The sequence below is a fragment of the Pedococcus sp. NPDC057267 genome (genome assembly GCF_042668795.1).
Lineage (GTDB): Bacteria > Actinomycetota > Actinomycetes > Actinomycetales > Dermatophilaceae > Pedococcus.
Window position 1 is genome coordinate 1 of the sequence record NZ_JBHUYG010000020.1, and the last position, 45,372, is coordinate 45,372.

Here is a 45,372-nt window from a genome sequence, read left to right on the forward strand (position 1 = left end):
CGCCAGTAGGGTGCGCGTCATGACGAGGTTGTCGGACGCCGCCGCACCCCGCCCTGCCGAGCCCGGCCTCTTCGCCGGCCTCGTCGACGACGCGGCGGTCTTCCCGCCGGGCAACGCCCCCCTCGACGAGGCCGTGCGGATGCACCGCGTGCACCGCACCAGCTGGTATGCCGGGCTCGTCGGACCGCTCCTCGTCCCCGCCTCCGCGGCGGGGGACCTCGTGCCGCTTGTCGCCGCAGCCGGGTCCGCTGACGGCGCTGCGGCCGGTGCCGGGGCGGACCCGGTGAGGGTGGCGGTCATCGGGCGCCCGGGAGTGCCCGTCGACCGGGTGCTCGACGCCGTGGCCCTGCTGCGGTCGGCCCAGGGCGTCGACGTGGTCGGGGTCGAGCGCGGGTGGGAGCCGTCGTGGCGCGAGGCGCGCGACCCCGGCGTGCCGCTGACCCTCGAGGTGCCGCGCGGCGACGCGCAGGTCGAGGCGGTCGCCGACATCGCGGCGGACGCCTCCGACGACCGCCCGCTCCAGGCGAAGTTCCGCACCGGGGCCACCGACACGTGGGCCTGGCCCGACGAGCGCGAGCTCGCGACGTTCGTGCGCACCGCCGTCGACCACGACCTCGGCTTCAAGCTCACCGGCGGCCTGCACCACGTCGTCCGCGGCACCCACGACGGGCAGGAGCAGCACGGCCTGCTCAACGTCCTCGTCGCGGTGCGCTGGGCCCTCAACGGCGACGACGTCGACGATCTGGTGCCGCTGCTGGCCGAGCGCGACCCCGCCGTCCTCGTCCCGCACGTCACCCGCATGAGCGCCGCCGACGCCGCCATCGTGCGCGCCTTCTTCCCGGCATACGGCTGCTGCGGCGTCACCGACCCGATCACCGAGCTGGCCGCCCTCGGCCTCCTGGAGGAGCACGCATGACCACGTCCTGGATCGACCTGGCCGAGGACGACGCGTTCGGCCTCGACAACCTGCCGTACGGCGTCTTCTCCACGGAGGGCACCGACCCGCGCGTGGGCGTGCGCGTCGGGGAGTGGGTGCTCGACGTCAGTGCCGCGGCACGGACCGGCCGTGACTCGGTCGGCGCGGGCGACGGCCCGGACCTCACCGCCGCGTGGGAGCGCCCCAGCCTCAACGCGTTCCTCGAGCTCGGGCGCCCCGCGTGGACTGCCGCGCGGTCGTGGCTGCAGGAGGTCCTCACCGACCCGGTGCACGAGGAGCGCACCCGTCCCCACCTCCTCCCGCTGGCCGACGTGACGCTGCACCTGCCGATCGAGGTCGCGGACTACGTCGACTTCTACGCCGGGGAGCACCACGCGACGAACGTCGGGCGGATCTTCCGCCCGGACTCCGAGCCGCTGACCCCGAACTGGAAGCACCTGCCCATCGGCTACCACGGCCGCTCGGGGACGGTCGTCGTCTCGGGGACGGACGTCGTCCGGCCCAGCGGGCAGCGCAAGGCCCCCACCGACCCGGCTCCCACCTTCGGGCCCAGCCGCAAGCTCGACATCGAGGCCGAGCTCGGCTTCGTCGTCGGCGGCTCGTCCCGTGTCGGCCACCCGGTGCCGATCGAGCAGGCCTCGGAGCACCTGTTCGGCGTGGTGCTGCTCAACGACTGGAGCGCCCGCGACATCCAGGCGTGGGAGTACGTCCCGCTCGGCCCCTTCCTCGGCAAGTCGTTCGCCACCTCGATCTCACCGTGGGTCGTCACCATGGACGCGCTGGCCGCTGCCCGGGTGGAGCTGCCGGGCCAGGACCCGGAGCCGCTGCCGTACCTGCGGGGCACCGGCGACGCATCCCTGGGGCTCGACGTCCACTACGAGGTCGTGTGGAACGGCACCGTGGTGTCGCGGCCCGAGTACCGCGACATGTACTGGTCGCCGGCGCAGATGCTTGCGCACCTGACGGTCAACGGCGCCTCGCTGCGCAGCGGCGACCTCTTCGGGTCCGGGACCATCTCGGGCACCGACCCGCGCACGCGCGGCAGCTTCCTCGAGCTGACGTGGAACGGCACCGAGCCCGTGACCCTGGACGACGGCAGCACCCGGTCCTTCATCGAGGACGGCGACACGCTCGTCCTGCGGGCCTGGGCGCCCGGCCCCGACGGCACGCGGATCGGGCTCGGCGAGGTGAGCGGGACGGTCGTCCCGGCCGCCGGCTAGACCGCCGCCCCGCGGCTACCGTCCGGGACGTCCGTCCCGGGGCTGTCGGCCCATGACGACGTTGGTGGCGGCGACCTTGTCGTGCCACGCCTGGCGGTTGGCGTCCCACGCCGGCCACAGCAGGTCCAGCAGGGCGGCGATCGACGCGAACGTGCCGATGAGCGGGATGTTGCCCACCACCCCCAGCACGGCCTGCACCGAGGCACGCCGAGCCGCGTCGGCCAGCGACAGCGGACCCGGCCGCTCACGCAGCCGCACCGAGATGCCCGACACGGCCTTGCCGGGAGTGGCGCCGCTGCGCGTCAGGAAGAACACCTGGTACGCGAATGCCACCACGCCTGCGACGAGGGCGAAGCCGGCCAGGTAGCCGTAGTTGATCTCGGAGGTGATGCGGTTCATCGTCGCGCTGTCACCGGAGCGGAGCGCCTCGGAGAACCCGTCGAAGAACGGCTGCATCGCCCGGTAGAGCAGCCAGCCACCGAGGACGAAGCTCGCGATGCCCGTGATGATGGCGTCGATGATGTAGGCGCCCACGCGCTGCCAGTAGCTCGCCAGCGGCTGGCCGTCCGGGGTGGTCGGCCCCGCCGGGTAGCCGTACTGCATCGGCGGCGCGTTCCACTGGTGCTGCTGCGGCGCCCCGGGGAACTGCGGGTTGGGGCGGCCGGGCTGCGTGCCCGGCGCACCGCCCGGCATACCTCCCTGCGCACCGCCCGGCACACCTCCCTGCGCGCCCGGCACACCTCCCTGCGCACCCCCGTGGGTGCCCTGCCCCGCACCGCGCCCACCGGGCGCCACCCAGTGACGGGCGGCCTCGGCTCCTGCCTGGGCGGCCTGTTCGGCCGTGGTCGCGGGACGGGTGCTCTTGGGGGCCGTGTGCCGGGTCCAGACCACGCCGTCGAAGTACCGCAGGACGGCGGCGTCCTCCGGGTCGTCGTACCAGCCCGGGCTCGATGGCGTGCTCATGGCGACAGCCTCTCACGCACGGCTGCCCGTCCCGGCCCGCGGCCCCGCCGCGCGCCCGCGATCCCTCACGCCTAGGGTGAAACGCCATGAGCAGCAACGACTCCGTCCTGCGGACCAAACCCGTCGAGGACGTCCTCGCGCAGGCCGGTGACGCCGGCAGCGAGGGCGACGGCACGCGCCTTGCCCGGCGCCTCGGGGCCAAGGACCTCATGGGCTTCGGCATCGGCATCGTCATCGGCACGGGCATCTTCACCTTGACGGGCATCGAGGCCAAGAACCACGCCGGTCCCGGTGTCGTCATCTCCTTCGCCGTGGCCGGCGTCGTGAGCCTGCTGGCCGCGTTCTGCTACGCCGAGCTCGCGTCGGCGGTGCCGACCGCCGGCAGCGCCTACACCTACGCCTACGCGACGATCGGCGAGGTCTTCGCGTGGATCATCGGCTGGGACCTCATCCTCGAGTTCGCGCTCGGGGCGGCGGTCGTGGCCCGCGGCTGGTCCGGCTACATGCAGGAGCTGTTCAACCTGCCCACCAGCCTGTTCGGTGAGGGCGCGCCGGTGAACGTCGGTGCGGTCGCCATCGTGCTGGTGCTCGGCGTCGTGGCGATCATCGGCATCCGCGAGAGCGCCCGGGTGACCAACACGCTGGTGGTCATCAAGGTCGCCATCTGCGTCTTCGTCATCATCGCGGGCGCGTTCTTCGTCAAGGCCTCGAACCTCACGCCGTTCATCCCGCCGGCCCAGCCGGTCAAGGCCGGCACGTCGGGCCTGGCCCAGCCGCTGAGCCAGGCCGTGTTCGGCATCCAGCCGACCGCCTTCGGCTTCGCCGGGGTGCTGACCGCGGCCGCCGTGGTGTTCTTCTCCTACACCGGGTTCGAGGCCGTGGCGAACCTCGGCGAGGAGACCCGCAAGCCCGCGCGCGACCTCCCGCTGGGCCTGCTCGGCACCCTCGGGATCTGCACCGTGCTCTACGTCGGTGTCTCGCTCGTCCTGACCGGCATGGTCGACTACCGCAAGCTCAACGAGGGTGCTCCGATCGCGAGCGCCTTCGAGGCCGTCGGGGCGCACTGGGCGGCGAACCTCATCGCCGTGGCAGCCGTCGCCGGCCTGACCTCGGTCATCCTCGTGGACATCGTCGCCATGGGCCGGATCGGCTTCTCGATGGGCCGCGACCGCCTGCTGCCGCCGGCCGTGGCGAAGGTCCACCCGAAGTGGGGCACGCCGTACCGCATCACCATGGGCACCATCGTCCTGGTGGCGCTGCTCGCCGGGCTGGTGCCGCTCAAGGCCCTGGCCGACCTGGTGAGCATCGGGACGCTCTTCGCCTTCGTCGTCGTCTCGATCGCGGTGCCGATCCTGCGCCGCACGAAGCCGGACCTGCCGCGGCCCTTCCGCACCCCCTTCTCACCCGTCGTGCCGGTCCTGTCGGCCCTGGCCTGCCTCTACCTCATGACCAACCTGTCGCTGGAGACCTGGTTGCGCTTCGCCGTGTGGATGGTCCTGGGCCTGGTGCTGTATGCCGTGTACGGCCGGCGCAACGCCCGCCTGGCCCAGCGCGAGCCGGAGCCCGTGCGGTCCGCCTGACACCGGCAGGCCCCGAGCCACCGGAGACGACGATCGGGGGTGTGGGGGTGACGGATCCGTCACCCCCACACCCCCGAAGTCGTGGGGCGGAGCGGGTCAGAGGTTGCCGCGCGCGTCCTGCTCGCGCTCGATGGCCTCGAACAGCGCCTTGAAGTTGCCCTTGCCGAAGCCGAGCGACCCGTGCCGCTCGATGATCTCGAAGAAGACCGTCGGCCGGTCGCCGAGCGGCTTGGTGAAGATCTGCAGCAGGTAGCCGTCCTCGTCGCGGTCGACGAGGATCTTGCGCTTCTGCAGCTCCTCGATCGGCACGCGGACCTCGCCGATCCGGGCGCGCAGCTCGGGGTCCTCGTAGTACGAGTCCGGCGTGTCGAGGAACTCGATCCCGTTGGCGCGCAGCTCGTCCACCGTGCGCAGGATGTCGCCGGTCGCGAGCGCGAGGTGCTGGGCGCCGGGGCCGCGGTAGAACTCGAGGTACTCGTCGATCTGGCTCTTCTTCTTGGCGATCGCCGGCTCGTTGAGGGGGAACTTCACCCGGTGGTTGCCGTTGGCGACGACCTTGGACATCAGCGCCGAGTAGTCGGTGGCGATGTCGTCGCCGATGAACTCGGCCATGTTCACGAAGCCCATGACCTTGTTGTAGAAGGTCACCCACTCGTCCATCTTGCCGAGCTCGACGTTGCCGACGATGTGGTCGAGGGCCTGGAACAGCCGCTTCGGCGCGCCCTCGCGCTTGACCCAGGTCGACTCCTTGGCGACGTAGCCGGGCAGGTACGGGCCGTCGTACCGGGAGCGGTCCACGAGGGTGTGCACCGTCTCGCCGTAGGTCGCGATGGAGGCGATGCGCACCGTGCCGTGCTCGTCGGTGAGGTCCTCGGGCTCGCGCACGACGCGGGCACCGGCCGAGCGGGCCTGGGCGATGCACTTGTCGACGTCCGGCACCTCGAGGGCGATGTCGACGACACCGTCGCCGTGCTTGGCGTGGTGCTCGATGAGCGGGCTGTCGGGGCTGACGGCACCGTTGAGGACGAACCGGATCGAACCGGACTTCAGGACGAAGGACTTGTGGTCGCGCTGGCCGTTCTCCGGGCCCGAGTACGCGACGAGCTCCATGCCCCACGCGGACTGGTAGTACTGCGCCGCCTGGGTGGCGTTGCCCACGACGAAGACGATGGCGTCCCAGCCGGTGACCGGGAACGGGTCCTTCGTCTCGTCGTACTCGACGAGGCCGACGAGCTGCTTGAGCTGCTCGAGGTCGAGGTTGGCCTCACGCTCCTGGGGCGTGAGGTCGAGGTTCGTGTCGCTGGTGGTCGTCATGGCGGCAGGGTGCCGCGACGCTGCCCAGGTGTGCAACCGTATGCCGAGCGGCTGCGCAGGATGTGCGAAGTGGTCGCCGTAAGCGCTGATCCAGTGGACAATGTGTCCATGTCCCTCGACGACCTGGACCGGCGGCTGGTCACCCTGTTCACCGAGCAGCCCCAGATCGGGGTGCTCGGCGCCTCGCGCGAGCTCGGGGTGGCCCGCGGCACGGTCCAGGCTCGGCTCGACCGGCTCTCGCAGCGTGGCGTGATCCGGTCCTGGGCGCCGCAGCTCGACCCGGCGGCGATGGGGTACCCCGTCTCGGCGTTCTGCACCCTGGAGATCCGGCAGGGCCGCGGCCACTCCCCCGTCGTCGAGCACCTGGCCCGCATCCCCGAGGTGCTGGAGGCCCACACCATCACCGGCTCCGGTGACCTGTTCATCTCGGTCGTCGCCCGCGACAACGCCGACCTCCAGCGGGTCATCGACGCCGTGGTCGACGACCGCCACGTGGTGCGGGCCAACACCGCGATCTCCCTGGCCACGCGCATACCGCTGCGGACCCTGCCGCTGGTCCAGGCGGCGGGGACCCCCGTCAGCGAGGCAGCGACGTGACCGCCTCGGCGACGACGTCGGGGTCCGCCCAGAAGCGGTCCCCCGGCTCCCCCACCGGCGCGTAGACGACGAGCTCGTCGAAGCCGGCCTCCACCGCCGCACCCACCGTGTCGGCCAGCGCCTGGACCGAGGCCAGCGGGCGCAGGGTCCCCCACCCCACGAGCACCGACCGGCCGATCGCGGCGGGGTCGCGACCGATGCGCTCGCAGGCGGTCGTCACCCGCCGGGACTGCCGGGCGAGCGCCTCCCACCAGCCCGAGGCGTCCAGCTCCGCCAGCGCGGCCCCGCCGAAGGTCACCCAGCCGTCGCCCTGCCGTGCTGCGAGGTCGAACCCGCGGGGCCCGCCGGCCGAGATGACCACCGTCGGTGGGAGCCGCCCGGGGGCGTGCGCGGCGGGCTGCACGCCCTCGATCCGCACCACCCTGCCCTCCCAGGTCGACCCCCCGAGCCACAGGGCCCGCAGCGCGGACACCGACTCCTCGTAGCGGTCCCAGAGGTCGCGCACCGTCACCAGCTCACCCCGGTCGGCCAGCACGTCCCCGGGCAGGCCCGCGCCGAGGCCCAGGACGAAGCGGCCGTCGCTGATGTCCTGCAGCGTGGCCGAGGCGCGGGCCAGGACGGTGGGGCTGCGGATCGCGGCCGAGGCGACCAGGGTGCCCAGGCGCATCGTGCTCGTGACCCCGGCGGCAGCCGCGAGGGTCGTCCACCCGTCGGCCCACCAGCGGCCGGCCACGGTGGGGTGGGTGAGGTGGTCGGCGGCATACCCCGCGTCGAAGCCCAGCTCCTCCAGGCGCATCCACGTGTGCCGCGCCTCCCGCCACGACTCCTGCGGGAGCACCAGGGCACCGAGGCGCATCGGACCTCCTCCGGCTCGGGGCGGCCCGCGGCTGCGGGGACAGGGCCGCCGCGGGGTCGCTCACGTCGATCCGATCGTTTCACCCGCCCGCGGGGTCGCGTGCGAGATTCGGCCCAACTGGCCGCCACCCGCTCCGCACTCCCGGGCTCAGCGCAACCCGTGCGGTGGCCGGCGGGGTCGTGCCGCACGCCGCGCCGCCACCGCCTTGCGAGCGACCGGACCGAGCGCCCGCCCGCGCCGCGACAGGTAGGGCGCCACGAGCGCGGTCGTCACCGGATCGGGTCCCAGGTCGAGCTCCTCGCGCAGCAGGGCGGCGAACCGCTCGTAGTGGGACAGCGCCGCCGATCGGTCCCCGGAACGCAGGAAGATCCGGATGAGCGTCTGGTGCGAGGCCTCCCGCAGGGGCTCCAGCCGGATCGCGCGCAGGGTCGTGTCGAGCGCCTCGGCGGTCCGGCCGCTCTCGAGCTGCTGCTCCGCCTCGCCATCGAGGACCCGCAGCTCGAGGTGGCGCAACCGCTCGCGCTCGATGACGACCCAGTCGTCGAGCCAGTCCGGGAGCAGCTCGACGTTGAAGGCGCGGCCGGGCTGGCCCAGGAGCAGCACGCCGCTGCCGCTGTCGCCGGCTCCGGCACCGGCACCGGCACCGGCACCGGCACCGGCCAGGGCGAGCACGTCGACCTGGACCGAGGACGCCATCCGCAGGAACGTACGGCTGCCGGGCGACACGAGCTCCCCCACCTGCCGGGCCCGCCAGAGCGTCGAGCGGAGGTTCGCCGCGGCCTGACCGGACGCGACCCCCGGCCACAGGTCCGCCGCCGCCCGGACCCGGGCGACCGCTCCCCCCTGCAGCGCGATGTAGGCCAGCAGCTTCTGTACACCGTTCGGGACCTCGACCGGGCCGTCACCGTCTCGGAGCTCGAAGCCGCCGAGCAGGTGCAGGGTCCACCGGCCGGTGTCAGGCGCTCCCTCGACCACGTCCACCACCTGGGTGCGTGCAGGGCAGCCCACCATCGCTGGCCACCCCCATGTCCAGCTCATTTCGCGCGGCCACGCAGGCATGTTCGGCCCCGTCCGACCGGCCCTGCAGGACCACCCCGGTGACGTAGTCGACCCGTTGCCGTCCGTCCGGCAGTCGACCGAGTCAACCACCGGCAAATCCCTGCGAACTCGACCATGGTGCCCACTGCCGGCCCCCACGGCATACAACCGATGTCGTAGAAGCGCCCACGAGCCCGGTGACCTGTCGACGACGGTGAGCACACGGCGGCCCCACGCATCCGCGCACGAGCCGCACACGACGCGGTGACGCAGCCGCGACGACGTCGGTCCTACATGGTTGCTGTCAACACCACGTACCGAGGTCGTGGAGAGGGGGTGAACACCATGACCGCTCTGTCCTTCGAGGAGCTCTCGGTCGAGCAGGTCGAGCTGCTTCCGTCGCGCGAGACGCTCGCCCTCTGGTCCACCAACTGGGCCAACATCGGCGCGACCAACGTCGCGCTCTCGCAGAACACCTGGACGATGGGCTCGCTGGCCAACGCTGCGGCCGGCCAGACCATCCTGGTGAGCCAGTCCTGACCGGGTCACGGTGACCAAGCCATCGAGTGCAGGAGAGGAGGGGAATCCCATGCACGAGATCGTGACGACCCGTGAGCTCGAGGAGTCAGCGGTGGAGCTGCTACCGAGCCGGGAGACGTTGGCGATGTTCAACTTCACGAACATCACCGCAGTCAACCTGGCCATCGCAGTGAACGCCTTCACGTTCGGCTCGGCGGCGAACGCCACGGCGCTCCAGCAGATCGCCGTCCTGCAGCACTGAGCCACACCGGGTGGGGGCCGTCCCAGGTGCCGGCCCCCACCCGTCATCGACAGCATGCGTGTCACGGACGCTGGGGGAAGCTCGATGTCCACACCGCTCTGGCAGGTCTCGCGACCCGCGCCACGGCTGGCCGAGGGGGTCCGGCTCCTCGGCGAGTACGAGGGCTCCGGCTTCTCCGAGCCCCACTACCTGGCCGTCCGGGGGGACGAGCAGGTCCTGCACATGTCGCGGCTGCTGCACCTGGTGGCGAGCAGCCTCGACGGCGACCGCAGCATGGAGCAGGTCGCTGCCGCCGTGAGCACGGCATACGGCCGCACGCTCACCGCAGCTGGGCTGGCGTTCCTGCTCGAGCAGCGCCTGCGCCCGCTCCAGCTCCTCGCGGAGCCCGGCACGGGTGCCGCGACCTCCGCACGGCCGCCAACCACTCCCGCCCCACGCGCCGACCCGCTGCTGGCCCTGCGGCTGCGGCGGACGCTCGTGCCAGCCCGCTGGACCCGGCGCATCGCGCGGTGCCTCGCCCCGCTCTTCCACCCGCTCGTCGTGGCCGCCGCCCTGGTGGCACTCGTCGCTGGAGACGCCTGGCTGCTGCAGACGGACACGATCGGGTCGGCCTTCTCCGCCACGCTCGAAGACCCCATCATCATCCTCGGCCTGCTCGGGGTCCTGCTGCTGTCCACCCTGTTCCACGAGTTCGGGCACGCCGCTGCGTGCCACCGGGGCGGGGCCGAACCGGGCTCGATCGGCGTGGCCGTCTACCTGGTCTACCCGGCGTTCTTCACGGACGTGACGAGGTCGTACCGCCTCAGCCGGGTCGGGCGGCTGCGCACGGACCTCGGCGGCGTCTACTTCAACGTGCTTGCCATCCTCGTGCTCCTCGCCCTCTACGCGCGGACGGGCTCTGCGCTGCTCCTGCTGTCTGTGGTCCTCGTGCACACCGAGATGCTCCAGCAGCTGCTGCCGCTGGCCCGTCTCGACGGCTACTTCGTCGTCGCGGACCTTGTCGGGGTGCCTGACCTGTTCGGCCGGGTCGGTCCGGTCGTGCGGAGCCTGCTTCACCCGGGCCGGCCGTCGCCCCGGGTGAGCGAGCTGCGCCCGTTCGCCCGGCGGGTCATCACCGCCTGGGTGCTCGTGGCGGTGCCGGTCATGCTGGCGGCCTTCGGGCTCCTGCTGTGGAACGCGCCGGCCGTGGCTCGGTCGGTCGTGGCGGCCGAGGGACGGCAGCTGGCCCTGCTGCGCAACGCCGTCTACGGCGGCCAACCTCCCGCAGCCGCGCTCGCGGCGGTCTCGATGCTGCTGCTCCCCCTGCCCCTCGTGGGGTTGGGTCTGCTCGTCGGCGGGTTGCTCCGCCGCCTCATCCTGCGGGCGGTTGCCGGCAGGACCCCGTCCAGCGGCGCGCGCCGGGCGCGCCCCCGTCCACAGGAGATCCCGATGTCCGGATCGAAGCATGCTCCTGTGCTGCCCATGATGGAGCCGGGTCAGGCCATGGCGCAGCCGTCGAGCACACCGCCACCGCCGCAGGCCGGCGGAGCCGCCACCTCATCCCCGGGGGCGACGCCCCCCGCTCCGCCCGTCCCCCTCGCACGGGCCCACGGGGAGCACCTCGTGCCGGCCCCGGGGGCGACCGGCCTCACTCCCCACGAGGCGGCCCTGGCCCACAGCGCGGCCGAGTTCACGGAGGAGGCCATGCTGCGCCCCATGTCCCGGCCCCCGGGTCGTGGTTGGCGCCGGGGGGTGTATGCCGTGACCCGCGGCGGGGTCAACCTCGGCCCCGGTGCCGCGGAGCGTCGCGAGATGGACCTGCTGGGGCGGGTGCGCACCCCCGTCCGGGGGTGCCGGCGGATCGTGGTCCTGTCCCGCAAGGGCGGCGCCGGGAAGACGACGACCACGCTCATGCTCGGGCACACGCTCGCGACGTACAGGGGTGACCGGGTCATCGCCCTCGACGCCAACCCCGACGCCGGCAGCCTGGCCCACCGCATGCCGAGGCAGACCACGAGCACGGTGACGGACCTGCTCCGGGAGCGGGACTGGATCCAGAGGTACGCCGACATGCGTGACTTCACCTCGCAGGCCGCCGACACGCGCCTCGAGGTGGTCGCCTCCGACGACGACCCACGCATCTCGCAGGCCCTGGGTGAGGAGGACTACCGACGCGCCATCGAAGTGCTGGACCGGCACTACAACCTGCTGCTGGTCGACACCGGGACGGGCATCCTCGACAGCGCCATGCAGGGCATCCTCGCCGAGGCGGACCAGCTGGTCGTCGTCATGCCGCCGGCGCTGGACGGTGCGCGGGTGGCGGCGATGACCCTCGACTGGCTCGAGGAGCACGGGCACGTCTCACTGGTCCGGGGGGCGGTGGCGGCCGTCAACGCCGTCCACGGCGCAGGACAGCTGGAGCTGCCCCGCATCGAGGCGCACTTCGCGACCCGCTGCCGGGCCGTCGTGCGCATCCCGTGGGACCCGGTGCTGCAGGCGGGGGCGCACACCGCGCTCAACGACCTCCGCCAGCAGACCCGAGACGCCTACCTCGAGCTCGCCGCCCACGTCGCAGGAGCCTTCACCCAGGACCGCGTCCCCTCCCGCGGGGGCCGGTCATGAGGTCCCCACGGGCTGCGGGGGCGGGGGCCAGGCGCTGGCTCGGGGCCGTCGCGACGTCGGCAGCCCTCGTCCTGGCCCCGGCCCAGCTCGCCTCGGCCCACCAGCCGGGAGGGGCCGGTGACGACCAGTCGGAGCCGGTGTCGTTCGCCGACCAGGAGGTCGTCCAGCTCGACGCGAACGCCTCGGGGAGGCTGTGGGACTCGGGGCTGGAGTACCACCAGAGCGCCGCCGACTCCGTCACCGCCACCAACGCCGCGGTGGCGTACGCGGCGTGCGACGGCTGCCGGGCGGTCTCGCTGTCCTTCCAGGTCGTCGTCGCCGACGGCGCACCCACGACCCTCGCCCTCGGCAACGTCGCCGTCGCTACCACGGAGGACTGCACCGGGTGCGAGGCTGTCGCGGTTGCGTACCAGCTCGTCGTGGCGAGCGGTGACCGGCTGCGCCTCACCGACCGGGGTCGCGCGGGGCTGGCCGACCTGCGTCGGCACCTGCGCCGACTGGCACGGTCGGACCTCTCCCCATCGGACATCCAGGCCCAGGCCGCCGACCTCATGTCACAGGTCTCGGCCACCCTGTCGCAAGAGCTGCGCGCCAAGCTCCGGGTCCGGTGTGACCGGGAGGTCGACGAGGGTCGGCCGGTCGGCCACGACCGCTCCCAGGTTACGGACGGGCTCGACGGGCACGGGACGGCCACTGGCCGCGGCGCCTGACTGCGGGGGCCGACCCCAGGGCCGGGGCCCGCGCCCACCAACGGCCGGGTGCGTCCTCGCCGCCGTGACCGGCGCGGACGCGCCCGGTTCCCGCGGGGCTCAGTTCTCCAGACGGAATCCGAGCTTCACGGTCACCTGCCAGTGCGCGACCGCGCCGTCGGCGATCTGGCCGCGGACGCTCTGCACCTCGAACCAGTCCAGGTTGCGCACGGTTCGCGCCGCCTGGGTGACCGCGTTGGTCACGGCCGCCTCGATGCCGTCCGGTGAGGTGCCGACGACCTCGGAGATGGAGTACACGTGGTTGGCCATGGCGCTGCTCCGTCCTCGGCGACGAACTCGCCGTCCCGCCACACGCTAGCGCCTCGTGGCGGCGCAGCGGCCCGCACGGCGCGGCCCTTCGGCACGACCCACCGGCCTGGGGTTTCGAGGCCGGGCTCCGGGTGCCGCTCAGACCGTCCCGCGTGCAGGCGCCGATGTCAGGTGGCGTTGCCCAGCGCGAAGGAGACGATCACCGATGCCGCGACCACTGCCCCGCCGAGCGCCATCAGCGCTGCCCCGGACGCCCCCTGCGTGGCGACGCGCCGGCGGCTGCCCACCAGCACCAGAGCGATCGCCACGGCGTTGAGCGGCAGGGCGACCCACCAGGCGGGTTCGGGCACGGCGACTGCGCCCCACGTGAAGACTGCCGCGAACACCACGCCGAGCACGACGAGCAGGACCCGGGCGACCTTGATGCGGGTCTCGAGGTGGGCGTTGGCCACGGTGGTGCGCGTCCCTGTCGCTGCTACCGGCGCCCGACCAGCCAGGCGCGGATCTTCTCGATGCGCGCGGCAACCTCGGCCGACGTCGCCGCGTCGAGGGAGGGACCGCCGCAGGCACGCCGCAGGTCGTTGTGCACCACGCCGTGGGGGGCGTTGGTCTTGCGGGCGTATGCCGCGACGAGCCCGTTGAGCTCCTTGCGCTGGGCGGCGAGCGCGCGGTGCGCCGACACCGGCTGTGGCGCCGCCTTGGGCCGTCGGCTGCTCTGGGCGGTCTGCCGCTCGTGCAGCAGGAGCGCCACCTGGTCGGGCTCGAGCAGCCCCGGCAGGCCGAGGTACTCCTGCTCGTCCTCGGACCCGACGGCGGCGCCGAGGCCGAACTGCTTGGCGTCGAAGAGCACGTGGTCGAACTCGGCGTCCGACTCCAGCGCCTCGAAGGTGCTCTCGTCGAGCCCCACCGTCTTCTCGGTGCGGTTGGCGGCGGCCACGAGGGCGTCCTCCTCGGCCCACATCGAGGCCTCGGAGTCGTCCTTGGTCACCCGGTCGAGGGCGTGGTCGCGCTCGTCCTCCAGGCGGGCCGCGTGCTCGAGGATGACCGGCACGGAGGGCAGGAAGACCGAGGCGGTCTCGCCGCGGCGCCGAGCCCGGACGAACCGGCCGACCGCCTGGGCGAAGAAGAGCGGGGTCGAGGTCGACGTGGCATACACGCCGACGCACAGGCGCGGCACGTCGACGCCCTCGGAGACCATGCGCACCGCGACCATCCACCGGGAGTCGCTGGAGGCGAACTCCTCGATGCGGGCCGAGGCGCCGGCGTCGTCGGAGAGGACGACCGTCGGCTTCGTGCCGGTGATGGACTCGAGGATCCGGGCGTACGCGCGGGCGCTGGTCTGGTTCGAGGCGATGACGAGGGCACCTGCGTCCGGGACGCCGCGGCGGACCTCGGTCAGCCGCTTGTCCGCAGCGGCGAGCACGGCGGGGATCCACTCGCCCTTGGGGTCCAGGGCGGTGCGCCACGCGTGCGCCATCGCGTCCTTGGTCAGCGGCTCGCCGAGGCGCGCGGCGATCTCGTCGCCGGCCTTCGTGCGCCAGCGCATGGCGCCGCCGTAGGCCATGAACAGCACGGGCCGCACGACCCCGTCGCGCAGGGCCTCGGCATACCCGTAGGTGTAGTCCGCCGCGGACCGCCGGATGCCTGCCTGGTCCATCTCGTAGCGGACGAACGGGATCGGGGAGGTGTCCGAGCGGAACGGGGTACCCGTCAGGGCGAGCCGCCGGGTCGCGGGCTCGAACGCCTCGCGGATGGCGTCACCCCACGAGAGGTTGTCGCCGCCGTGGTGCACCTCGTCGAGGATCACCAGGGTCGGCGCGGTCTCGGTGCGGGTGCGGTGCAGCGACGGGCGGCTGGCGACCTGGGCGTAGGTCAGGGCCACACCGTCGTACTCGCTGGAGTGCCGGGCCGAGGAGTTGGAGAACCGCGGGTCGATGTGGATGCCGACCCGGGCGGCGGCCTCCGCCCACTGCACCTTGAGGTGCTCGGTGGGGGCGACGATCGTCACGGCGGAGACCGTGCCGCGCCCGAGCAGCTCGGTGGCCAGGCGCAGGGCGTAGGTCGTCTTGCCGGCGCCGGGCGTCGCCACGGCGAGGAAGTCGCGGGGCGTCGACCGGAGGTAGGTCGTCAGCGCCTCCTGCTGCCAGGCACGCAGCTTGGACGCCGTCCCCCAGGCCGCCCGCTCCGGGAATGCTGGTGACAGGTGGGAGGCGGCGGCAGTACTCATAGGCCCGCCACGATAACCGTTGCCCGACAACGACATGCCGAGGCCCCGGCATGTCTGCCGGGGCCTCGGGGGTGTGCTAGGGCATGTCGCCGGAGGCGAGCTGGCTACTTGCCCTGGCGGTAGGTCACCCAGGCGTTCTGCGCCCGGGTGGTCTGGCCCGGGGTGAAGCTGTCCATGCACGCGTCGTCGGTGTAGTCCATGAAGTTCTTGATCGGGTCCAGGCCCGGCGAGCGCGTGCAGCTGTCCCGGCCGGTGGGGCAGCCGTAGGCCGGCGAGGCCTCCGCAGGGGTGTCGTCGACGGAGTCGCCCTGGCCGGTGCAGCCCCCCTGGAACGTGTGGTAGAGCCCGAACCAGTGGCCGGCCTCGTGGGTGGCGGTGTCGCCGAGGTTGTACGGCGAGGCCGTGCCGCCCGGCAGGCTCTGGTCGAGGACGACGACGCCGTCCATGACGTCGTAGCTGGACTTGGGGAAGGTCGCCCAGCCGAGCAGGCCGCCCGAGAGGTTGGCCGTGTAGATGTTGAGGTCGTCCATGGTGCCCTTGCGCAGGGCCGTCTTCATCGCGCGCTCGGCGGTGCTGCCCTGGGACAGGTTGTACCAGGAGGCGTTGTCGGTCTTGTCGACGCCGGCGTTGACGAACGAGAAGCCGGTGCCGCTGTAGGCGCTGTTGAGCACCGACACCTGCTTGGAGACCAGGCCCGAGACGTCACCCGTCGTGCCGCTGGTGATGACGTGGAAGTAGACGTTGACCGTGGTCGGCGAGAACGCCCCACCCCCGCCGGGCTTGCGTGCCGAGCCGTTGGCGTTCTTGGTGTACCCCTTGGCCGCCATGGCCCTGGCGAACGCGTCCTCGTAGGCGCGGACCTGGGCGGCCGACAGCTCGTTGCCGTCCTTGCGGTTGCCGCCCTGTGCCGAGCGGGCCGCGTTGACCGGGTCTGAGTGCGTCGCGCACTCCGCGGCCACCGTGGACTCCCCGGCCATCGGCTGGGCGAGCGCACTGCCCTGCCCGAGGGCGAGGGCGGCAGCCGCCAGCACCAAGGAGGAGAGCGCGATTCGGGAACGAAGCACCATGTGCGTCCTTTCGCAGGAGGACCACCAGCCCGGTGCGGCGGGCGGATCTGCGTCGCACGCTAGGAGCGCGTTCGTCAGCGGCACTGCCTGGAAAGCACAGGCAGAGGTAAAGAGTCAGCCATGCTTGGGGCAACAGGTGATGCGACCGCAGGCAAACGCGGCCTCCGGGCACCGTCCTCGACTCAGTCCTCGCCGTCCTGCGGGGCGCGCAGGCCCTCGTAGATCTCCTTGCACGTGGGGCACACCGGGAACCGGTCGGGGTTGCGGCCGGGCACCCACACCTTGCCGCACAGGGCAGTCACCGGCTCCCCCGAGAGCGCGCTCTCGAGGATCTTCTCCTTGCGCACGTAGTGGGCGAAGCGCTCGTGGTCGCCCGGCTCCTGCAGCTGCTCCTGCACCTCTTCGCGCTCGAGCACCGCGGTGCTCGTCTGCTGCTGCGGCTGCGCCTGCGGCGCGTGCGGGTCGTCCAGGGGGATCTGGGGCTCGCTCATCCCCCGAGTGTATGCCGGGTGCCTCAGTTCATCTCCGGGTCCACCGGGAAGGTGGCCACGAAGGCGAGGTGGTCGCGCTGGCGGCGCAGCACGCGCACCCAGAGGCTCTGCGGGTCGTCGTCGAACGCGTCACGGCCCTCGGCCTCCACGACGTACCAGGACCCAGCGTCGACCTCGTCCTCGAGCTGCCCGGGCGACCACCCGGCATACCCGGCGAAGATCCGCATCCCCGCGACCTCGGGCATGACGAGCTCGGGCGGCGTGTCGAGGTCGACGAGGCCGACCCCGCCGAAGAGCCGCTTGACCCCCATCGGCTCGACGTCACCGGGCACGGTCACCAGCCCGAGCGCACTGTCGAGGCCCACCGGACCACCCTCGAAGAGGACCTGGGGCGCGGTGACGTGGTCCTGCCACTCCGGCAGGACGGCGTCCACGCGGGCATCGAGCGGCCGGTTGAGCACGACGCCCTGCGCCCCCTCCGCGTCGTGGTGGAGCAGGAGCACGACGCTGCGGCGGAACACCCCTTCCTCGATCTGGGGTGTCGCGAGCAGCAGGCTGCCGGACAGGTCGTCGGTCTCCACCCCTCCATTCTGCCCACAAAGCCACAGCCCCGGTCACCGGGACCGGGGCTGTGGCAGAACGGCTGACGGGGAGGTCAGTCGCGCGGACCGCGACGGGGGCCGCCGTAGGGACGACCACCCTGGCGACCACGGGGACCACCGGAACGCGGGCCGCGCGGGCCACCGCGGTGCTGGCGCTTCTCGCCCTCGAGCAGCCGCTTGAACCGCTCCTCGGACACCGGGATGCCGCTGGGGGCACTGGCCCCGGTGGCCGCGAGCCGCTCGTCGCCGGGGACGGCGCGGGTCGGGACGGCGTCGATGCCGGCCTCGCGGGCCATGCGCTCCATCGTCTTGCGCTGGTGCGGGAGCGCGAGCGTCACGACGGTGCCCTTGTCACCGGCGCGGGCCGTGCGGCCCGAGCGGTGCAGGTAGTCCTTGTGGTCGGCCGGCGGGTCGACCTGCAGGACGACCGAGACGTCGTCGACGTGGATGCCGCGGGCCGCGACGTCCGTGGCGACGAGCACCGGCAGGCTGCCGTCGCGGAACGCCCCGAGCACCCGGTTGCGCGCGCCCTGGCCGAGACCGCCGTGCAGCGCCGCGGCGAAGACGCCCTGCTCGCGCAGCTGCATGGCGACGCGGTCGGCGCCGAGCTTGGTCCGCACGAACACGACGGTGCGGCCCTCGCGGTTGGCGACCTCGGCGGTGATGACCTTCTTGTGGACCGGCTCGATGAGCAGGACGTGGTGCTCCATGGTGGTCACGGACGCCTTGGCGTCGTCGGTCGAGTGGGTCACCGGGTCGCTGAGGTAGCGCTCGACGAGGGTGTCGATGCCGTTGTCCAGCGTGGCCGAGAAGAGCAGCCGCTGGCCGCCCTCGGGCATCCGGTCGAGGATCGCCGTGACCTCGGGCATGAAGCCCATGTCGGCCATGTGGTCGGCCTCGTCGAGCACCGCGACCTCGACGTCCCCGAGCTCGACGGCCTCGCGCTCGAGCAGGTCCTTGAGGCGGCCCGGGGTAGCGATGAGCACCTCGACGCCGCGGTTGAGGGCGTTGATCTGCGTGGTGTACGACAGGCCGCCGGCGACCAGCTTGTGGCGCAGGCCGAGCACGTGCACGAGTGGCTCGAGCGCGTCCGACACCTGCATCGCGAGCTCACGGGTGGGGACCATGACGAGGGCACGCGGACGGCGCGGGACCGCCTTGGGGCGCTCGGCGAGGCGGGCCAGCATCGGCAGGCCGAAGGCAAGGGTCTTGCCGGAGCCCGTCTGGCCACGGCCGAGGACGTCACGACCGGCGAGCGCGTCCGGGATGGTCGCCGCCTGGATCGGGAACGGTGTCGTGATCCCGTCGCGGGCGAGCCGCTCGACGAGGCGCTCGGTCAGGCCGAGGGCGGCGAAGCCGTTGTCGGCCTCGACGGTCACGGGTCCGTCGACGGACTTGCGGGTCGCCTTGACCCAGGTGTCGGCCTCCATGCGCTCGGCCTCGGGGTCCACCTGGTCCTCGAAGCGGTTGGTGCGCTCGAACCGGTCGGTCCGCTCGAAGCGGCGGGCCGGGCGGTCGTCACGGTCGTACTGGCGCGGGCCACGGTTCTCGTCGCGGTCGAAGCGACGGGCCGGGCGGTCGTCACGGTCGTACTGGCGCGGGCCACGGTTCTCGTCGCGGTCGAAGCGGCGAGCCGGGCGGTCGTCACGGTCGAAGCGGCGAGCCGGGCGGTCCTCACGGTCGTACTGGCGCGGGCCACGGTTCTCGTCGCGGTCGAAACGACGGGCCGGGCGGTCGTCGCGGTCGAAGCTGCGAGCCGGGCGGTCGTCGCGGTCGAAGCGGCGAGCCGGGCGGTCGTCACGGTCGTACTGGCGCGGGCCACGGTTCTCGTCGCGGTCGAAACGCTTGGCCGGACGGTCGTCACGGTCGAACCGCTTGGCCGGACGGTCGTCGCGGTCGAACCGCTTCGCCGGACGGTCGTCACGGTCGAACTCGCGACGCACGAGGCGGTCGGCGTCACGCGCCGGGCGGGTGGTCGACTGTCCGCGGTGGGCCTTCTTGGGACCCTTCTTCGCGGCAGCCTTCTGGTCAGCAGTCCAGCGGGCCTTCTTGGGCGCGGCGGATCGCAGGTTCTTGGGCACAGATGTTCAACTCACTTCAGGTACTCGAGGTAGACACGTCTCGAGCCACCTGGCGAGGGAGACCGGGAAAGACGAGCCTCAGGCCACGAAGGGCCCGGTGGACCGGATCGACGGTCGTCATCCGGTGGGCGTCAGTCGGCATCGGGGACATCGGTGCGGCCTCACTGCCGCGGGTGGCGCTGCCAGGCGCCGCCGAACTGAGCCCGACCAGTCTACCAGCGGCGCCGAGCCCTCCCGACCACGACGAGCGTGACGCCGAGCACCACGCCGGACAGGTCCGCCACGGCGTCCCAGACGTCCCCGTCGCGGTGCGGCAGCAGGTAGTGCTGCACGAGCTCGCTGACCGGGGCGTGCAGGGCGAGGAGGCCCACGAGCCACGCGGGCCGCAGCCCCGCGACCAGCCCGACCACGGTCGGCACCCCGAACAGCAGGACGTGGACGACCTTGTCGGTCCACGTCACCGGGCCCTGAACGTCGACGCGCGGCCAGTACAGGCAGCACAGGTGGACCACCACGAGGAGCACGAACACGATCCGCGCGGCCGAGGTCGACCGGGTCGGGGAGGTCCTGGTCGTCGTGTCGCTCACCCGGTGCAGCGTAGACGGGCGGAATCGGCAGCGGGTGACGGGTGTTGGCACCGGACGTGACCTCGCCGACCCCAGGAACCCCCCGCCCACTGTCCCTGCTCGACTTCGTCGACGTGCCGTCGGGCATGACCGCCCAGCAGGCCATCGCCCGCAGCGAGCGGACGGTCCAGGCCGCGGACCGGCTCGGGTACGCGCGCTACTGGATCAGCGAGCACCACAGCTTCGCCGGGCTGGCGAGCAGCTCGCCCGAGATCCTCATCGCCCACCTCGCCTCGCTCACGTCGGGCATCCGAGTCGGAGCAGCCGGGATCATGCTGCCCAACCACTCCCCCCTCAAGGTCGCGGAGTGGTTCAAGACGCTGGAGATGCTGCACCCGGGGCGCATCGACCTCGGGCTGGGCCGCGCCCCCGGAACCGACCAGCTCACCGCCTTCGCGCTGCGGCGCTCCCGCGAGGCCCTCACCGCCGACGACTTCCCGCAGCAGGCGGCCGAGCTCATCGCCTTCCTCTCCGACGGCTGGCCTGACGACCACCCCTTCAAGGCGGTCCGCGCCACCCCGGTCGTCGACACCAGCCCCGAGCTGCTCATGCTCGGCTCGAGCGGCTGGGGCTCCTCGTTCGCGGCCGTCAACGGGATGACCACGGTCTTCGCCCACCACATGAGCCCGGGCCTCGCCGTCGAGGCGCTGCGGGCATACCGCCGCGACTTCCGGCCCGGCCCCCTCGGTGACACGCCGCGCGTGATCATCTCGGTCCTCGCCCTGGCGACGGAGGACCCGGACGTCGCCGCGGACTTCCGCGCCGGCTGGGCCCTGCAGATGCAGCGCATCCGCAGCGGGGCCACGACGCGTCCCAGCACGGACGAGATCCGTGCGTTCCGGCTCAGCCCGGAGTTCGCCGCCGTCGAGCCCAGCCTCGAGGGCCGCGTGTATGCCGGGCCGCCGGCCGAGGTGGCCGCCGGTCTCATCGCGCTGGCCGACGAGGCCGGCGCCGACGAGGTCACCCTCGTCGCGCCGACCCCGGACCTGGACGCGAAGCTGCGCAGCCTGGAGCTGCTCGCGACGGAGTTCGGCCTCACGCCCCGCGGCTGACCCTCGCGCCCGGCTCAGCCGATGAGCTCGACCTCGTCGCCCTCGGCCGACGCGGTCCGCTCGACCGCCTCCGGCGCGGTGCCCAGCACGGCCGCCTTCACCGCGGCGGCGACCACCTTCGACACGTCGGGGTGGAACACGCTGGGGATGATGTAGGCCGCGTTCAGCTCGTCGGGGTGGACGACCTCCGACAGGGCGGTCGCCGCGGCGAGCATGACGTCCTCGTCGATGGTCCGCGACGCCGCGTCGAGGAGCCCCCGGAAGACGCCCGGGAAGACCAGCACGTTGTTGATCTGGTTGGCGAAGTCCGAACGCCCGGTCGCGACCACGGCGGCGTGCTGCGCGGCGGCGATCGGGTCGACCTCCGGCTCGGGGTTCGCCATGGCGAAGACGATCGCCCCGTCGGCCATCGTGGCGATGTCGTCGCCGCTCAGGATGTTGGGGGCGGAGACCCCGATGAAGACGTCCGCACCCGCCACCGCGTCCTTGAGCGTGCCGCTGACCCGGCGCGGGTTGGTGTGCTCGGCCGACCACGCCAGCTGCGGGTGCTCGCCCGACGCGATGTCCTCGCGGTCGGGGTGCAGGACGCCGAACTGGTCCGCCACGACGACGTCACGTGCGCCGGCCTTGAGCAGCAGCTTGAGGATCGCGGTGCCGGCGGCGCCCGCCCCCGACATCACGACCCGGCAGTCCCCCAGCTCCTTGCCGACGACCCGCAGCGCGTTGCGCAGGGCGGCGAGGGTGACGATCGCGGTGCCGTGCTGGTCGTCGTGGAAGACGGGGATGTCGAGCTCCTCGCGCAGCCGGTGCTCGATCTCGAAGCAGCGCGGGGCCGAGATGTCCTCGAGGTTGATGCCCGCGAAGACGGGGCTGATCGCCTTGACGGTGCGGATGATCTCCTCGGTGTCCTGGGTGTCCAGGCAGATCGGGAAGGCGTCGATGTCGGCGAACCGCTTGAACAGCGCCGCCTTGCCCTCCATGACCGGGAGCGCCCCGAGCGGGCCGATGTTGCCCAGCCCCAGCACCGCGGACCCGTCGGTCACCACCGCGACGGTGTTGCGCTTGATCGTCAGCCGCCGGGCGTCCTCGGGGTTCTCCGCGATCGCCATGCAGACCCGGGCCACGCCCGGGGTGTAGATGAGCGACAGGTCGTCACGGTTGCGGATCGGGACCTTCGACTCGACCTTCAGCTTGCCGCCGAGGTGTACGAGGAAGGTGCGGTCGGAGACCTTGCCGATGTCCACGCCGTGCACGCCGCGCATCGCCTCGACGAGCTCGTCGGCGTGGGCGGTGTCGCGGGCCGCGGCGGTCACGTCCACCCGCAGGCGGTCGGCCCCCGACGCCGTCACGTCGAGGCCGGTGACCAGGCCGCCTCCTGCCTCGATGACCCCGGTCAGCTCCGACACCGCGGTGGCGCGGGCCGGGAGGGTGAGGCGGACGGTGATGGAGTTGGACACGGAGGGCACGGCGGTCATGCCGGCATTCTCCTGATTACTCAGCGGTACGCCGAAACGCGACCGCCCCCTGGGCAGGGGCCGCGGCGGTCCGCTCCCCGCGGGTGCGGGCGACACCGATCGCCACGATGACGGCGGCGAGCGCCAGGCTCAGGCCGAGCTCGAGCCGGTGCCCCTCCTGGACCAGCATGAGGACCAGCACGAAGGCGATGAACCCGATCGTCGCGTACGTCAGGCCGGGATAGAGCCACATCCGCACCGCCGGGCTGTGGCCCTCGGCGTCGAGCTGGCGCCGCATCCGCAGCTGCGAGAGCGCGATGACGAGGTACACGAAGAGCGCGATCGCGCCGGAGCTCGCGAGCAGGTAGCCGAAGATCTTCTCCGGGAGCAGGTAGTTGCCGATGACGCCGAGGAACCCGACGACCGAGCTCGCCAGGATGGCCCACGCCGGCACGCCGCGATCGGTCGTGCGCGACCACGCCGCCGGCGCGTCGCCGCGGGTCGACAGGGAGAACGCCATGCGCGAGGCGGTGTAGAGCGCGGAGTTCAGGCACGAGGCGACCGCGGTGAGGATGACGAACTCGAGCACCGTCGTGAGACCGCCGAGACCCATGCGCTCCAGCGTGTACTGGTACGAGCCCGACCCCTCGGCCGCCAGGCCCTTGGCGTTCCACGGGACGAGGGCGACCACGACGAAGATGGAGCCCAGGTAGAACAGGCTGATCCGCCAGATCACCGAGTTGACCGCCTTGCGGATTCCGGCCTCCGGGTTCGGCGACTCGGCGGCCGCGATGGTGACGATCTCGGTGCCCATGAAGGTGAACATCGTGATGAGCATCGCCGCGAAGACGGCGCCGAGCCCCTTGGGCATGAACCCGCCGTCGTGCCACAGGTGGCCGACGCCGGAGCTCTGCGACCCCGGGAGCACCCCCACCATGGCGAGGACCCCGACGGCGATGAACAGCACGATGGCGACGACCTTGATGAGCGCGAACCAGAACTCGAACTCGCCGTAGTTGCCCACGCTGAACAGGTTGGTCACGACCAGCAGGCCTGTGATGACGAGGGCGAAGACCCACTGCGGCACCCCGGGGAACCAGTCCCCCAGGATCAGCGCGCCGGCGGTCGCCTCGACCGGGATGACGATGACCCAGAACCACCAGTACAGCCAGCCGATGGAGAAGCCGGCCCACCGCCCGAGCGAGCGGTCGGCATACGTCGAGAACGATCCGGTGTCGGGCTGGGCGGTCGCCATCTCCCCGAGCATCCGCATGACGAGGACGACCAGCGTCCCCGCGAGGGCGTAGGCGATGAGGACCGCCGGGCCGGCGGTGGCGATGGCGTTGGCCGACCCCACGAACAGGCCGGCACCGATGACCCCGGCGATCGAGATCATGGTGATGTGCCGTGGCTTGAGGCCCGCCTTGAGCTGGCTGGGGGCGGGCTCGTCGCCGGGGACGTCTGGCTGGTGCCTCGTCGTCGCGCTCACCCGGGCAGAGTGGACCCGGGTGACGTATGCCGCAAATCGGCTACGAATGCTGCAGGTCAGGGCCCTCGACGACCATCGGCCCCGGCGCCGCGGGGGTCTCGGGTTCCCCCACGACCTCGGGCTCCGGATCGTGCCCGGCCACGACGGAGGGCGCCGGCACCAACCCGGCACGCATGGCCCGTCGCTGCTGGCGCCACACCCGGCGCAGCAGCCGCCTGCGCAGCAGCTGCTGGCCGGTCACCGCGAGCCAGATGCAGACACTGGCGAGGGGACCCTCGACGACGACCGCCATCCCGACGGCCAGCCAGCGCTCCTCGGCGGTCGGCGCCGTGACGACGTCGAACCAGGCGTCGACCAGCACCATCGTGCCGGTGGCACCGGCAAGCACCGGCAGCCACGGCGTGATCCGCACCGCCGACCAGGCCGTCGCCAGCAGGACCACCACGAGGGCGGCGTCGAACCCGGCCCACGCCAGGTCGTAGTGCGCGGCCGGCTTGGAGCTCGGGAGCTGGATCGCGAGCCAGACCGTCCACGGGATGGTGAGGACGGCGAGGACCCCGAACAGCCAGCCGACCCCGCGGATGGGGCGGCCGTGGATCGGCCCGGCGGGGTCCTGGACCAGCCCCGGCCCGCTCATGGCCTGGCGCTCCCGGCACCCACGGCAGCCCGAGAGGTGGCGGTGAGCAGGTAGCGCTCGTGCTCGATCTCCTTGCCCCAGTAGACGGTGTCGCTCAGCTGGACGACGAGGGGCTCACCCACCAGGTCGCGCACGACCGAGGCGAGCTCGGTGGACGGCACGCCGGCCCGCCAGGGCAGGACCGGCGTGCCGTCCGCGGCCTCCATGCCCCAGCGCCCCTCGATGAGGACCATCCGGCCGCCGGGTCGCAGGAGCCGGGCCCACCGGCGCAGCGCGTCCTGCGGGTCGGGCAGCGTCCACAGGATGTGCCGGGCGAAGACGACGTCGAGGCTGCCCTCCTCCCACGGCGGGTCCCCCGCGTCGCCCTGCTCGATGCGCACCGCGCCCCCGAAGGGCGCGGTCTTGGCCTTGGCGCGGGCCACCATCTCGCCGGAGAGGTCGATGCCGCGGACCTGGTGGCCGAGCTCGGCGAGCAGCACGCTCATCGTCCCGGTGCCGCAGGCGAGGTCGCCGACGTCGGATGCCGTGGTGGGCAGCCAGGTGCGCAGGAGGTCCTTCCAGGCGGCCCGGACGTCGGAGTCGAGCAGGCCGTGGTCGACGAAGGTGTCGTACTCCTGCGCGGCCTCGTCCCAGTACTGCCGGATCTGCTCGGTGTCCATGTCCTCAGCCTAGGCTGGCGGCATGACGGAGCACATGGACGTGACCGGCACGGGACGCGCGTCCGCGGTGCCCGACGTGGTGCGCGTCAGCGCCGGCGTGCGGTGCGAGGCCTCCGACGTCTCCGCCGCGCTCTCGGACGCCGCCGGGCGGGCAGCCGCCCTGGCGCAGGCGGCGAGGGACCACGGCGTCGACGAGCGCGACCTGCGCACCACGAGCAGCGGGGTGCAGCCGCGCTACGACCGCGACGGGACATCCGTCGTGGGGTACTCCGCCCAGCAGGGCCTGGCCGTCACCGTCCGCGACCCGGCACTCGTGGGCGCCCTCGTCGACGCCTTCGCCGGTGCCGCCGGCAGCGCCCTCACGATCGACTCCGTCGGCACCGACCTCGCCGACCCGGCGCCGCTGCTGGCCGCCGCGCGCGAGGCCGCCTTCGCCGACGCCCTGGCCAAGGCGGAGCAGTATGCCCCTCGCGGGCCGTGGCCTGGGGAAGGTTGTGCGCGTGCGCGACGTTGTCGAGGGTGGTGCCCAGCCCCGGTTCGCCCGGATGGCGGCCGGCGCGGGGAGCCCCTCGCTCGAGCTGGGCGAGATTACGGTGACCGCGACCGTCGCGGTCCGATGGGAGCTGAGCTGACATGGCGAGCGTCGAGCTGACCGCCGACACGTTCGAGAAGACCGTCCTCGAGGGCGGCACCGTCTTCGTCGACTTCTGGGCCGACTGGTGCGGCCCGTGCAAGCGGTTCGCGCCGGTCTACGAGGCCGCGTCGGAGCAGCACTCCGACATCGTCTTCGGCAAGGTCGACACCGAGGCCGAGCAGGCCCTGGCCGCCGCGGCGAACATCACCTCGATCCCGACCCTGATGGGCTTCCGCGACGGCATCCTCGTCTTCGCCCAGGCCGGCGCCCTCCCCGCACCCATGCTGGCCGACGTCATCGGCAAGGTGCAGGCGCTCGACATGGACGAGGTCCGCGCGCAGGTCGAGCAGCAGCGGTCCGGTTCCCAGCCCGGCTGAGCCGCGCCCCTGCGGTCAGGCCCGCGCGGGCGCACCCCGCCTGGCCGCCTCGCGGCGCACCGCGAGGAACATCCGGTGCGCCGTCACCACGACGGTGACCCAGGCCAGGCCGAGCACCCAGCCCATGACCACGTCCGACAGCCAGTGGTGGCCGAGGAACACCCGGCTCAGGCCCATCGTCACCGCGAACGCCACCCCCAGCACGACCGCACCCACGCGGACCCAGGTGCGCCGGACCTTGCGCAGCAGCAGGTAGACCACGACGGCCGCGACGACCGTGGCGTTGAGCGTGTGGCCGCTCGGGAACGAGGGCGAGGACTCGTAGGGGGGCACCGCGAACATGCGCGGCGGGCGGGCGCGACCGACGAGGTCCTTGCCGGCGACGGTGAGCGCCAGCGACCCCGCCGTGGCGAGCACGAGCAGCACCACCGGCGTCCACGACCGCCACGCCCAGACCATCACCGCCACGACGGCCAGGGTCAGGAGCGGCATGCCGACCGGCCCCCCGACGTCGGTGTATGCCGTGACGGCCCGGTCCAGCCCGGGCGAGCGCCAGGCGACGGCCTGGTCGAGCGCCGGCTGGTCCAGCGCGGCCACCCCGTCGGCCTGCACGACCGACTCGTACACGTCCTCGGCCACGATGGTGAGCACGGCGGTCAGCGCGAGGCCCACCACCGCTGTCACGAGCAGCACCCAGTTGGCGACGGTCCACCAGCCCAGGCGCTCGGCATACCGGCCCGCGGTGTGCAGCGCCCGCTCGCGCACCTCGGTCTCGGCCATGCCCCACCCTAAGCCGGGGGACGCGCGAGGGCCCGGTCACGGACGTGACCGGGCCCTCGCGGCTCAACGGCGATGTGCGAGCACCACGGTGGTGGAGGTGGCGGGAATCGAACCCGCGTCCACTGACGACTTACCAGGGCTTCTCCGGGTGCAGTGCGCTACGGATTTTCTCGGCCCCAGCGCTCGCACGCACACGTCCGCTGACAGGCCCAGCCGAGTGAGAGTCCCGCGCAGCCCCTCGGCATGACTGCGCAGCGAGTTCCCTAGCTGACGCCAGGCACTGAGACGGGAACTAGCTCAGGCTGACGGACTTCGAGGCTCGCTCAGGCGGCGAGGGCGAAGTCGGTGCGCTTGGAATTGGCACCTATTGGTTTGCAAGGAGCGTTGACGAGATGACCTTGCATCCTCGACCCGCTTCCCCTGGACAACCGACCAATGTCGAAACCGATCACCCCCGTGCTCCTGCGAGTGCAGGGGTGCTCACACACCCGCTGTTGAGTTGTGGGACAAGCCTACCGTCCAACGCGCGGGCCCCCGACAACATTTCCCCCCGCCGGCCAATCCGGTGCGGCGGCAGCACCGAACCGACGTCGAGGGATGAACCGGGGTTGTGGCGGCGGCGGCCACGGCAGGGCCCCGGAAGGAGCCGCTGTCCGCACACTGGAGACTCCCATGCACGTACGACGCGTCGTGGCCGCCCTGGCCACCGCCACCCTTGCCGGCGCCCTGACCCTCGTCGGGGCCGGCAGCGCCTCGGCCCACGAGGGCACCGCGCCCCCACCGACCGGCACCCGCAGCCTCGCGGCGGTGCTCGCGCAGGACGGGTCCGGCTTCGACCGCAACTGGAACGACTTCGACATCGTCGACAACGCGGTGCGGGCGGTCCTGGCCGCCAAGCCCTCCTCCCCCGTGGCCGTGCTCGCCGACGGCTCCGTGCCGCTGACGGCGTTCCTGCCCACCGACGCCGCCTTCCGCCGGCTCGCCACCGACCTCACCCACAAGCAGTACACGAGCGAGAGCGCGGTCTTCGCGGCCGTCGCCTCGCTCGGCATCGACACCGTCGAGGCCGTGCTGCTTTACCACGTGGTGCCGGGCGCCACGATCGACTACCGCGCCGCCCGCGCCGCCGACGGCGCCCAGCTCACCACCGCCTCCGGCGGCACGATCACGGTGGACGTCCGCCGGCACCGCTGGGTGACCCTCGTGGACGCCGACCCGAACGACGCCGACGCAGCGGTCGTGCGGCCGAACATCAACAAGGGCAACGTGCAGATCGCCCACGGCATCTCCCAGGTCCTGCGACCCGTGGACCTGTGAGCGCGCGCCTACGACTCGCGCACCTACGACTCGCGCACCTGTGACCGTGGACCCGTGACCCACCCGGTCACGTCCTGACTCCACCAGTGGAGCCCGTGGCCGCCGCCCGCACCGGGGTGGCGGCCACGTCGGTGCCCGGCCTGCCTCCGGCCGGTGGCGCCGGGACCGCGCCGAGGCCTCTGGTGCGGCCCGGTCAGCCGCGAGCCGCCTCCGCAGCCGTGCGCTCGTACTCCTCGCGCGCCCGCATGATCCGGCCGACGTGCGTCTCGGCCCAGTCGGTGAGCACGGCGAGCGGGCCGCTGAGGGACCGCCCCAGCTCGGTGACCTCGTAGTCCACCCGCGGGGGCACCTGGGCGTGGACGGTGCGGGTCAGCAGCCCGTCGCGCTCCAGGGTGCGCAGCGTCTGGGTCAGCACCTTGGGCGCCACGCCGCCGACCCGGTCGCGCAGCTGGGTGAAGCGCAGGGGCCCGTCGGACAGGGCGTCTATGACGAGCACCGTCCACTTGTCCCCGACCCGGTCGAGGACCAGGCGCGTCGGACAGTCGGGGTCGAAGGCATCGCCACGGTCGATGGTAACCACGAGGTACTTATAGCACGTTGAAGTGCTTAATTACCAATGGTTACTGTCTTCGGGTACGCACGACCACGACCCCCAGGAGCTGACCCCCATGAAGATCGCAGTGTTCGGCGCCACCGGCATGATCGGCTCGCGCATCGTGCGCGAGGCGCTCTCCCGCGGGCACCACGTCACCGGGTGGAGCCGCAGCGGTGGCGACCTGCCGGAGGGTGCACAGGCCGCCACGGGCGACCTCGCCGACCCCACCACGGTCGAGGCCGCGGCGGCGGGCCACGACGTGCTCGTGTCGGCGACCGGGCCGGACCGCAGCGGCGGCCCCCACGAGCCCTGGCTCGAGGCGGTGCACACCCTCATCGACCACGCGGGCGCGGCCCGGGTCCTCTTCGTCGGCGGCGCCGGGTCGCTCGTCGGCCCCGACGGCACCCGCCTGATGGACGGACCCGACTTCCCGGCCGAGTACCTCGCCGAGGCCCGCAGCGGCGCTGCGGCGCTCGACGCCTTCCTCGCCGCGCCCGAGTCGCTCGACTGGACCTTCCTCTCCCCCGCCCCGGTCATCGCACCGGGCGAGCGGACCGACACCTACCGCACCGCCCTCGACTCCCCCGCCGGGACGTCCGTGTCGGCGGAGAACTACGCCGCGGCCCTCCTCGACGAGGTGGAGCAGCCGCGCCACCGCAGGCAGCGCTTCACCGTCGCCGACTGACCGAGGACGAGGGCGGCGGCCAGTCGCGAGCCGCGTCGTGGGCACCGTCGCCTTGATCCCTCGCTCAGGGATCTCCCAGCAGCCACGGCTACCCTCCCGCTCGACCAGACGGGACTGCGGTAGAAAGGCTCATCTCAGTGGCGATGCTGTGGGCCCTCGTTGTCGTCGCCTGCGTCTGGTGGGTTCCCGGGTGGCTCTTCGGTGAGGCCCTGGGGGTGCGACGGCACCTCCTGCCCGCGGCGGCGCCCGTGATCGGGCTGGGGCTGCTCAGCGTCCTGGGCTCGTTCGGTGGCCTCGCCCACCTGCCCTGGACGCTCGCCAGCGTGGCCGTCGCCGTGCTCGTGGCGTCCGTGGTGGCGTTCCTGCTGCGCACCGGGCTGGCACGACGCCGTCGCACCGGGTCGACGCCGGCGCCGGCGGCGACGGGGGGGGACGGCCGGGCGGACGACCCGGGGGGCCGTGGCCGCCCCGGGGGGACCACGCGGGCCGGTCGGGGGGGGGGGGGGGCCGGTGGGGGGGTGGGGGGGGCGCCCGGGGGGCGCCGCCCGCCGCCCCCGGGGGCGCCGGCCGCGGCCGGCGTCGACGGGGGGAGACGGCCGGTCGGACGACCCGGGGCGCCGTGGCCTGCCCTGGTGGACCACGCTGGCCGGCCTCGTGCCGGCCGCGCTGGTCGCGGGCCACACCTGGCTCAAGGGCACCTCGGGCCTGCGGACGGTCAACCAGGACTGGGACATCCCCTGGCACGCCAACATGGTGCGCCTCATCGCCGACTCACGCGCGTGGGATCCCCACGTCGCCGGCCACTTCGCCTACTACGACACGGCCCTGGCGAACGCGCCGGTCCGCAGCTACCCCATCGCCCTGCACGCGGAGCTGGCACTCGTGTGGCCCGCGTCCGGACTGGACATCCCCACCTTCATCAACGCCTTCGTCCTGGTCCTCGTGACGCTCCAGCTCCCGCTGAGCACGATGGCACTGGCGTCCGTGGTCACGCGCCGCCCGGTGGCCGTTGCCGCGGCCGGCGCCATCTCCCCGTGGCTTGCCGTCTACCCGTGGGACCTGCTGTGGCGAGGACCACTGATCCCCTTCTTCGCAGGGATGCTCGCCGTCGGCCCCTTCGTCGCGCTCGCCGTCGTCGCCGCCCGTCACCGGCAGTGGGGTGTCCTGCCCGCCGTGGCCGTGGCAGCCGTCGCCCTCGTGGCGGTCCACCCCTCGTTGGCGTTCGTCGCGGCACCCCTCCTCGTCTGCTGGTGGGCGGGCCGGCTGCTGGCGCGCCGGGACGACGCCCTGCGGTCCGGGCTGTACCTGCTCGCGGCCGCGGTCCTGGCCGCGGCGCTGGGCCTTCCCGTCGTCCGCGAGATGGTCCAGGAGGCGGGCCGGGTGGCCACCGTGTCCTGGGCGCCCGACAGCAGCGCGCTCGGGGCGGTCCGGAACCTGCTGTTCCTCACGCACGGGTCCCGGCTGGTCTACGTCGCCCCCCTCCTCGCGGTCGCGGCCCTGGTCCGCTTCGTCACGCGCCCCCGCACGGCCTGGTACCTCCTTCCCCTCGCGCTGTACGCCGGGTTGGCCTGGTACACCATGTCGAGCACGAGCGGACCACCGTGGTTCACCGCGCCGTTCTACGACGACCAGTGGCGCCTCCTCGCGGTCTTCACCATGCTGGCGGTCCCGATCCTCGGGATCGGCGTCGACGTCGTCGCGGCCGGGGCGTCGACGGCCGTGACGCTGCTGGTGCTGCGTCGCGGGCGGCGTCCGGCGCCCCTCGGGGACGGGGCGTCGGAGTGGTATGCCGGGGGCGATCGGGCCACTGCCGCGACGGGGCTCGTCGTCCTCGTCGCCCTGGCAGCGGTCAGCCTCCCGGACGTGGCGGAGAACTCGGCGCGGCTGACGTGGGCGAACAAGACGTCCGGCGCGACGCTGAGCAGCCACTCCGCCAGGCTCATGTCGCAGCTCGGGCGGTGGGTCCCCGCCTCCGAGCAGGTCCTCGCGGACCCGTGCCAGGGCTCGGTCTGGATGTACGCCCTCGGGGACCGGATGCCGGTCATCCGTCACTTCGAGGTCCTGCCGACGCAACGCCAGGAGCTCGTGCTCGACCACTTCCGCGACATGGCCACGGACCCCGCCGTGAGGTCCGCAGCCGCGGAGCTCGACATCGGCTGGGTCTTCGTCTCGGGGGGGAAGATCCGCCCCTGGGACCATGCCCGCCCCGGCCTGACGGACCCCTCGAGCCTCCCGTTCCTGCAGCTCGTCGCCCGTGACGGGGACGCCTCCCTCTACCGGCTCGACTGGAACCGGCTTCCCGGCGGCGGGTCCGCCCTGGCCGCCGCAGCCGGGCGTCGAGTGGCCGAACCGGGGGTCCCCGGCCCCTGGTCGTCACGCGAGCCGTCGGCCGTGGCCCCGAAGGGCCACACATGCTGACCGCCCAGCGGCTGGCCGCAGCGGTCCGCGGGGCTCCGGGGCGCTACCTGCTCATCGGCCTGAGCAGCTTCGCCCTGGACCTCGGGCTGCTCAGCCTCTGCTACCGCGTGCTGCACCTGCCGCTCTGGCTCGCGACGGCGGCGGGCTTCTGGGGCAGCTTCGCCTCCAACTACCTGCTGCAGCGCCGCTTCGCGTTCGGCTCGCACCAGGCAGGACTGGGCAGCCTCGTCCGCTACTCCACCCTGTTGGGGTTCAACACGTTGGCCACCATGGGAATCGTCCAGCTGGCCGAGACGACCGGCCCCGGCTACGTCCTGGGCAAGGTGGCCGCCACCGGGGCGACCACGGTCTGGAACTACTTCGCCTACAAGAAGTGGGTGTTCACCCAGCCCCACCCGGGCCACCAGACCGTCCAGCCCGCCACCGTCGACTTCTCCGACCACAACCACACGCAGGAGGCATGAGATGTACAGGGGCGCGCGGGTAGCGGCGGTGGTGCCGGCATACAAGGAGGAACGGCACATCGCGCAGGTCATCACGACGATGCCGGAGCTCGTCGACTTCATCGTGGTCGTCGACGACTGCAGCCCGGACGGGACCTCGGCCGCCGCGGCCGCCGTCGGCGACCCCCGGCTGCACCTCATCCGGCACGAGGTGAACCGCGGCGTCGGTGGCGCGATCATCACCGCCCACCGGGCCGCCCTGGAGCTCGGCGCGGACATCGACGTCGTGATGGCCGGGGACGCGCAGATGGACCCGGCACACCTCCCCCGGCTGCTCGACCCGGTCATCGACGGGTACGGCTTCGCCAAGGCGAACCGGTTCTTCTCGGGGGAGTCCTTCGCCGGGATGCCGCCGTACCGCGTGTTCGGCAACATCTGCCTGTCGTTCATGACCAAGTTCGCCTCCGGCTACTGGCACGTCTTCGACCCGCAGAACGGGTACACGGCGATCCGCGCGGACGTGCTCCGACGGCTGCCCCTGGACAAGGTCGCCGCCCGCTACAGCTTCGAGAACGACCTGCTCATCCACCTCAACATCCTCGACGTCCCCATCGTCGACGTCCCCATCCCCGCCCTCTACGGCACCGAGGTCTCCAGCATCCGGCTCACCCGGGTCCTGCCCGAGCTGCTCGCGCTGCTCTTCGGCGGGTTCTGGCGTCGGGTGTGGTGGAAGTACATGGTCTGGTCCTTCTCGCCGGTGGCGTTGCTCCTCGTCGCAGGCCTGCTGCTCCTCCTGCTCGGCGCCGCGGTCGGGGTCTGGCTCCTGGCCAACAGCGTGGGCGACGCGTCCCCGACGGCCGGGTCGGTGATGCTTGCGGTCGTCCCGTTCGTGCTGGGCGTCCAGTCCCTCCTCGTCGCCCTCCAGCTCGACATCCAGGCCAGCCCGAGCCGTCCCGACCTCCCCCGCATGGGAGACCCCACGAACCGATGACTGTCCGCATTCCGGTCGACCTGTCTCATGCATCGGGACCTCACTAGGATCGAGCGCGCACCGCCCGTCCCCCCCGCGGACTCCCCCGTCCGCACCGAGGAGGTCCCGTGTTCAGCAAGGTCCTGGTCGCCAACCGTGGCGAGATCGCCGTCCGAGCCTTCCGAGCCGCCACCGAGCTGGGCGCGAAGACCGTGGCGGTCTTCCCGTACGAGGACCGCAAGTCCGAGCACGTGCTCAAGGCCGACGAGGCCTACCGCATCGGCGAGCAGGGGCACCCGGTCCGGGCCTACCTCGACCCTGCCGAGATCGTCCGGGTCGCCCTCGAGGCGGGTGCTGACGCGGTCTACCCGGGCTACGGCTTCCTGTCCGAGAACCCCGACCTGGCGCAGGCGTGCGCCGACGCCGGCATCACGTTCATCGGGCCGCCCGCCCCGGTGCTGCACCTCACCGGCAACAAGGCGCGCGCCATCGCGGCCGCGAAGAAGGCCGGCCTGCCGACCCTGCGCAGCGCCCCGCCGAGCACCGACGTCGAGGAGCTCGTCCGCGGCGCCGAGGAGATCGGCTTCCCCGTCTTCGCCAAGGCCGTTGCCGGCGGCGGCGGCCGGGGCATGCGCCGCGTCGAGCGCCGCGAGGACCTGCGCGAGGCGCTCGAGGCGTGCATGCGCGAGGCCGAGTCGGCCTTCGGCGACCCCACCGTCTTCCTCGAGGAGGCGGTCGTGAGCCCCCGGCACATCGAGGTCCAGGTGCTCAGCGACGGCACCGGCACCGAGGGCGGCGTCATCCACCTCTTCGAGCGGGACTGCTCGGTGCAGCGGCGCCACCAGAAGGTCGTCGAGATCGCGCCCGCACCCAACCTGGACCCCGAGCTGCGGGCACGGATGTGCGCCCACGCGGTCGCGTTCGCCCGCGAGATCGGCTACGTCAACGCCGGCACCGTCGAGTTCCTCCTCGCCCCCGACGGCCGCTACGTCTTCATCGAGATGAACCCGCGGATCCAGGTCGAGCACACGGTGACCGAGGAGATCACCGACGTCGACCTCGTGAGCAGCCAGATGCGGATCGCCAGCGGCGAGACCCTGATCGACCTCGGGTTGTCGCAGGACGCCCTGCAGATCCGCGGCGCCGCCCTGCAGTGCCGCATCACCACCGAGGACCCCGCCAACGGCTTCCGTCCCGACACCGGACACGTCACGACGTACCGGTCCGCCGGCGGCGCCGGCGTGCGCCTCGACGGCGGCACGGTCTTCGTCGGCGCCGAGATCGGCGCGCACTTCGACTCGATGCTGGTCAAGCTCACCTGCCGCGGGCGGGACTTCCCGACGGCGGTACGCCGCGCCCGCCGTGCGCTCGCGGAGTTCCGGATCCGCGGTGTGTCGACGAACATCCCGTTCCTCCAGGCGCTGCTCGAGGAGCCGGACTTCCAGGCCGGCCGGCTCTCCACGGCATTCATCGACGAGCGGCCCTACCTGCGCACCGCGCGGGTACCCGCCGACCGTGGCACCAAGCTGCTCACCTACCTCGCAGACGTGACCGTCAACCAGCCGCACGGCCCCGGCCGCACCCGGGTCTCGCCGCGGTCCAAGCTGCCCGAGATCGACCGCTCCACTCCCCCGCCGCCCGGCGCCCGCGACCGGCTGCTGCGGGTCGGGCCCGAGCAGTGGGCCCGCGACCTGCGCGCGCAGGTGCCGGTCGGCGTGACCGACACCACGTTCCGCGACGCCCACCAGTCGCTGCTGGCGACCCGGTTGCGCACCCGCGACCTCATGCACGTCGCCCCGCACGTCGCCCGGCTCACCCCCCAGCTGCTGTCGGTGGAGGCCTGGGGCGGCGCCACGTACGACGTCGCGCTGCGGTTCCTCTCCGAGGACCCGTGGGACCGGCTCGCGGCGCTGCGCGAGGCGATGCCGAACCTGCCGTTGCAGATGTTGCTGCGCGGCCGCAACACCGTCGGCTACACGCCGTACCCGACCGAGGTCACCGACGCGTTCGTCGCCGAGGCGGCCACGACCGGCATCGACATCTTCCGGATCTTCGACGCCCTCAACGACGTCGACCAGATGCGCCCGGCGATCGACGCGGTCCGCGCGACCGGCACCGCCGTCGCCGAGGTCGTGCTCTGCTACACCGGCGACCTCACCGACCCGGGTGAGAAGCTCTACACCCTCGACTACTACCTGCGGCTCGCCGAGAAGATCGCCGAGGCCGGGGCGCACGTCATCGCGATCAAGGACATGGCCGGGCTGCTGCGTGCGCCCGCAGCCCGGACCCTCGTCACGGCCCTGCGCGAGCGGTTCGACCAGCCGGTCCACCTGCACACGCACGACACGGCCGGTGGCCAGCTCGGCACGCTCCTCGCCGCGATCGACGCCGGCGTGGACGCGGTCGACGTCGCCAACGCCGCGATGTCCGGGACGACGAGCCAGCCCTCGATGTCCTCCCTCGTGGCCGCCACCGACGGCACACCACGCGCGACCGGCCTGGACCTGCACGCGGTCAACGACCTCGAGCCGTACTGGGCTGCGGTGCGCCAGCTCTACTTCCCGTTCGAGTCCGGCCTGCCGTCGCCCACGGGACGCGTCTACACGCACGAGATCCCCGGCGGCCAGCTTTCGAACCTGCGCCAGCAGGCCATCGCCCTCGGCCTCGGTGAGCACTTCGAGGAGGTCGAGGACATGTACGCCGCGGCGAACCGCATCCTCGGCAACATCGTCAAGGTCACCCCCAGCAGCAAGGTCGTCGGCGACCTCGCGCTCGCCCTCGTGGGCGCCAAGGCGGACCCCGACGACTTCGAGGCCAACCCCACGGCCTACGACATCCCCGACTCGGTCATCGGCTTCCTGTCCGGGGAGCTGGGCGACCCGCCCGGCGGCTGGCCCGAGCCGTTCCGCACCAAGGCGCTGCAGGGGCGCGCGCCGAAACCGCGCGTCACCGAGCTGTCCGACGCCGACCGCGAGGCACTCAAGGCCGAGCCCCGGGCCACGCTCAACCGCCTGCTGTTCCCCGGGCCGACGGCCGACTTCCAGCGCTCGCGCGAGGCGTACTCCGACCTCGCGGTCCTGGGCACCCGCGAGTTCCTCCACGGCATCGAGGTCGGCCACGAGCACGAGATCGACCTCGAGCCCGGCAAGCGGCTGATCATCGGCCTGCAGTCCGTCTCCGACCCCGACGACCGTGGCATCCGCACGGTCATGTTCACGATGGGCGGCCAGCTGCGGCCGATCCAGGTCCGCGACAGGAGCGTGAGCGTCGACGTCCGCACGGCCGAGAAGGCCGACCCGGCGAACCGCTCGCACGTGGCCGCGCCGTTCGCCGGGGTCGTCAGCCTCGGGGTCGAGGAGGGCTCCACGGTCGAGGCCGGCCAGGTGGTCGCGACGATCGAGGCGATGAAGATGGAGGCGAACATCACCGCCCCCGTCGCCGGCACCGTGAGCCGGCTCGCCATCGCCGGCCAGCAGCAGGTCGAGGGCGGTGACCTCCTCCTCGTCCTGGGGTCGTGACCGGCTGACCGGCCCCTGAGCCCCCGTCCCGCCCCTGACCTGCGGCGTCGCGAGCCCTGCAGGTTCGCCCGAGCCGCGTTACGGTCGAAGCAGCGCGGTCAAGAAGCGGCCGGGCGTCCGACCGGAACGACACGACACCACCAGGAGTGCGACATGGGCATGGACGACAAGCTGGGCAACGCTGCGGAGCAGGCCGAGGGCAAGGTCAAGGAGGCGGCCGGCAAGGCCACCGACAACGAGCGCCTCGAGGCCGAGGGCCAGACGGACCAGGCCAAGGCCGACATCAAGCAGGCCGGCGAGAAGGTCAAGGACGCGTTCAAGAACTGACCTGACGCCGTGTGCCGCCCGCTCGCCCACGCGAGCGGGCGGTGTCGTGTCCGGGGGCGCCTACCAGGAGCCGCCGCCCCCACCGCCGCCACCACCACCGGAGAAGCCGCCCCCGCTGGAGAAGCCGGAGCCACCCGAGCTGCCGGGCGTGCTGGTGAACGTGCTGCCGGCGGTGCTCGCGAACGAGTCCATCCCGTCGGCGATGCCGCCGAACGAGCCGTAGTCGCCGCCGAGGTACCAGGTCGGCATCAGCAGCGGGTGCCCGGCCGCCGCTGCCGCCTCGGCCACCTGCTGGAACGTCGAGGCCCACTGCGAGGCGACGCCGAAGACGATCGCGTACGGAAGGTACCGGCTGAAGACGTCCTGGGCCTCCTCCCACCTGATCTGGCTGGCCTCGGCGGTCACGAGGTACTGCTTGAAGCCCTTGGCCTGCGCCAGCACGGCGCTGCCGTCGGCGGTCCGGGCGGCCATCCTGCGGCCGAGGACCATCGTGATGACACCGGCGAGCAGGGTTCCGACCGACAGCGTGTACGACGGGGAGAAGGGCATGCCCGCGCCGGAGGCGATCCGCGACAGCGGCTCGTGCAGCCAGAACAGGCTGACGAACCCGGCCGCCGCGATGAGGAAGCCGAGCGACTGCCAGGTGCCCCGTTGCCGCTGCGGTGATCGCCGGAACCAGCCGCGCTCCACCACCTCGTCGTACATCTGGGCCTGGACCTTCGTCAGGGTCGGCTTGAACCGGTTCTTGAGGTCCGAGAGGTCGACGACCTGGGACCCGTCGCGGAAGACGCCGGCCAGCAGCTCGGCCTCGTAGATCCGCAGCGGTGTCCGGGCCTGCTCGGGGGTCGGCTCGGTGCGGGTGAGCCGCCAGTCCTTGCGGTGACCGAGGCCACCGCCGCCGATCTGCTCGATCCGCAGCCGGCCGCGTACCGCGAGGTCGACGAGGGTGGCGGCGACGTCGACGGTGTTGGCCGTCTCGTCGATGAGCGTCCCGACGAGCCCGGGCTGGACGCCCTCGGGCGGGGTGAACTGCACGGCGACGGTCGGGCTCGGGCCGCGCACGACGACGGCCTGCTGCCCGACGCCGGGGGTCAGGCCGGGGGTGATCCCGGCATACTGCTCGTCGCGGCCCCGGGTCCAGACCAGCACGCCCATGAGACCGGCCGCGAGCAGCGGCAGGGTGAGGCCGGTCCCCAGGGCCAGGGCACCCAGCGCCCTCGAGCCCTCCGCGGTCGTCACCTGGCCGTCCGGCGAGACACTGCCCTGACGCAGCGACGGCGTCAGGTCGCCGAACCCGTCGAGCGGCAGGGAGGCGAGGATCGTCATGCCCTCGCGCGGCTGCACGGCCGGCGCCGAGAACGTGGCGGTCGCCCCGGGGCTGCCCTGGCAGCGCTGGGTCGAGCCGAGCTCGCCGATGAAGCACTCGACCCGGTCGACGGGCCGCGGGCCGGTCACCGAGGCGCTGACGTCCTCGTAGAGCTGGCTGTTCGAGGAGTCGATGAGGTTGTAGTAGAACTCCGCGTGGTCGCTGAAGCCGTTCATGACCGAGCCGAGGTGGTACTTCACGACGTACGTCTGGGTGCCCCGGACCGTCTCGTCCGAGCGCCCCACACGGATCGTCGCGTAGCTGCCGTTCTCGTCGATGACCCGCGTGTCCGCCGGGGCACCCGAGGGTGAGCTGGCCGAGACGTCACTGAGCGGGTACTGGCGGTAGGTGGTCGGGCTGTTCTGGTAGCCGACGCGGATCTTGACGAGGCGCTCGATCCCGTGGCGGTCCTCCCCGCTGGGGAACTGCCACGTGATCGTCTCGACGACGTCCGCGGAGCCGTCGGCCCGCAGGGTGAAGTCGACGTGGTAGCGGGTCGCCTTCTCGTCCCCCACCGCACTCGCCGCCGCCGGCGTGAAGACGATCGCGGCGAGGGTCAGCAGCACGGCCAGCGCGGCCCCGGTCCCCCTCACGCGAAGCCCCCCGGCCCGGTGCAGCGCCGTCCCCCCGGCCACGGTCACCGTCCCCTGGAGTGCAGGGCGCGCTCGGCGTCGCGCCGGTCCTGGCGCTCCCGCAGCGCCTGGCGCTTGTCGTACTGGCGCTTGCCCTTGGCGACCGCGAGCTCGACCTTGGCGCGGCCGTCCTTGAAGTACAGGCTCAGCGGGACGATGGTGTGGCCGGTCTCGCTGGACTTGCGCTGCAGCTTGGTCAGCTCGTCGCGGTGCAGCAGCAGCTTGCGGCGACGCCGCGGCGTGTGGTTGGTCCACGTGCCCTCGACGTACTCGGGGATGTGCACGCCCTCGAGCCACAGCTCGTCACCGCGCCACGCGGCATACCCGTCCACCAGCGAGGCCCGGCCCATGCGCAGCGACTTGACCTCGGTGCCCATGAGGACCAGGCCCGCCTCGTAGGTGTCCTCGATGAGGTAGTCGTGGCGGGCCTTGCGGTTGCTCGCGACCACCTTGCGCGCCTGTTCCTTGGCCACTGCTCTTCCTGTCCGTGTCAGTCCGGTGCCGCGTCGCGGCACCGGCGGTGCAACGCTACCGGTCCGACGAGCGGGGCCGCCCGGAGGTTTCCCCGAGCGGCCCGTCACCGGTGGTCCCGCGTCACAGCCAGCGACGCGGGTCCTTCGGTATGCCGTCCTCGTAGGTCTCGAAGTGCAGGTGGCAGCCGGTGGACTCGCCCGTGGTGCCGACGTAGCCGATGACCTGCCCCCGGCTCACGGGGCCGCTGCTGACGAGGATCCGCTCGAGGTGGTTGTAGGACGTCACGAGGTCGACGCCCCGCAGGATGCCGTGGTCGACCTCGATCCGGTTGCCGTAGCCGCCCGCCCAGCCTGCCGAGATGACGGTCCCGGGGGCGGCGGCCCGCACCGGCGTGCCGCAGTCGGCGGCGTAGTCGCGACCTGCGTGCAGGCGCCAGTAGTGCAGGATCGGGTGGAAGCGCATCCCGAACTCGCTGGAGATCCAGCCGTCGGAGGGTGCGGAGAGGAAGCCGGTGCCGCTCGGGGAGGCGGGGACGGCCCGGTGCGCCCGGCGCAGCGCCGCGGCCCGGGCTGCGGCCGCCGCCTTCTCCGCCTTGGCTCGGGCGACCAGGATCGCCTGCAGACGCGCCTGCTCCTTCTGCGCGGCGTCGAGGCTCTTGCGCTCGTTGGCCTTCTGCGCCTCGAGGGTCTTGGACTGGGCAGCCTGCTGCACGGCGAGTGCGTCGAGCTTGGCCTTGGCGTCGGCGGCCTTCGCGCGAGCGGCCTGGGCCTTGGCGAGGGCTGCCTCGGCGGCCTTCTTCGCCGCGGCGACGTCCTCGCGCAGCGCCCGGATGTGCGCCTCCTGGGCCGTGGCCGCCGCGCGGGCCGTGGCGAGCCGCTGCAGCGACTGCTGCTGCACGTCCATCACCGTGTCGTTCATGGCGATGCGGTTGGCGAAGTCGTCCGGGGTGGTGGCGCTGAGCGCGACCGAGAGCTGCCCCATCCCCTGGTCCTGGTAGAGCTGGGAGGCGAACCGGGCGACCCGGGTGCGGCTGGCCGAGAGCTGCGCGCGGGTCGAGCCGAGCTCGTCGACCGCTCGCGCCTCGTTGGCCTGCGCCACCTCGAGCTTGACCGCCATGTCGTCGTTGTACGCGTCGGCCGCCGAGACGTCGGCGGTCGCCTTGTCGAGCGCGGCCTGGGCGACGGGCAGGGCTGCCTGGGTGCGGCGGAGGGCGAAGTACGTGTTCTGCAGCGCGACCGAGGTGTCGTCGAGCTGCTGCTTGAGCGACTCGATCTCCTTGTCGACCTGCTTCTTGGCCTGGTTGGGGTCGGTCGACCCCGGTGCGGCGACGGCCGTGTCCGTGGCCCCGGCCAGGGGCACGGCGGCCGACGGGGCGGCGATGCCGAGGGAACAGGCGAGGGCGAGACCGAAGGCGGACAGCCGGAGCCGCCGCGAGGCACGCTGAGACGGGGGGAACGCGCTCATAGGCCTCATTGGTAACACAATCCCCAGCCGTTTCGGGGGAAGCGCGACGGAGGATCGCGACGCGGTCGGGTCAGACGCGCAGGTACCGGCGCAGTGTCACCCAGCTGGTCAGCACCGCGACGACCAGCATGAGGGCGGCCAGCCACGGCGCGACGTACCAGATGTCGCTCGTGCCCACGAGCGGCGCGTCCTGGAGCACGGCCGACACCTTGGGCAGCAGGTAGTGGGTCGTCGCCCACAGGCCCGCGATGGCCAGGCCGGTGCCGCCGAGCGCGGCCAGCACGGTCTCCATGACGAAGGGCAGCCGGATGGTGAAGTTCGAGGCACCGACGAGCTTCATGATCCCGGTCTCCCGGCGTCTGCTGAAGGCCGCCTGCCGAATGGTCGTCGCCATGAGGAGCACCGAGCACAGGACCATGAGCAGCGCGAGGAAGAGCGAGCCGACGGTCACGACGTTCATGACCGCGAAGAGCTTCTCGAGCGTCTTCTGCTGGTCCTGGACGCGCCCCACCCCCGGCGCCCCCTCGAACGCGCTCACGACCACGTCGAACTTCTTGGGGTCGGACAGCTGCACGCGGAAGTTCTGCGGGATGTCACCGACCTGGAGGTACTCCGACAGCGGCGAGTTGCGGTACTGCTCCTTGAACCGGTCGAACGCCTGCTGCTCGGACTCGTAGTACACGTTCTTGACCAGCGGCTTCATCTGCTCGAGCTGGGCCCGCAGGGCGTCCCGCTGCTCGGGCGTCACGGCCTTGCCCTGGCAGTTGGCGTCGACCGAGTCCTTGCCGCACATGAAGATCGAGACCTGGATGCGGTCGTACCAGTAGCCCTTGAGCGTGGTCACCTGGCTCTGGGCGAGGAACCCGATGCCCATGAGGTAGACCGAGACCATCGTCACCAGCATGACCGAGACGGCGATCGAGGCGTTGCGGCGCAGGCCGATCCAGATCTCGCTGAGCATGAACTGCACGCGCATCAGCGACCACCTCCGTAGACGCCCTTGTTCTCGTCCCGGATCACGTGCCCGTTCTGCAGCTCGACGACCCGCTTGCGCAGCTGGTCGACGATGTCGTCGTCGTGGGTGGCCATGACGATGGTGGTGCCGGTGCGGTTGATCCGGTCCAGCAGCCGGACGATGTCGAGGCTGGTGGTCGGGTCGAGGTTGCCGGTCGGCTCGTCGCACAGCAGGATCGGCGGCTTGTTCACGAACGCGCGCGCGATGGCGACACGCTGCTGCTCGCCGCCGGAGAGCTCGTGCGGGAGCCGCTTCTCCTTGCCCTCGAGGCCGACCATCTCCAGCGTCTCGGGGACCACCTGGCGGATGGCGTGGCGCGAGCGACCGAGGACCTGCAGGGCGAACGCGACGTTCTGGTAGACGGTCTTGTTCGGCAGCAGCCGGAAGTCCTGGAAGACGGTCCCGATCTCGCGGCGAAGCCGCGGCACCTTGCGCGAGGGCAGGCGGCCCACGTCCTGGCCGGCCACGAGCACGCTGCCCTGGGTGACGCCCTCCTCCTTGAGCACGAGCCGCAGGAGGGTGGACTTGCCCGAGCCCGAGGCCCCGACCACGAAGACGAACTCGCCGCGCTCGACGTCGAGGGTGATGTCGCTCAGCGCCGGCCGGGTGGACCGTGGGTAGACCTTGCTGACGTTCTCGAAACGGATCATGCGCGGAGGGGAAGCCTTACGGGAGGGGACGGAACGGCATACCTCGCCGAACGCGGGGGCGCCACGCACGACCACCGCAGGATAGGTCGGCAACCTCCGTATGCCGCGCAGCCGCCGGTCCTCGGCGTTGCGCACGAGCCGAACGGTCGACTCCGGGTCGGACGTCCGATCAGCCGGCGCCCCCCGCCCGGCCCGCCCGACGGGCGCGCTTGCCCTCGAGGTGGGCGAGCGGCATCCCCGGGCCGGGCTCGGCGGCCACCGCTGCCGCACCGACCGGGCCGCACGTCGCGCACACGGCCTGGGCGTGCACGGCGCCCCCGCAGCCGCCGTGCCGGTAGAGGATCGGCGGGCCCGCCGGGGCCCGCCAGCGGTCGCCCCACTCGGTCAGGGCAACGACCGCAGTGACGAGGTCACGCCCGCTGTCCGTGAGGTGGTACTCCTCCGCCCCGCGCTCGGCCGCCCGCCGCCGCTCCATGACCCCCATGCCCACCAGGTGCTCCAGCCGGGTCGTGAGGATGTTGGTCGCGATCCCCAGCCCGCGTTGGAAGTCCACGAAGCGTGTCGCCCCGGCGAAGAGCGCGTCCCGCACGATGAGCAGCGTCCAGCGCTCGCCGACCACCTCGAGGGCGCGGGCCATCGAGCACACCTCGCCGTCGTACGTCCGTCCCAGCACAGCGAGACCCTACGCCAAAGTGCTTGCATCATGAAAGTCATTGGTCCTACGGTGACTTGCATCACGCAAGCACATTGAGGAGTGACCATGAACGACCTGACGCACAGCTTCACCGTCGAGCGCCCCCCCGGGAGGTGTACGAGGCCGTCCTGGACGTGCGCGCCTGGTGGTCCGGCAGGATCGAGGGGACCACGGACGTGCAGGGTGGCGAGTTCACCTACGAGGTGCCGGACATCCACTGGACGAAGTTCCGGGTCACCGAGCTGGTCCCGGGCGAGCGCGTCGCCTGGCTGACGCTGGACAGCTGGCTGAGCTTCCCCGAGGACCACCAGGAGTGGACGGGCACCACGATCCGGTTCGACATCCGCCCCACGGACGGCGGCACCGAGCTCGTCTTCACCCACGAGGGGCTCACCCCTGCTGCCGAGTGCTACACCGTGTGCCACACCGCGTGGGGCGACTACGTGACCGGCAGTCTGCGCGACCTCGTCCTCACGGGTGCGGGCACCCCGAACGCCTTCGAGGGACCCGAGGTCCTGGCCCTGGCCAGGGAGGGCCGCTCGGCCCGCTGAGCCTCAGCCCTGCGCGGCCTTCTCCTGCTCCTTGCGCCAGCGGACCCCGGCCTCGATGAAGCCGTCGATGTCACCGTCGAAGACGGCCGCCGGGTTGCCGACCTCGTACTCGGTGCGCAGGTCCTTGACCATCTGGTACGGCTGGAGGACGTAGGAGCGCATCTGGTCGCCCCAGCTCGCCTTGATGTCGCCGGCCATCTCCTTCTTGGCCGCGGCCTCCTCGGCCTGCTTCTGCAGCAGCAGGCGGGACTGCAGGACACGCAGGGCGGCGGCGCGGTTCTGGATCTGGCTCTTCTCGTTCTGCATCGAGACGACGATGCCGGTCGGGATGTGCGTCATCCGGACCGCGGAGTCGGTGGTGTTGACCGACTGGCCACCGGGGCCGGAGCTGCGGAAGACGTCGACCTTGATCTCGTTCTCGGGGATGTCGATGGAGTCGGTGGACTCGATGAGCGGGATGACCTCGACGGCGGCGAAGCTCGTCTGGCGCCGACCCTGGTTGTCGAAGGGGCTGATCCGCACCAGCCGGTGCGTGCCGCCCTCGACCGAGAGGTTGCCGAACGCGTAGGGCACGTTGACCTCGAAGGTAGCGGACTTCAGGCCCGCCTCCTCGGCGTAGGACGTGTCCATGACCTTCGTGGGGTAGCCGTGGCGCTCGGCCCAGCGCAGGTACATCCGCATGAGCATCTCGGCGAAGTCGGCGGCGTCGACGCCACCGGCACCGGCGCGGATGGTGACGACTGCCTCCCGCTCGTCGTACTCCCCCGAGAGCAGGGTGCGGACCTCGAGCTCCGCGACGGCCTTCTTCAGGGAGGCCAGCTCGGTCTCGGCCTCGGCCATGGTGGCCGCGTCGCCGCCGTCCTCGGTGCCCATCTCGACGAGCACCTCGAGGTCGTCGATGCGGGCATCCATCCCCGTGACCCGCTCGTACTCGGCGTTGGCCCGGGAGAGGGCGGACGTCACCTGCTGGGCGGCCTCGGGGTCGTCCCAGAGGTCGGGCGCGCCGGACTTGGCCTCGAGGTCCTTGATCTGCGCCTGGAGGGCGTCGAGGTCGGTCACCTCGCGCACCGAGTCCATGGTGTTGCGCAGGTCCTTGATCTCCTGGGAAAAGTCGGTCGCCACGAGGGTCAAGCCTAGGGCACCTGCGTCCGGGCCCCGGACGCGTGTGTGC

Annotated in this window: 44 protein-coding genes, 1 other RNA gene and 1 pseudogene; 20 read left to right on the top strand and 26 right to left on the bottom strand. The window is 72.4% G+C overall.

The genetic code is table 11. From position 1 onward, the window contains the following. Positions 1-19: 19 nt before the first annotated feature. Positions 20-916 carry a hypothetical protein gene (locus ACFUC1_RS06555; RefSeq protein WP_379117870.1) on the top strand — a complete coding sequence of 299 codons (897 nt, stop codon included), beginning with the start codon at positions 20-22 and terminating at the stop codon, positions 914-916. After that, positions 913-2,157: a fumarylacetoacetase gene (fahA, locus tag ACFUC1_RS06560; RefSeq protein WP_379117872.1), complete on the top strand. Its 1,245-nt coding sequence runs from the start codon at positions 913-915 to the stop codon at positions 2,155-2,157. The genes ACFUC1_RS06555 and fahA overlap by 4 nt, the downstream gene beginning before the upstream one ends. A 15-nt stretch (positions 2,158-2,172) precedes the next feature. Here fahA and ACFUC1_RS06565 read toward each other — a convergent pair whose 3' ends face one another. Continuing rightward, complete coding sequence (locus tag ACFUC1_RS06565) at positions 2,173-3,120, bottom strand: RDD family protein (protein ID WP_379117874.1); 948 nt, start codon at positions 3,118-3,120, stop codon at positions 2,173-2,175. A gap of 86 nt (positions 3,121-3,206) precedes the next feature. Between ACFUC1_RS06565 and ACFUC1_RS06570 the strand changes: the two genes are divergently transcribed. Next, positions 3,207-4,700 carry an APC family permease gene (locus ACFUC1_RS06570; RefSeq protein ID WP_379117876.1) on the top strand — a complete coding sequence of 498 codons (1,494 nt, stop codon included), beginning with the start codon at positions 3,207-3,209 and terminating at the stop codon, positions 4,698-4,700. Between the two features lie 96 nt (positions 4,701-4,796). Here ACFUC1_RS06570 and hppD read toward each other — a convergent pair whose 3' ends face one another. Further along, the gene (hppD, locus tag ACFUC1_RS06575) at positions 4,797-6,014 is read right to left on the bottom strand and encodes a 4-hydroxyphenylpyruvate dioxygenase (protein WP_379117878.1); all 1,218 of its coding nucleotides are present in this window, start codon (positions 6,012-6,014) and stop codon (positions 4,797-4,799) included. A 108-nt stretch (positions 6,015-6,122) separates the two neighbouring features. Between hppD and ACFUC1_RS06580 the strand changes: the two genes are divergently transcribed. Further along, positions 6,123-6,611 (top strand): Lrp/AsnC family transcriptional regulator, encoded by a 489-nt coding sequence (locus ACFUC1_RS06580; RefSeq protein ID WP_379117880.1) that lies wholly within the window; start codon positions 6,123-6,125, stop codon positions 6,609-6,611. Here the strand turns inward: ACFUC1_RS06580 and ACFUC1_RS06585 are convergent. Together ACFUC1_RS06585 and ACFUC1_RS06590 are read right to left on the bottom strand one after the other, a co-directional pair. Next, complete coding sequence (locus tag ACFUC1_RS06585; RefSeq protein ID WP_379117882.1) at positions 6,592-7,467, bottom strand: LLM class flavin-dependent oxidoreductase; 876 nt, start codon at positions 7,465-7,467, stop codon at positions 6,592-6,594. The two genes, ACFUC1_RS06580 and ACFUC1_RS06585, sit on opposite strands and share 20 nt — an antisense overlap. 147 nt (positions 7,468-7,614) lie before the next feature. Continuing rightward, positions 7,615-8,442 (bottom strand): BTAD domain-containing putative transcriptional regulator, encoded by an 828-nt coding sequence (locus ACFUC1_RS06590; RefSeq protein WP_379117884.1) that lies wholly within the window; start codon positions 8,440-8,442, stop codon positions 7,615-7,617. Positions 8,443-8,850: 408 nt separating this feature from the next. On the opposite strand from ACFUC1_RS06590, the gene ACFUC1_RS06595 reads away from it, so the two are divergent. From ACFUC1_RS06595 to ACFUC1_RS06610, 4 genes are all read left to right on the top strand, one after another. Then, positions 8,851-9,045 (top strand): hypothetical protein, encoded by a 195-nt coding sequence (locus tag ACFUC1_RS06595; RefSeq protein ID WP_379117886.1) that lies wholly within the window; start codon positions 8,851-8,853, stop codon positions 9,043-9,045. 49 nt (positions 9,046-9,094) lie between these two features. Further along, positions 9,095-9,286 carry a hypothetical protein gene (locus tag ACFUC1_RS06600; RefSeq protein ID WP_379117888.1) on the top strand — a complete coding sequence of 64 codons (192 nt, stop codon included), beginning with the start codon at positions 9,095-9,097 and terminating at the stop codon, positions 9,284-9,286. Between the two features lie 84 nt (positions 9,287-9,370). Further along, the gene (locus ACFUC1_RS06605; protein ID WP_379117890.1) at positions 9,371-11,887 is read left to right on the top strand and encodes a MinD/ParA family protein; all 2,517 of its coding nucleotides are present in this window, start codon (positions 9,371-9,373) and stop codon (positions 11,885-11,887) included. Next, entirely contained in the window at positions 11,884-12,597 is a 714-nt protein-coding gene (locus tag ACFUC1_RS06610) for a hypothetical protein (protein WP_379117892.1), read from the top strand. Before ACFUC1_RS06605 ends, ACFUC1_RS06610 begins: the two co-directional genes overlap by 4 nt. A gap of 99 nt (positions 12,598-12,696) precedes the next feature. Here the strand turns inward: ACFUC1_RS06610 and ACFUC1_RS06615 are convergent, their stop codons facing one another. From ACFUC1_RS06615 to ACFUC1_RS06650, 8 genes are all read right to left on the bottom strand, one after another. After that, on the bottom strand, positions 12,697-12,906 hold the full coding sequence (locus ACFUC1_RS06615; RefSeq protein WP_379117894.1) for a dodecin: 210 nt from the start codon (positions 12,904-12,906) through the stop codon (positions 12,697-12,699). A 167-nt stretch (positions 12,907-13,073) separates the two neighbouring features. Next, positions 13,074-13,358 (bottom strand): hypothetical protein, encoded by a 285-nt coding sequence (locus ACFUC1_RS06620; protein WP_379117896.1) that lies wholly within the window; start codon positions 13,356-13,358, stop codon positions 13,074-13,076. Between the two features lie 23 nt (positions 13,359-13,381). After that, entirely contained in the window at positions 13,382-15,133 is a 1,752-nt protein-coding gene (locus tag ACFUC1_RS06625; RefSeq protein WP_379117898.1) for a DEAD/DEAH box helicase, read from the bottom strand. A gap of 104 nt (positions 15,134-15,237) precedes the next feature. Then, the gene (locus ACFUC1_RS06630; RefSeq protein ID WP_379117900.1) at positions 15,238-16,200 is read right to left on the bottom strand and encodes a zinc metalloprotease; all 963 of its coding nucleotides are present in this window, start codon (positions 16,198-16,200) and stop codon (positions 15,238-15,240) included. Between the two features lie 182 nt (positions 16,201-16,382). Then, positions 16,383-16,691 (bottom strand): DUF3039 domain-containing protein, encoded by a 309-nt coding sequence (locus ACFUC1_RS06635; protein WP_379117902.1) that lies wholly within the window; start codon positions 16,689-16,691, stop codon positions 16,383-16,385. Between the two features lie 23 nt (positions 16,692-16,714). Further along, a complete protein-coding gene (locus ACFUC1_RS06640) occupies positions 16,715-17,272 on the bottom strand; it encodes a YqgE/AlgH family protein (RefSeq protein WP_379117904.1) in 558 nt (185 codons plus the stop codon). A 74-nt stretch (positions 17,273-17,346) separates the two neighbouring features. Further along, complete coding sequence (locus tag ACFUC1_RS06645) at positions 17,347-19,374, bottom strand: DEAD/DEAH box helicase (protein ID WP_379117906.1); 2,028 nt, start codon at positions 19,372-19,374, stop codon at positions 17,347-17,349. A gap of 212 nt (positions 19,375-19,586) precedes the next feature. After that, entirely contained in the window at positions 19,587-19,961 is a 375-nt protein-coding gene (locus ACFUC1_RS06650) for a VanZ family protein (protein WP_379117908.1), read from the bottom strand. Between the two features lie 56 nt (positions 19,962-20,017). On the opposite strand from ACFUC1_RS06650, the gene ACFUC1_RS06655 reads away from it, so the two are divergent. Then, entirely contained in the window at positions 20,018-21,052 is a 1,035-nt protein-coding gene (locus tag ACFUC1_RS06655; protein ID WP_379117911.1) for an LLM class flavin-dependent oxidoreductase, read from the top strand. 14 nt (positions 21,053-21,066) lie between these two features. Here ACFUC1_RS06655 and ACFUC1_RS06660 read toward each other — a convergent pair whose 3' ends face one another. From ACFUC1_RS06660 to ACFUC1_RS06675, 4 genes are all read right to left on the bottom strand, one after another. Then, positions 21,067-22,527, bottom strand: coding sequence for an NAD-dependent malic enzyme (locus ACFUC1_RS06660; protein ID WP_379117913.1), 1,461 nt, complete (start codon positions 22,525-22,527; stop codon positions 21,067-21,069). A 16-nt stretch (positions 22,528-22,543) separates the two neighbouring features. After that, positions 22,544-23,902: an amino acid permease gene (locus ACFUC1_RS06665; protein WP_379117952.1), complete on the bottom strand. Its 1,359-nt coding sequence runs from the start codon at positions 23,900-23,902 to the stop codon at positions 22,544-22,546. 133 nt (positions 23,903-24,035) lie between these two features. After that, positions 24,036-24,632, bottom strand: coding sequence for a hypothetical protein (locus ACFUC1_RS06670; RefSeq protein ID WP_379117915.1), 597 nt, complete (start codon positions 24,630-24,632; stop codon positions 24,036-24,038). After that, positions 24,629-25,291: a class I SAM-dependent methyltransferase gene (locus ACFUC1_RS06675; RefSeq protein WP_379117917.1), complete on the bottom strand. Its 663-nt coding sequence runs from the start codon at positions 25,289-25,291 to the stop codon at positions 24,629-24,631. The genes ACFUC1_RS06670 and ACFUC1_RS06675 overlap by 4 nt, the downstream gene beginning before the upstream one ends. A 22-nt stretch (positions 25,292-25,313) precedes the next feature. Between ACFUC1_RS06675 and ACFUC1_RS06680 the strand changes: the two genes are divergently transcribed. Both ACFUC1_RS06680 and ACFUC1_RS06685 read left to right on the top strand, forming a co-directional pair. After that, complete coding sequence (locus ACFUC1_RS06680) at positions 25,314-25,943, top strand: SIMPL domain-containing protein (RefSeq protein WP_379117919.1); 630 nt, start codon at positions 25,314-25,316, stop codon at positions 25,941-25,943. After that, positions 25,925-26,302 (top strand): thioredoxin family protein, encoded by a 378-nt coding sequence (locus ACFUC1_RS06685; protein ID WP_379117921.1) that lies wholly within the window; start codon positions 25,925-25,927, stop codon positions 26,300-26,302. The genes ACFUC1_RS06680 and ACFUC1_RS06685 overlap by 19 nt, the downstream gene beginning before the upstream one ends. A 15-nt stretch (positions 26,303-26,317) precedes the next feature. On the opposite strand, the gene ACFUC1_RS06690 is transcribed toward ACFUC1_RS06685, so the two are convergent. Both ACFUC1_RS06690 and ssrA read right to left on the bottom strand, forming a co-directional pair. Beyond that, on the bottom strand, positions 26,318-27,082 hold the full coding sequence (locus ACFUC1_RS06690) for a phosphatase PAP2 family protein (RefSeq protein WP_379117923.1): 765 nt from the start codon (positions 27,080-27,082) through the stop codon (positions 26,318-26,320). Between the two features lie 89 nt (positions 27,083-27,171). Beyond that, positions 27,172-27,538: a transfer-messenger RNA gene (gene ssrA, locus ACFUC1_RS06695) on the bottom strand. Positions 27,539-27,754: 216 nt separating this feature from the next. Between ssrA and ACFUC1_RS06700 the strand changes: the two genes are divergently transcribed. Further along, positions 27,755-28,399 carry a fasciclin domain-containing protein gene (locus tag ACFUC1_RS06700; RefSeq protein ID WP_379117924.1) on the top strand — a complete coding sequence of 215 codons (645 nt, stop codon included), beginning with the start codon at positions 27,755-27,757 and terminating at the stop codon, positions 28,397-28,399. A 193-nt stretch (positions 28,400-28,592) separates the two neighbouring features. On the opposite strand, the gene ACFUC1_RS06705 is transcribed toward ACFUC1_RS06700, so the two are convergent. Continuing rightward, positions 28,593-28,979 (bottom strand): winged helix-turn-helix transcriptional regulator, encoded by a 387-nt coding sequence (locus ACFUC1_RS06705; protein WP_379117925.1) that lies wholly within the window; start codon positions 28,977-28,979, stop codon positions 28,593-28,595. Positions 28,980-29,067: 88 nt separating this feature from the next. On the opposite strand from ACFUC1_RS06705, the gene ACFUC1_RS06710 reads away from it, so the two are divergent. From ACFUC1_RS06710 to ACFUC1_RS06740, 7 genes and pseudogenes are all read left to right on the top strand, one after another. Beyond that, complete coding sequence (locus ACFUC1_RS06710; protein ID WP_379117926.1) at positions 29,068-29,679, top strand: NAD(P)-dependent oxidoreductase; 612 nt, start codon at positions 29,068-29,070, stop codon at positions 29,677-29,679. 143 nt (positions 29,680-29,822) lie between these two features. Further along, positions 29,823-30,050: pseudogene (locus tag ACFUC1_RS06715) on the top strand (DUF6541 family protein); the annotation flags it as partial. A 139-nt stretch (positions 30,051-30,189) separates the two neighbouring features. After that, positions 30,190-32,097 carry a DUF6541 family protein gene (locus tag ACFUC1_RS06720; protein ID WP_379117928.1) on the top strand — a complete coding sequence of 636 codons (1,908 nt, stop codon included), beginning with the start codon at positions 30,190-30,192 and terminating at the stop codon, positions 32,095-32,097. Next, positions 32,091-32,561, top strand: a complete 471-nt coding sequence (locus ACFUC1_RS06725; protein WP_379117930.1) for a GtrA family protein — start codon at positions 32,091-32,093, stop codon at positions 32,559-32,561. The genes ACFUC1_RS06720 and ACFUC1_RS06725 overlap by 7 nt, the downstream gene beginning before the upstream one ends. 1 nt (position 32,562) lies before the next feature. Next, positions 32,563-33,531, top strand: coding sequence for a glycosyltransferase family 2 protein (locus ACFUC1_RS06730; RefSeq protein ID WP_379117932.1), 969 nt, complete (start codon positions 32,563-32,565; stop codon positions 33,529-33,531). Positions 33,532-33,638: 107 nt separating this feature from the next. Beyond that, positions 33,639-37,028 carry a pyruvate carboxylase gene (locus tag ACFUC1_RS06735; RefSeq protein ID WP_379117934.1) on the top strand — a complete coding sequence of 1,130 codons (3,390 nt, stop codon included), beginning with the start codon at positions 33,639-33,641 and terminating at the stop codon, positions 37,026-37,028. A gap of 153 nt (positions 37,029-37,181) precedes the next feature. Further along, positions 37,182-37,355: a CsbD family protein gene (locus ACFUC1_RS06740; RefSeq protein WP_379117936.1), complete on the top strand. Its 174-nt coding sequence runs from the start codon at positions 37,182-37,184 to the stop codon at positions 37,353-37,355. Positions 37,356-37,415: 60 nt separating this feature from the next. Here the strand turns inward: ACFUC1_RS06740 and ACFUC1_RS06745 are convergent, their stop codons facing one another. The 6 genes from ACFUC1_RS06745 to ACFUC1_RS06770 form a co-directional block, all read right to left on the bottom strand. Continuing rightward, the gene (locus ACFUC1_RS06745) at positions 37,416-39,314 is read right to left on the bottom strand and encodes a DUF2207 domain-containing protein (RefSeq protein ID WP_379117938.1); all 1,899 of its coding nucleotides are present in this window, start codon (positions 39,312-39,314) and stop codon (positions 37,416-37,418) included. A 44-nt stretch (positions 39,315-39,358) separates the two neighbouring features. Next, positions 39,359-39,826 (bottom strand): SsrA-binding protein SmpB, encoded by a 468-nt coding sequence (smpB, locus tag ACFUC1_RS06750; protein ID WP_379117940.1) that lies wholly within the window; start codon positions 39,824-39,826, stop codon positions 39,359-39,361. 121 nt (positions 39,827-39,947) lie between these two features. Next, positions 39,948-41,291 (bottom strand): peptidoglycan DD-metalloendopeptidase family protein, encoded by a 1,344-nt coding sequence (locus ACFUC1_RS06755; protein WP_379117942.1) that lies wholly within the window; start codon positions 41,289-41,291, stop codon positions 39,948-39,950. A gap of 70 nt (positions 41,292-41,361) precedes the next feature. Then, entirely contained in the window at positions 41,362-42,267 is a 906-nt protein-coding gene (ftsX, locus tag ACFUC1_RS06760) for a permease-like cell division protein FtsX (protein ID WP_379117944.1), read from the bottom strand. Continuing rightward, positions 42,267-42,956, bottom strand: coding sequence for a cell division ATP-binding protein FtsE (gene ftsE / locus ACFUC1_RS06765; protein ID WP_379117946.1), 690 nt, complete (start codon positions 42,954-42,956; stop codon positions 42,267-42,269). Before ftsE ends, ftsX begins: the two co-directional genes overlap by 1 nt. 169 nt (positions 42,957-43,125) lie before the next feature. Beyond that, positions 43,126-43,629 carry a winged helix-turn-helix transcriptional regulator gene (locus tag ACFUC1_RS06770; protein WP_379117948.1) on the bottom strand — a complete coding sequence of 168 codons (504 nt, stop codon included), beginning with the start codon at positions 43,627-43,629 and terminating at the stop codon, positions 43,126-43,128. A gap of 74 nt (positions 43,630-43,703) precedes the next feature. Here ACFUC1_RS06770 and ACFUC1_RS06775 point away from each other — a divergent pair, with 74 nt between their 5' ends. Beyond that, positions 43,704-44,201: an SRPBCC domain-containing protein gene (locus tag ACFUC1_RS06775; RefSeq protein ID WP_379117950.1), complete on the top strand. Its 498-nt coding sequence runs from the start codon at positions 43,704-43,706 to the stop codon at positions 44,199-44,201. A 3-nt stretch (positions 44,202-44,204) separates the two neighbouring features. Here ACFUC1_RS06775 and prfB read toward each other — a convergent pair whose 3' ends face one another. Next, the gene (gene prfB / locus ACFUC1_RS06780) at positions 44,205-45,323 is read right to left on the bottom strand and encodes a peptide chain release factor 2 (protein ID WP_379117954.1); all 1,119 of its coding nucleotides are present in this window, start codon (positions 45,321-45,323) and stop codon (positions 44,205-44,207) included. Positions 45,324-45,372: the final 49 nt, after the last annotated feature.

What these genes read in the sequence shown, in the direction of transcription:
- ACFUC1_RS06555 (WP_379117870.1), top strand. Translation starts at nt 20, where the DNA reads ATGACGAGGTTGTCGGACGCCGCCGCACCCCGCCCTGCCGAGCCCGGC.
- fahA (WP_379117872.1), top strand. Translation starts at nt 913, where the DNA reads ATGACCACGTCCTGGATCGACCTGGCCGAGGACGACGCGTTCGGCCTC.
- ACFUC1_RS06565 (WP_379117874.1), bottom strand. Translation starts at nt 3,120, where the DNA reads ATGAGCACGCCATCGAGCCCGGGCTGGTACGACGACCCGGAGGACGCC.
- ACFUC1_RS06570 (WP_379117876.1), top strand. Translation starts at nt 3,207, where the DNA reads ATGAGCAGCAACGACTCCGTCCTGCGGACCAAACCCGTCGAGGACGTC.
- hppD (WP_379117878.1), bottom strand. Translation starts at nt 6,014, where the DNA reads ATGACGACCACCAGCGACACGAACCTCGACCTCACGCCCCAGGAGCGT.
- ACFUC1_RS06580 (WP_379117880.1), top strand. Translation starts at nt 6,123, where the DNA reads ATGTCCCTCGACGACCTGGACCGGCGGCTGGTCACCCTGTTCACCGAG.
- ACFUC1_RS06585 (WP_379117882.1), bottom strand. Translation starts at nt 7,467, where the DNA reads ATGCGCCTCGGTGCCCTGGTGCTCCCGCAGGAGTCGTGGCGGGAGGCG.
- ACFUC1_RS06595 (WP_379117886.1), top strand. Translation starts at nt 8,851, where the DNA reads ATGACCGCTCTGTCCTTCGAGGAGCTCTCGGTCGAGCAGGTCGAGCTG.
- ACFUC1_RS06600 (WP_379117888.1), top strand. Translation starts at nt 9,095, where the DNA reads ATGCACGAGATCGTGACGACCCGTGAGCTCGAGGAGTCAGCGGTGGAG.
- ACFUC1_RS06605 (WP_379117890.1), top strand. Translation starts at nt 9,371, where the DNA reads ATGTCCACACCGCTCTGGCAGGTCTCGCGACCCGCGCCACGGCTGGCC.
- ACFUC1_RS06610 (WP_379117892.1), top strand. Translation starts at nt 11,884, where the DNA reads ATGAGGTCCCCACGGGCTGCGGGGGCGGGGGCCAGGCGCTGGCTCGGG.
- ACFUC1_RS06615 (WP_379117894.1), bottom strand. Translation starts at nt 12,906, where the DNA reads ATGGCCAACCACGTGTACTCCATCTCCGAGGTCGTCGGCACCTCACCG.
- ACFUC1_RS06625 (WP_379117898.1), bottom strand. Translation starts at nt 15,133, where the DNA reads ATGAGTACTGCCGCCGCCTCCCACCTGTCACCAGCATTCCCGGAGCGG.
- ACFUC1_RS06630 (WP_379117900.1), bottom strand. Translation starts at nt 16,200, where the DNA reads ATGGTGCTTCGTTCCCGAATCGCGCTCTCCTCCTTGGTGCTGGCGGCT.
- ACFUC1_RS06635 (WP_379117902.1), bottom strand. Translation starts at nt 16,691, where the DNA reads ATGAGCGAGCCCCAGATCCCCCTGGACGACCCGCACGCGCCGCAGGCG.
- ACFUC1_RS06660 (WP_379117913.1), bottom strand. Translation starts at nt 22,527, where the DNA reads ATGACCGCCGTGCCCTCCGTGTCCAACTCCATCACCGTCCGCCTCACC.
- ACFUC1_RS06665 (WP_379117952.1), bottom strand. Translation starts at nt 23,902, where the DNA reads ATGATCTCGATCGCCGGGGTCATCGGTGCCGGCCTGTTCGTGGGGTCG.
- ACFUC1_RS06670 (WP_379117915.1), bottom strand. Translation starts at nt 24,632, where the DNA reads ATGAGCGGGCCGGGGCTGGTCCAGGACCCCGCCGGGCCGATCCACGGC.
- ACFUC1_RS06675 (WP_379117917.1), bottom strand. Translation starts at nt 25,291, where the DNA reads ATGGACACCGAGCAGATCCGGCAGTACTGGGACGAGGCCGCGCAGGAG.
- ACFUC1_RS06680 (WP_379117919.1), top strand. Translation starts at nt 25,314, where the DNA reads ATGACGGAGCACATGGACGTGACCGGCACGGGACGCGCGTCCGCGGTG.
- ACFUC1_RS06685 (WP_379117921.1), top strand. Translation starts at nt 25,925, where the DNA reads ATGGCGAGCGTCGAGCTGACCGCCGACACGTTCGAGAAGACCGTCCTC.
- ACFUC1_RS06690 (WP_379117923.1), bottom strand. Translation starts at nt 27,082, where the DNA reads ATGGCCGAGACCGAGGTGCGCGAGCGGGCGCTGCACACCGCGGGCCGG.
- ACFUC1_RS06700 (WP_379117924.1), top strand. Translation starts at nt 27,755, where the DNA reads ATGCACGTACGACGCGTCGTGGCCGCCCTGGCCACCGCCACCCTTGCC.
- ACFUC1_RS06710 (WP_379117926.1), top strand. Translation starts at nt 29,068, where the DNA reads ATGAAGATCGCAGTGTTCGGCGCCACCGGCATGATCGGCTCGCGCATC.
- ACFUC1_RS06725 (WP_379117930.1), top strand. Translation starts at nt 32,091, where the DNA reads ATGCTGACCGCCCAGCGGCTGGCCGCAGCGGTCCGCGGGGCTCCGGGG.
- ACFUC1_RS06730 (WP_379117932.1), top strand. Translation starts at nt 32,563, where the DNA reads ATGTACAGGGGCGCGCGGGTAGCGGCGGTGGTGCCGGCATACAAGGAG.
- ACFUC1_RS06740 (WP_379117936.1), top strand. Translation starts at nt 37,182, where the DNA reads ATGGGCATGGACGACAAGCTGGGCAACGCTGCGGAGCAGGCCGAGGGC.
- ACFUC1_RS06755 (WP_379117942.1), bottom strand. Translation starts at nt 41,291, where the DNA reads ATGAGCGCGTTCCCCCCGTCTCAGCGTGCCTCGCGGCGGCTCCGGCTG.
- ftsX (WP_379117944.1), bottom strand. Translation starts at nt 42,267, where the DNA reads ATGCGCGTGCAGTTCATGCTCAGCGAGATCTGGATCGGCCTGCGCCGC.
- ftsE (WP_379117946.1), bottom strand. Translation starts at nt 42,956, where the DNA reads ATGATCCGTTTCGAGAACGTCAGCAAGGTCTACCCACGGTCCACCCGG.